The organism is Allobosea sp. BK604 (genome assembly GCF_004341515.1).
Lineage (GTDB): Bacteria > Pseudomonadota > Alphaproteobacteria > Rhizobiales > Beijerinckiaceae > Allobosea.
The window spans coordinates 230687-286554 of the sequence record NZ_SLZF01000005.1; the positions used below are offsets into that span (position 1 = coordinate 230687).

52 protein-coding genes and 2 pseudogenes (2 of these 54 running past the window's edge) are annotated in these 55868 nt (G+C 65.5%); 35 read left to right on the forward strand and 19 right to left on the reverse strand.

The annotated features are described in order from the left end of the window. The 11 genes and pseudogenes from EV560_RS16990 to EV560_RS35800 form a co-directional block, all read right to left on the reverse strand. Positions 1–806 carry the 5' portion of a hypothetical protein gene (locus EV560_RS16990; RefSeq protein WP_131856972.1) on the reverse strand. The gene continues 31 nt to the left of window position 1, outside the view, so 806 of the gene's 837 nt are visible here — the first part of the coding sequence; its start codon is at positions 804–806; the stop codon falls past the left edge of the window. An 84-nt stretch (positions 807–890) separates the two neighbouring features. Then, the gene (locus tag EV560_RS16995; RefSeq protein ID WP_131856973.1) at positions 891–1559 is read right to left on the reverse strand and encodes a hypothetical protein; all 669 of its coding nucleotides are present in this window, start codon (positions 1557–1559) and stop codon (positions 891–893) included. Then, positions 1559–1861 (reverse strand): hypothetical protein, encoded by a 303-nt coding sequence (locus EV560_RS17000; protein WP_131856974.1) that lies wholly within the window; start codon positions 1859–1861, stop codon positions 1559–1561. The genes EV560_RS16995 and EV560_RS17000 overlap by 1 nt, the downstream gene beginning before the upstream one ends. Continuing rightward, positions 1861–2601, reverse strand: coding sequence for a hypothetical protein (locus EV560_RS17005; protein ID WP_131856975.1), 741 nt, complete (start codon positions 2599–2601; stop codon positions 1861–1863). Before EV560_RS17005 ends, EV560_RS17000 begins: the two co-directional genes overlap by 1 nt. A 108-nt stretch (positions 2602–2709) precedes the next feature. After that, complete coding sequence (locus tag EV560_RS17010; protein WP_131856976.1) at positions 2710–4098, reverse strand: packaged DNA stabilization protein; 1389 nt, start codon at positions 4096–4098, stop codon at positions 2710–2712. Further along, positions 4098–4478: a hypothetical protein gene (locus EV560_RS17015; protein WP_131856977.1), complete on the reverse strand. Its 381-nt coding sequence runs from the start codon at positions 4476–4478 to the stop codon at positions 4098–4100. The genes EV560_RS17010 and EV560_RS17015 overlap by 1 nt, the downstream gene beginning before the upstream one ends. 64 nt (positions 4479–4542) lie before the next feature. Next, positions 4543–5802 carry a P22 phage major capsid protein family protein gene (locus EV560_RS17020; RefSeq protein WP_131856978.1) on the reverse strand — a complete coding sequence of 420 codons (1260 nt, stop codon included), beginning with the start codon at positions 5800–5802 and terminating at the stop codon, positions 4543–4545. Positions 5803–5814: 12 nt separating this feature from the next. After that, a complete protein-coding gene (locus EV560_RS17025) occupies positions 5815–6684 on the reverse strand; it encodes a hypothetical protein (RefSeq protein WP_131856979.1) in 870 nt (289 codons plus the stop codon). Positions 6685–6772: 88 nt separating this feature from the next. Next, positions 6773–8986 (reverse strand): portal protein, encoded by a 2214-nt coding sequence (locus EV560_RS17030; RefSeq protein WP_131856980.1) that lies wholly within the window; start codon positions 8984–8986, stop codon positions 6773–6775. Continuing rightward, positions 8983–10412: pseudogene (locus tag EV560_RS36425) on the reverse strand (terminase large subunit domain-containing protein). Before EV560_RS36425 ends, EV560_RS17030 begins: the two are co-directional and overlap by 4 nt. Beyond that, a complete protein-coding gene (locus EV560_RS35800; protein ID WP_165923488.1) occupies positions 10330–10677 on the reverse strand; it encodes a hypothetical protein in 348 nt (115 codons plus the stop codon). The pseudogene EV560_RS36425 and the gene EV560_RS35800 overlap by 83 nt, the downstream one beginning before the upstream one ends. Before the next feature lie 973 nt (positions 10678–11650). On the opposite strand from EV560_RS35800, the gene EV560_RS17045 reads away from it, so the two are divergent. The 4 genes from EV560_RS17045 to EV560_RS17060 all read left to right on the forward strand — a co-directional run bounded on the left by EV560_RS17045 (position 11651) and on the right by EV560_RS17060 (position 16879). After that, a complete protein-coding gene (locus EV560_RS17045) occupies positions 11651–13117 on the forward strand; it encodes a deoxyguanosinetriphosphate triphosphohydrolase family protein (protein ID WP_165923508.1) in 1467 nt (488 codons plus the stop codon). Between the two features lie 79 nt (positions 13118–13196). After that, positions 13197–13964, forward strand: coding sequence for a hypothetical protein (locus tag EV560_RS17050; protein WP_131856984.1), 768 nt, complete (start codon positions 13197–13199; stop codon positions 13962–13964). Positions 13965–14070: 106 nt separating this feature from the next. Continuing rightward, positions 14071–15396 (forward strand): DUF4365 domain-containing protein, encoded by a 1326-nt coding sequence (locus EV560_RS17055; protein WP_165923509.1) that lies wholly within the window; start codon positions 14071–14073, stop codon positions 15394–15396. Beyond that, positions 15380–16879: an argonaute/piwi family protein gene (locus EV560_RS17060; protein ID WP_131856986.1), complete on the forward strand. Its 1500-nt coding sequence runs from the start codon at positions 15380–15382 to the stop codon at positions 16877–16879. The genes EV560_RS17055 and EV560_RS17060 overlap by 17 nt, the downstream gene beginning before the upstream one ends. Before the next feature lie 72 nt (positions 16880–16951). Here EV560_RS17060 and EV560_RS35805 read toward each other — a convergent pair whose 3' ends face one another. Further along, positions 16952–17119, reverse strand: coding sequence for a hypothetical protein (locus EV560_RS35805; protein ID WP_165923510.1), 168 nt, complete (start codon positions 17117–17119; stop codon positions 16952–16954). A 79-nt stretch (positions 17120–17198) separates the two neighbouring features. Then, positions 17199–17816 carry a TetR/AcrR family transcriptional regulator gene (locus EV560_RS17065; RefSeq protein ID WP_131856987.1) on the reverse strand — a complete coding sequence of 206 codons (618 nt, stop codon included), beginning with the start codon at positions 17814–17816 and terminating at the stop codon, positions 17199–17201. Between the two features lie 271 nt (positions 17817–18087). On the opposite strand from EV560_RS17065, the gene msrB reads away from it, so the two are divergent. The 14 genes from msrB to EV560_RS17135 all read left to right on the forward strand — a co-directional run bounded on the left by msrB (position 18088) and on the right by EV560_RS17135 (position 31841). After that, positions 18088–18549, forward strand: coding sequence for a peptide-methionine (R)-S-oxide reductase MsrB (msrB, locus tag EV560_RS17070; protein ID WP_131856988.1), 462 nt, complete (start codon positions 18088–18090; stop codon positions 18547–18549). Continuing rightward, positions 18546–19064, forward strand: coding sequence for a peptide-methionine (S)-S-oxide reductase MsrA (msrA, locus tag EV560_RS17075; protein ID WP_131856989.1), 519 nt, complete (start codon positions 18546–18548; stop codon positions 19062–19064). The genes msrB and msrA overlap by 4 nt, the downstream gene beginning before the upstream one ends. An 804-nt stretch (positions 19065–19868) precedes the next feature. Then, complete coding sequence (locus EV560_RS17080) at positions 19869–20684, forward strand: cytochrome c oxidase subunit II (protein WP_131856990.1); 816 nt, start codon at positions 19869–19871, stop codon at positions 20682–20684. 63 nt (positions 20685–20747) lie between these two features. Continuing rightward, on the forward strand, positions 20748–22508 hold the full coding sequence (locus tag EV560_RS17085) for a cbb3-type cytochrome c oxidase subunit I (RefSeq protein WP_131856991.1): 1761 nt from the start codon (positions 20748–20750) through the stop codon (positions 22506–22508). 12 nt (positions 22509–22520) lie between these two features. Continuing rightward, complete coding sequence (locus EV560_RS17090; RefSeq protein WP_131856992.1) at positions 22521–23240, forward strand: cytochrome c oxidase subunit 3; 720 nt, start codon at positions 22521–22523, stop codon at positions 23238–23240. Between the two features lie 10 nt (positions 23241–23250). Continuing rightward, positions 23251–23973, forward strand: a complete 723-nt coding sequence (locus EV560_RS17095; RefSeq protein ID WP_131856993.1) for a heme-copper oxidase subunit III family protein — start codon at positions 23251–23253, stop codon at positions 23971–23973. Between the two features lie 9 nt (positions 23974–23982). Next, entirely contained in the window at positions 23983–24318 is a 336-nt protein-coding gene (locus EV560_RS17100) for a cytochrome C oxidase subunit IV family protein (protein ID WP_131856994.1), read from the forward strand. 49 nt (positions 24319–24367) lie between these two features. Next, positions 24368–24928, forward strand: coding sequence for a PRC-barrel domain-containing protein (locus EV560_RS17105; protein WP_131856995.1), 561 nt, complete (start codon positions 24368–24370; stop codon positions 24926–24928). 311 nt (positions 24929–25239) lie between these two features. Beyond that, positions 25240–26832, forward strand: coding sequence for an ABC transporter substrate-binding protein (locus EV560_RS17110; protein WP_131856996.1), 1593 nt, complete (start codon positions 25240–25242; stop codon positions 26830–26832). Between the two features lie 195 nt (positions 26833–27027). Beyond that, on the forward strand, positions 27028–28041 hold the full coding sequence (locus EV560_RS17115) for an ABC transporter permease (protein WP_131856997.1): 1014 nt from the start codon (positions 27028–27030) through the stop codon (positions 28039–28041). Continuing rightward, the gene (locus tag EV560_RS17120) at positions 28041–28949 is read left to right on the forward strand and encodes an ABC transporter permease (RefSeq protein WP_465247017.1); all 909 of its coding nucleotides are present in this window, start codon (positions 28041–28043) and stop codon (positions 28947–28949) included. Before EV560_RS17115 ends, EV560_RS17120 begins: the two co-directional genes overlap by 1 nt. Positions 28950–28959: 10 nt before the next feature. Continuing rightward, complete coding sequence (locus EV560_RS17125) at positions 28960–30657, forward strand: dipeptide ABC transporter ATP-binding protein (protein ID WP_131856998.1); 1698 nt, start codon at positions 28960–28962, stop codon at positions 30655–30657. A 26-nt stretch (positions 30658–30683) separates the two neighbouring features. Beyond that, entirely contained in the window at positions 30684–31064 is a 381-nt protein-coding gene (gene hpxZ, locus EV560_RS17130) for an oxalurate catabolism protein HpxZ (protein WP_131856999.1), read from the forward strand. Between the two features lie 81 nt (positions 31065–31145). Next, positions 31146–31841 carry a GntR family transcriptional regulator gene (locus tag EV560_RS17135; protein ID WP_131857000.1) on the forward strand — a complete coding sequence of 232 codons (696 nt, stop codon included), beginning with the start codon at positions 31146–31148 and terminating at the stop codon, positions 31839–31841. Positions 31842–31846: 5 nt separating this feature from the next. On the opposite strand, the gene atzF is transcribed toward EV560_RS17135, so the two are convergent. After that, positions 31847–33649: an allophanate hydrolase gene (gene atzF, locus EV560_RS17140; protein WP_131857001.1), complete on the reverse strand. Its 1803-nt coding sequence runs from the start codon at positions 33647–33649 to the stop codon at positions 31847–31849. Positions 33650–33939: 290 nt separating this feature from the next. Between atzF and EV560_RS17145 the strand changes: the two genes are divergently transcribed. Genes EV560_RS17145 through EV560_RS17160 form a run of 4 tightly spaced genes read left to right on the forward strand, consistent with a single transcriptional unit; the run spans position 33940 to position 37874 of the window. Beyond that, positions 33940–34626 carry a cysteine hydrolase family protein gene (locus EV560_RS17145; RefSeq protein WP_131857002.1) on the forward strand — a complete coding sequence of 229 codons (687 nt, stop codon included), beginning with the start codon at positions 33940–33942 and terminating at the stop codon, positions 34624–34626. A gap of 16 nt (positions 34627–34642) precedes the next feature. Then, a complete protein-coding gene (locus tag EV560_RS17150) occupies positions 34643–36244 on the forward strand; it encodes a regulator (protein WP_131857003.1) in 1602 nt (533 codons plus the stop codon). After that, positions 36241–36471, forward strand: coding sequence for a DUF4089 domain-containing protein (locus EV560_RS17155; protein ID WP_131857004.1), 231 nt, complete (start codon positions 36241–36243; stop codon positions 36469–36471). The genes EV560_RS17150 and EV560_RS17155 overlap by 4 nt, the downstream gene beginning before the upstream one ends. Then, on the forward strand, positions 36468–37874 hold the full coding sequence (locus EV560_RS17160; RefSeq protein ID WP_282568861.1) for an AtzE family amidohydrolase: 1407 nt from the start codon (positions 36468–36470) through the stop codon (positions 37872–37874). The genes EV560_RS17155 and EV560_RS17160 overlap by 4 nt, the downstream gene beginning before the upstream one ends. 20 nt (positions 37875–37894) lie before the next feature. Here EV560_RS17160 and EV560_RS17165 read toward each other — a convergent pair whose 3' ends face one another. Further along, complete coding sequence (locus EV560_RS17165) at positions 37895–38761, reverse strand: aldo/keto reductase (RefSeq protein WP_131857005.1); 867 nt, start codon at positions 38759–38761, stop codon at positions 37895–37897. A 232-nt stretch (positions 38762–38993) separates the two neighbouring features. Here EV560_RS17165 and EV560_RS17170 point away from each other — a divergent pair, with 232 nt between their 5' ends. Then, positions 38994–39668, forward strand: coding sequence for a hypothetical protein (locus EV560_RS17170; protein WP_131857006.1), 675 nt, complete (start codon positions 38994–38996; stop codon positions 39666–39668). Between the two features lie 225 nt (positions 39669–39893). Beyond that, entirely contained in the window at positions 39894–40916 is a 1023-nt protein-coding gene (locus EV560_RS17175) for a methyltransferase (RefSeq protein ID WP_131857007.1), read from the forward strand. 246 nt (positions 40917–41162) lie between these two features. Here the strand turns inward: EV560_RS17175 and gcvA (EV560_RS17180) are convergent, their stop codons facing one another. Beyond that, complete coding sequence (gene gcvA / locus EV560_RS17180; RefSeq protein ID WP_131857008.1) at positions 41163–42119, reverse strand: transcriptional regulator GcvA; 957 nt, start codon at positions 42117–42119, stop codon at positions 41163–41165. Between the two features lie 88 nt (positions 42120–42207). Here gcvA (EV560_RS17180) and EV560_RS17185 point away from each other — a divergent pair, with 88 nt between their 5' ends. The 8 genes and pseudogenes from EV560_RS17185 to EV560_RS36710 all read left to right on the forward strand — a co-directional run. Then, positions 42208–42912, forward strand: a complete 705-nt coding sequence (locus tag EV560_RS17185; protein WP_131857009.1) for an SDR family oxidoreductase — start codon at positions 42208–42210, stop codon at positions 42910–42912. 859 nt (positions 42913–43771) lie between these two features. Further along, positions 43772–44578: a hypothetical protein gene (locus EV560_RS17190; protein WP_131857010.1), complete on the forward strand. Its 807-nt coding sequence runs from the start codon at positions 43772–43774 to the stop codon at positions 44576–44578. 29 nt (positions 44579–44607) lie between these two features. Beyond that, the gene (locus tag EV560_RS17195; protein WP_131857011.1) at positions 44608–46029 is read left to right on the forward strand and encodes an arylsulfatase B; all 1422 of its coding nucleotides are present in this window, start codon (positions 44608–44610) and stop codon (positions 46027–46029) included. Between the two features lie 118 nt (positions 46030–46147). Continuing rightward, positions 46148–47191 (forward strand): helix-turn-helix transcriptional regulator, encoded by a 1044-nt coding sequence (locus EV560_RS17200; protein WP_165923511.1) that lies wholly within the window; start codon positions 46148–46150, stop codon positions 47189–47191. A gap of 246 nt (positions 47192–47437) precedes the next feature. Further along, positions 47438–48034 carry a cysteine rich repeat-containing protein gene (locus EV560_RS36430; protein WP_248312093.1) on the forward strand — a complete coding sequence of 199 codons (597 nt, stop codon included), beginning with the start codon at positions 47438–47440 and terminating at the stop codon, positions 48032–48034. A gap of 16 nt (positions 48035–48050) precedes the next feature. Then, on the forward strand, positions 48051–48635 hold the full coding sequence (locus EV560_RS17210; protein WP_165923512.1) for an OmpA family protein: 585 nt from the start codon (positions 48051–48053) through the stop codon (positions 48633–48635). Beyond that, on the forward strand, positions 48616–48801 hold the full coding sequence (locus EV560_RS17215) for a hypothetical protein (protein ID WP_131857014.1): 186 nt from the start codon (positions 48616–48618) through the stop codon (positions 48799–48801). Before EV560_RS17210 ends, EV560_RS17215 begins: the two co-directional genes overlap by 20 nt. Before the next feature lie 56 nt (positions 48802–48857). Continuing rightward, a pseudogene (locus tag EV560_RS36710) lies at positions 48858–49371 on the forward strand (sulfatase-like hydrolase/transferase); the annotation flags it as partial. A gap of 54 nt (positions 49372–49425) precedes the next feature. On the opposite strand, the gene gcvA (EV560_RS17225) reads toward EV560_RS36710, so the two are convergent. Beyond that, positions 49426–50358: a transcriptional regulator GcvA gene (gene gcvA, locus EV560_RS17225; protein ID WP_131857268.1), complete on the reverse strand. Its 933-nt coding sequence runs from the start codon at positions 50356–50358 to the stop codon at positions 49426–49428. A 178-nt stretch (positions 50359–50536) separates the two neighbouring features. Here gcvA (EV560_RS17225) and EV560_RS17230 point away from each other — a divergent pair, with 178 nt between their 5' ends. Then, on the forward strand, positions 50537–50686 hold the full coding sequence (locus EV560_RS17230) for a YjiS-like domain-containing protein (RefSeq protein WP_207908049.1): 150 nt from the start codon (positions 50537–50539) through the stop codon (positions 50684–50686). Positions 50687–51296: 610 nt separating this feature from the next. Then, positions 51297–52193 carry a LysR family transcriptional regulator gene (locus EV560_RS17235; protein WP_131857016.1) on the forward strand — a complete coding sequence of 299 codons (897 nt, stop codon included), beginning with the start codon at positions 51297–51299 and terminating at the stop codon, positions 52191–52193. Between the two features lie 27 nt (positions 52194–52220). On the opposite strand, the gene EV560_RS17240 is transcribed toward EV560_RS17235, so the two are convergent. Next, a complete protein-coding gene (locus EV560_RS17240; RefSeq protein ID WP_131857017.1) occupies positions 52221–54293 on the reverse strand; it encodes a pyridoxamine 5'-phosphate oxidase family protein in 2073 nt (690 codons plus the stop codon). 31 nt (positions 54294–54324) lie between these two features. Then, complete coding sequence (locus EV560_RS17245; protein WP_131857018.1) at positions 54325–54936, reverse strand: glutathione S-transferase family protein; 612 nt, start codon at positions 54934–54936, stop codon at positions 54325–54327. A 266-nt stretch (positions 54937–55202) separates the two neighbouring features. Between EV560_RS17245 and EV560_RS17250 the strand changes: the two genes are divergently transcribed. Next, on the forward strand, positions 55203–55868 hold the 5' portion of the coding sequence (locus EV560_RS17250) for an alkene reductase (protein ID WP_131857019.1). The gene runs 426 nt beyond the window's last position; 666 of the gene's 1092 nt are visible here — the first part of the coding sequence; it begins with the start codon at positions 55203–55205; its stop codon lies beyond the right edge, outside the window.

A 55868-nucleotide genomic window follows, 5' to 3' on the forward strand; every position in this document is an offset into this window, starting at 1 on the left:
GCCATCAGCCCGGCCGCGAGCGGGCTGCCCATGCCGAGCGTCAGCAGGCTGAGGCCGGAGCCGATGATGTTCGTGGTCATGCTGTTCCGGCTCGCGACGGCGTCGGCGGCGTTCTTCTGGCCGGTCTGGACGGCGCTCAGGCCGGCATTGGCCGCGTTCCAGATGTTGTTGGCGCCGAGGCCGGCGAGGTTCTGGTAGAGGCCGGATTCCTGCCCGGCCGTCGTGCCCCAGACATTGCTGACGTCGCGGCCCTGCTGCGCCAGGAGGTTGCCGAGATTCTGCTGGATGCCGGACTGCGTCGCTGCCGTCTGCTGGCCCATGCCGGCAAGGCCCTGAACCTGCCCCTGCCAGCGGCCGTAATCCTCGTCGGCCAGGGCGTTCGCCCGGTCGCTGATCGCCTGCATGGTGTTGCCGGAGCCGAGCGCCCCGAGCGCGGAAGCCTTGCGCGCGACCGCATCCGTCGCCTCATCGACGCGGCGCTGATAGCCGGGGCTGGCGCGATAGGCGTTGACGGTGCTGTCATAGCCCGCCTGGCCGTTGAGGCCGAGGCTGTCCTCGTAAGTGCCGAGCGCGCGCAGGCCTGATTGCGCATAGGGGTCGAGCCGCTCGATCGCCGCCTGGTATTGCGGCGCCGCCGCGGCATAGCCCTGCTCGAGCGCGGCGAGACTGTTCGTCCGCCCGGTGCCGAGCGCGTTGAGCGCGTTCGTCTGCGTATTGCCCAGAAGCTCAGCGACGCGATTGCTCGCATCCTGTGCCTGGTCATAGCCCCAGATGCCGATATTTCGGCTCGCGGTGCCAGCTGCCATGTCGTTGGATCCCTGATGAGAGGCGATGCATCGGCCCGAAAACTGGATTGCGGTTGTCGGGAAAGCCGATGCGAAAGCGAGGAGCTAGTAGCCGGTGACGTCGATGACGGCGTATTCGCCGACATTGCCGTAGGCGCCCGAGGCACCGAAGGCCCCGAGGCTCTTGACGGCCGAAGTGATGCTATTGCCGGAGGAACGCAGGCAGTGCGCGAACAGGCGGTTGCCGGCGGGAAGACCGAGATTCACGCCGAAGAACGGAGCCCGCATGATCAGCGGGGCATAGGTTCTCCCCGGCGCCCCGGTGAAGCCGGTATCGCAGCCGAGGAAGCGGACGGCCTTGATGATCGGGGCGCTGGAGTCGAAGACGAGACGGCTCGACGCGTCGTAGACCTTCAGGCCGAAATCGGAATATGAGCCGGTCAGGATGTCGAAGACGTAGAAATCGACCGTCTCCGTCACGGCCTCACCGACGAGATTGGTGATGAACATCCAATTGAATGTCCAGGTGCCGCCGTCAAAGTAGGAATGCAGCATGACCGGGTGCAGCGCGGAGGCGCGGCACGCGACCAGCACCTCCTCGCCACCGGAGACGGTGATCGCCATGGGCTGCCCGCCATATCCGGCCGGGACAGGCGGCGACGTGGCCGCGACCGAGACCGAAACCGATCTCTTCTCGCGGAAGCCCATGTTCCGCCAGGTCTCGTCGATCTGGACGGTGTTGAATTCGTTATAGACGATGAGCCCGTCCGCCATCAGTAGACCACGTATTGCAGCCGGGTCGTCGGGTGGGCGGCTGTCAGCGTGTAGACCATCACGTTGCCGACAAAGCTGATGCTGGGCGCGAGCATCCCTTCGCCCGGCCAGAATGACAGCGCGTTGTTCGAATGCATCGTGCAGAAGCAATGCGGCTCGCCGGTCAGGAACCCGTCATTGGTGATCGTGCCTGACACCGGGCCGGGACCGACAATGGCCGTCCCGAGAAAGCGCAGCAGCCGATCGGCGCTGTCGAGGACGAGGTTGCCGCTTGCGTCCCAGACCTTGAGACCGGCGGCCATCAGATGTTGACCCCGATGGCGACGCGCAGGACGTTGCTCGCGTCGTAGATCCTGGTGTTCTCGTTGGTGATTTCCTGCCGCGCCCCGCTCGTGCCGGAGCGGAGCACAATCGGCACGCCGAACACGAAGGCGCTGCCATTGTAGGTGAGAACCTGCTGCGCCGTGCCACTGTCGGTGAAGTACATGGCGGAAGCAGTGAACCCGATCGCGGAGCCGCCGCCAGAGAGCGCAATCGCCTCCATGCCGGCGTAGGAACTGCCGGCCGCGATATGCCAGCCATAGGCCGCGGAGGCGCCGCTCGGGGCCGCCTTGGCAGCGAGGTAGACCGCGCCGCTTGCCGTAGCGTTGTTGGCCCCGGTCCGAGCGCTGTTTGCCGTCGCCTCAACCGTGGTGACGGCGGATGCAATCGCCGTGTCAGCAGCAATACGAGCGTTCGTCTCGGTGACGATCGATGCGGCGTTCGTGGCCGATGAGGCTTCAACCGTATCGATCTGCGAGGCCAGAATGCCGTCGTCAGTCTCGCGGATCGTGGCCTCTGTGGTGATCTGCGCCTGAAGGTCTCCAGCCGTGAACTCAAGCGTCGTGACCTTCGTCGTCAGGTCGACGACGGATTGCTTCATCCAGCCCCAGAGGCTCTGGACCCAGTCCTGCCAGGCCTGCGTCGGGCGCCCGTCTTCCCTGACGACCGGCTGAAGGCTGGTCAGGATGAACGGGATATTGTCGGGCTTCACATCGGCCATCTCACCACCCTCGCCTGGAGCGCTTCCTCGACATGCGCAAGTGCTCTATCTCTCTGATTTGACGCATTTCTCTGACGCGAACCGGCACCCGTTTCGCTCGAGCATGTGCTAGGTGCCGCGCGCCGCCAGGCGCTCGGCCGTGGCGCCGCTGAAGGAGAAATCCGCCGTGCCCTCGCCGCGGAAGCGGACGATCAGGCCGTGCTGCGTGCCGAGCCCGAGACTGGCGACGCTGAGCGGCCATCTCCCCGCATCGGCGAGCGAGCGCGTCAGCTCGTCCGACCAGGTCTTGCCGCCATCATGCGACCAGGACACGAGCACCTGCTCGGCCGCCTCGGTGAAGTCCGCCGAGAGCCTGCAGGCGATACGCGCCGGAAAATCCTTGAGCGGGCCGGACTGGATGAGCCAGGGCAGCGGCTGCCCGTTCTCGCTCAGCGTTGCCGTGAGAGCCTGAAGGTTGCCGCCCAACGTGTCGCCAAAGACCCATAGGCCGTTCGAATAGATCGAGCGCGAGGCGCGCCAGCGCGCCGGCGTTGTGAGTTTGCTGGTCTTCTCGTGCCAGGCATTGGCGGAGACGTCATAGACCCAGGTGCCGGCATCGCTGGACACCGCGACGAAGCCGCGCCCGTTCCAGACGAAGACGCAGAGCTCGAGCGAGGCGATGGTCGAGGCGGCGATGAACCGGTCGACATCGGCCGTCGACACCGTCGCCGTCTCGTAGCCCTGCAGCGTCCTGACCGTCCTGTCGGAGGCGACGAAGAAGACCGGGTTGTTCCAGGCCTCCTCATGGCCGGCGACCGCCATGGTGGTGAGGATGCCGATCGGCGGCACGGTCGCGGCGCGCTGCAGCGGGAACGGTGCCGTGCCGACATTGACATAGGGCTCGATCGTGCTGGAGCCGAAGGCATAGGCGATGTTGCCGGAGACGGCGATGCGGCGCAGCCCGTCCGCCCGGTTCTCAGCCGTCGCGAAGCTCAGCGCATTGATCGCCGTGCTGTTCAGATCTGAGGCGAAGATCCGGCCGTCGGGCAGCGAGAACAGGAAATAGCCGCCGAGGAAGTCGACGCTGTTGACCGATGCCGGCAGGTCGGCATCGGGATAGGCGGAGACCGCGCTCGCGCTCAGCAGATAGGCGCCGCCACTCTCGCGCACCGCCACGATATCGGGCGTCGAGACGCCGCCTGTGACCTTGTTGTTGCGCGCCAGCGTGACGCCGTCGCTGCCCGGGATCGCGCCGGTCAGCGTGGTGACGGCGCCTCCGGCCGAGACCGTGACGACGGCTCCGTTGAACACGGCATATTTGACGCCGTTGACATCGAGCATGCCGCGAAGCGGCGCGCTCTTGCCGGTCGCCGAGAGGGTCACCAGCCCGGGATCGCGCCGGACATAGGTTCGCCCGCCCTCCTGCACGGCATGGCAGTTCAGATAGCGCCCCTCGCCCTCCCCCGGCCTGGCGCCTGGGGTCGAGCTCCTGGGGAAGGGAAAGGCCGTGCCCGCCATCAGACGCCATCCGTGATCGACCAGGGGCGACGCCGCAGCAGCGCCTTGTCGACCCTGAGCATGGCGCCGGTGCCGCGTCCGATGCGCTGGATCGTACGCAGCTCGTCCTCGGCCGCCTGCTTGGCGCCATAGTCACGCGGGCGGCCGAATTTCGGGCCGCAGATCTCGGTCAGATAGGCGGTGAGCGCGTTGAACACCGCGTCCTCGATGCTCTCGGCATCGGGGATATAGATGATGTTGCGCCGCGCGAGCTCGGCCAGCGTCGTGTCGAGGCGCTGCTCGACCCAGGCCGTGTCGTCGGCATTCGGCGTCTGCCCGGAGGCGAGGGAAAACAACTCCCCCAGCACCTCGCGGACCAAGGCTGCCTTGTCCTGGCTCATGGCGTGCCCTCGATGAAAAAGGGCGGCCCGAGGGCCGCCCGTCTGGTTTTCGTTTCGTCCTGGATCACGCCGTGCCGTTGATGCGCGTCGCGAGGTTCGGGCGCACCGGCGTCACGCCGTAGAGCACGTCGAAGCGCCAGGTGCTGACATCGTTGCTGATGTCGTAGCCGGAGGTAACGCGCACCGAGAGCCCGTCCTCGTTGATGCGGGCCTTGAAGGCGGCGCCCTCCGGCAGCTCCATCGGGACCACGGCCAGGTGGAAGGCGTCCTTGTGGAAGATCATCGGCTGGCGGTAGCCGGTGCCGCCGGTGCCGAGCACGGTGATCGGCGCGTTGTCCGCCGGCACGGCGCTGACCGTCCGGTAGGGGCCCGACGCGATGATCGGCGGCGAGATCGTCAGCGCCGCCGGGCCGGTCGAGGCGCCGGAATTGGCGTCGGCCAGCACGACGAACTGGCGCAGGAACGGCAAGGTGCTGCCGTCGATCGGGTTCACCGCATAGACATTGGCGATGGTGACGATATCGCCGGCCCTGAGGATGCCGGCGGTGGAATTGGTCCAGCCATCGGTGTTCAGGGTCTGCGAATAGCTCTGCTTCGAAGCCGCATAGCTGACGCCCTGGTCGGCGCCCTGGACCAGCGGCGTGCCGGTGGCGACGCCGACGGTGTGGGTCTTGACGTTCTGGGACATGTAGACATCCGAGCCGTCGAGCATGGGCAGCCGCGCCTTCTGCAGCGCGTTCCGCGACACGCCGGTGTCGTAGTAGTTGTTGAACGCGCCCTTCAGCCCGGCATCATCGGCCGGCGACAGCAGGCCGTTGCGGCCATCCTGCGGAATGGCGAACTCGTTCAGCCGCTCCGTGCCCTTCAGGTAATCGGGATAGGAATCGATGACCTGGCCGGGCGTGCCGACATGGTTCGGCACGAAGCGGTAGAGCCCGGCCAGATCGGCATCGATGCGGTTGGCGAAGGCGTGCATCAGCGGGCGGATCTTCTCCTCGCCGATGCGCCGCGCCCCCTTCGGCCCCGACAGGAACATGGTGAGTTCCTTGGAGGTGAAGGACAGGCCCTTGTTGAGCTGGGTGTTGACGGTGACGTTCATCGTCGCTTCCTCGGCCTCGGCGACCGAGAGGGTCGCGCCTTCGCCGGGGATGAAATTCTCCGGGCGCTTGACGCGCACGGTGTCGCCGACCTTCCAGCCCTTCACGTCATCGGCGAACTCGCCCTCATGGACGCGCGAGACCAGATTGCCGAGCACCAGCGCATTCTTGAGCTGGTACTGCGCTTCCCGGACAATGATGTCCTGGACCTTCATGTCATTTGCCATTGCGGCTGTTCCCTAGGAGTTTCGCCAGCGCTCGTAGTCGCTCATCGACTTGCCGAGGCTGCGTGTTGGGGAGGCGCCACCCTTCAGCGGGCTGATGGGAGGGCTGGCGCCGGTGATGGTCCTCGGCTTGGGAGCCGAGACCTTGCCCTCGATGCGGCCGATCTCGCGCGCCGCCTCCAGCGGAGACAGCGCATTGAGGCCGGCGGCCATGCGCGGGTTCTTGGCGAGGAAATAGGCGACGAGAGGGGCTTTCTCGCCCGCCTCGAGGATCAGGCTTTCGATGAGCGGCGTCGGCTGATAGCTCGCCTTGCCGAGGACCTCGACCAGGTCGGGCACGTCCCTGGTGAGGGCGGCCATATTGTCCTGGTAATCGTCGGCCAGATCGCGGATGCGCTCCGAGCGGGCGGCTTGCGCCTGCTCGGCCCCCTCCCGGATCTGGCGGGAGACCTGGCGCCTGTCCAGGTCATAGGCCGTCTTCGCCGTCTGGTAGTCGAACCAGTCGGAGAAATCGGCCTCCCTTGGGGCTTCGCCGATACGAGCCGTGACCGCCGCCTCGATCGCCGCGCCATCCTGCACGGTGCTGGGCACCGACCCGGATTTCAGCTGGGCAAGCTCGGCTCTCAGCCGCTCGTTCTGCTGGCGCAGGCGCTCGGATTTGGATTTCTTCCGCGGCCTGTCGCTCTCGCCCCTGTCCTCGTCATCGCCCTCGGCCGCGCCGGGATTGTCCGGCTCGGCCTCGGGCCAGGTCTCGGCCAGTTCCGCTTCAGCCCGAACCTCGCCGGTCCCGACCTCGGTGGTCCTGATCGCCTGATCCTGTGTCGTCTGGCTTCCCGAAGGCTCGTTCGTGACGGCTTCCGGGGTGGCCCTGTTATCCTCACTCATGCTGCATCCAATAAAAAAGCCGCCCGGATGAGGGGCGGCACGGTCATCGTGGCGGAGTCCGCCTCATGCGAACCCCTGCCCGAAGCGGTTAGAGCTGCGGGAGCTGTCCCGGCTGCTCGTGGATTGAAAAAGCCGCCTCGGAGGGCGGCTGATCGATCGGCATCGGTCCTGCTGCGGTCGGTATCTCGGGCGGCGGCCCTTGCAGCGCCCGCACGATCTGACCGACGACGCCCTGCAACTCGATGATGGCACCGGCCATGCGTTCCAGCGCCGGATCGGGCGCATTCTCGACGGGCTGAAGCTGCGGCGGCACGGCGGGCGCGACCAGCGCGGCCCGCAGCTCGAGCTCCGCCCGTTCGGCCTCGGCCTGCTTGCGGCGCGCATCGGCCTGCTTGCCGGCGGCCTCCGCCTCCTTCGCGGCGAGCTCCAGCGCCGCCATCTGCTGCTGCGCGGGGTCGACGGGGGGCGGCTGCATCGCCTGCTGCATGGCTTGCGGCAGGGGCTTGCCTTCCTTCTGCGCCTTCAGCGCCCTGATCTCGGGCGGCAGCAGCACTTCCAGGCGCTCGCCGATCTCCTCGGCCAGCGGCCATTCCTGGCTCCTGGCGTAGAGATCGCCGATCAGCGGCGCGACCTGCGGGTTGCCCTGCATGAAGGCCTGCATGCCCGCCCTCGCCTCTTCGCGTCTGGTCGAAAAGCTCGGCCCCATCTGCAGCGTCACGTCATAGGAGCCGGTCGTGACATCATTGACCAGGCGCGGCGTCAGCCCATCCGCCTCCAGCCCGCCGACCTGGTTGATCGGGATCTGCTCGATCTTTCCGTCCTCGCCGATGATCCTGAGGATGCGGGCGGTGTCGTAGACGTAAGGGATCAGGTCGTTGAGGATCTTGCCGGTGTGGCGGATCGCGCGGGACCAGTTGTCGAGATAGACGAAGGTGCCGGTATCGGCCTGCCGGTCGCGGGCATTGACCGCGACGCCGCTGGTCTCGTTCGAGCGCGCCCCGAGCGAGGCATTGTAGATGCCGATGACCGACTGGATATGCCGCTCGGCCCGCATGATGCCATCCGAGAAGCCCTGCGAGGACACGGCCGGCTGGACCCGCTGTGGCGGGATATTCCCGTTGGCCGGGTCGGGCGTATAGGGCAGATAGGGGTGGTTCTTGCGGTTCGCCGTCTCCCAGACGTCCTGGTATTTCTCAAAGTTCTTCTCGGTGCCGGTGAAGGGCGCCTTGGGCTGGAGCGCGACGGCCTCGGTCTCGGCCGAGACATTGTAGTTGAGCGAGCGCTGCGGATCCTTGGCGAAGCGGATCAGGCCATGGCGCACGGTGCGCGGGCCGATGCGGATCTCCTCGCCGACGACCGGGATGATCGGGATATAGGCGCCCGGCCATTCCTCCGGACCTTCGACGACCTCCATGGCGGTGACGACGCAGCGATAGACCTTGTAGGCCTCGCGCTGCTCGACACGGGCGCCGGCGGCCCGGAGCTGCGCGGCAAGAGCGGGATCATCGCTGACATCGACGACCGCGCCGTCCTCGCCCAGCGCCAGCATCTTCCTGGCCGGCTTCTTGTACCAGTATTCGGCAATGCGGATCGTGTCGGCCGTGGCCCAGTCGGAATGAGCCTGGCTGCTGCGCTCGCCCGTCGACGAGAAATCGACCGGGGTCGCGTCGGGATAGTGCTTCTCGAACCTCGACCTGGAGATATCGACCGGGATCAGGCATTTGACCGCGTCTTCCCTGGTTTGCGCGGTCGCGTCGAGATCGAACATGACGCCGAGCGCGTCGTCGATCGGGGCGACGCGCAGCTCGGTGTTGAAGGTCGTCCCCTCCGCATATTCCTTCAGGACGCGCCAGGCGCCGATCCCGCAGGTGACCTGGCTGTCGCCGCCCTGGTAATAGATGCTCGGCGCATCCGAGCGGTTCTCGATATAGCGGATGACGCCGGCGCGGGCCTCGGCCTTCTCCTCGTCGCCGACATCGTCGACCGGGACGACCTTGATCGCCGGCCGCATCTGCCGCATGTCGCCGGTGACCTGCCGGATATATTGCGGCATCACATTGACGGTCTGGACCGGGCGGCCCTCGCTCAGGCGCTCGGCCTCGACCGTGCCGGGCCATTGGTTGCCGGCCTTGAACTCGAGATCGTCATAGGCGGCATCGATATTGTGCTGCTCGCGCTCGGTCCAATCATCATAGAGCTTGAGCGCGTCGCGGACGATCCCGGCGCTGTCGTCGTCGCCGAACCTCTCGCGGCCATGGGTCTCGTCGAGAGGCATCTCGTCGGCTTTTGCGGGGGTTTTCATGCGGCCATCCAGTCACTGGGCCGGCCGCCGATGCGCAGCCGGCGCCCGGCCGTTTCCGGCTCGGCGAAGCGCAGCATCATCAGGCCGTAGCGTGTCGCGGAGAGAAGGTCGTCGCGTTCTTTCACGATCTTGCCGTCCTTGCGGTGGTAGAGGCGGAACTCGTCGAACCATTCGCCGAGATGGCGGGCGACCTTCAGCCGCCCGGTCTGCATGCGCTCGAGCATGTCGAGCACGCCGGCCTCGACGCCGAAGGAGCCATCCGCGAAGGTCGCGCGCTCGGGCAGCAGGTTCAGCCCCTGCCGGCGATAGAGCTCGGCGAGCTGCTCGCCCGAGCCCTTGTCATGCTGCAACCCGTCATGCGGCCAGGCCCAGGGCAGCTTCTCGCCCCAGGCCTTCAGCGCCGCGGCGTGGATGACCGGTGTCTGTTCGCGCTGGCGATAGGCGGCGATGACATGGACGCAATCGGCGTCGCGGTCCCAGGCCAGCTTGACCGCCGCGGTCGGGTGGTCCCAGCCGAAATCGAGCCCGCCGATCAGGGCCCAGGCGCGCTGGACCTCCGGCGCGGCGCAGGCGATCTCATCATCGGCGAGCGGGAAGACGCGCCCGGAGCCGAGCGTCGGGATGCCCTTCGTCCTGGCCTCGCGCTCATGCGCCGGGTAGCTGGCGATGATCGCGGCGCGCTGCTCGGGCGTGTAATGCTCGGCATCCTCGATCGTCATCCGCGTGATATGGCGTGTCATGCGAGCCCGCATTCCCCGATGAACTGGTGGACGACATCGCTCATGCCCTTGAGGGGCGTGAAGGTGAGATAGACCATGCCGTTGGTGGCGTTGGTGCGGGTCAGCCCCTCGAAATAGATCTCGGCGGGCGGCTCCTCGTCGAACCAGACGCAATCGAGCGTCTCGCCCTGCCATTTCGTGCGGCCCATATCGTAGGACTTGAAGCCGAGGATGCTGGTGCCGCCGGAGACATGGCGCACCCTCACCCCGTCCAGCGCATCCGGCACGCTCTGCCGGCGCTTCCAGTCGAGCAGCGCGGCTTTCGGGATCAGCCCGGTGCCCCATTGCGCCTCGTCCTTGGGCTCGCCGATGAGCAGCCTTTGCGCAGCGTCGCGCGTGACCTCGTTGGTCTCGGATCCCGCCCAGAAGCGGACCGGCCTGTCGAACCTGCGGCCCTGCCACCAGTCCGGATAGGCCCCGGTGAGGTGGATGGCCGCCTCGGCCGCGCCGGAATAGGTCTTGCCGAGCTGGTTGCCGGCCATGAACAGGCGCTCGCGATGCTCGGCCCCGGCCGCGTGAAAGGCGCGCTGCCTGGCATAGGGCCGGTAGCGCTGGAGCCGCGTTTCAGCCTGGCGGCGCTGCTTCTCCGCCAGCAGCCGCACCAGCTCGCGCTTCGCTTCCAAGCGGGAGATCGAGGGCGGCGGCAAGCTGGCGGATGCGCTGATCAAGCTGCTCATCGCTCAACTCGATATCCGTGGTGACCTTCAGCTCATTGGGCAGGAGCGAGGCGACAAGCTTCAGATAATGCTCCGGCTTTTCGGAGCGGATGGTCTCGATGACCTGCGGCCCATGCTCCTGGAAATCATCCTGGAGCGCCTGGACGAAAGCCTGCCCGAGCCGGTTGCGCGAACCTTTTGGGCGGGTGGTGGGTGGTGAGGGTGGGAGGTGGGGGCTCTTGCCATGTTGATTCATCGGAGGACTCTATGTTGCTGGCAGGGCAAGCTTTCTCATTGGTGAGGCAGGCCCTTCGCCCGCCCTGCTCGCTCATTGCTCACTGCGAGGACCGCTCCCTTCGCCCTGTTCTGCGTTGCTCATCGCGCCGGTCGCGCCTGCCTCGCCATCAAGGCGGGGCGTGGCGATGACGCGCTCATTGAGCTCGACAAGCACCGTTGAGGTGACGAGCGACGAGACTTCCTTGATGCGAGAATCGACAAGACCGTGCCAGACACGAGCCGAGCCCTACTGTATGTCGCGCATTCGCTCGGAAGGCTTGGCTGGGCCGGTCGTCAGCACCCGCGACGCATATCAGCGGGCCAGCCTCGCATCACGCCCGGCCTCAAGAGGTCTTCGCCCTCCTCTGCCGGTACGCCTCAAGGTGCTGAGATCTTGCCCTGCCAGCGGGATATCGCCCCGGAATCAAAAACGCCCGACCTCTCGACCGGGCGCAAATAACCATGTTGCATATTGGGATAGCAGCCACCGGAATCGCCTGCAAGCAGCTCGTTCGGGTTGTGGATCAGTGTGAATTCCGGCGACCTAAACGCTGTACGGGATATGAAATCTCCCCTTTTGGCGCTTGATCGGCCCGTTCTGATAGAGACGTTATCCCTTTGCCGTCTCGGTCTCTAGAAAGCCGCATCCGCTGAGGACACAGTCAGGCTACCGGCATCAATGTACTTGTGCATCCCAGCATTGCGCTGGAATTGAGAGTCCCCTAAGGGCAATCGCTTGTATCCACGTCGCAATTTGGCTCTTTCCAGACTCTGGGGGCGTCGGCCTAGGGGACGGCGTCGCTAGTAGTCGAAATACTGTTTTTCCTTGATCCCTGCTCGCTCCGAAATCAGAATCTTCTGGGGGCTCGATTGCGATTCGGCTGGGGATTTGTCACTGCAGAGCGGTGATCGTCAGTCGATTAAGAGATATGCCTCCCTTGGAGGCGATTGAAATGGGTGATCTTTGGTGTTCGGAGCGACTGGACGAGTGGCTCGGACTGAAGCCTCGCCTCGAGAATGCGCCTGCTAAGGATGCCGACGCGGACGAGCCGGATCCCGAAGGCTGGCGCTCGCGGTTCCAGCAGGACTACGACCGGCTGCTATTCAGTACGCCCGTGCGCAGACTTTCGGACAAGACTCAAGTTTGGCCAATGGACGAGAACGATGGCGTCAGGACGCGCCTGACACACTCGCACGAAGTGGCTAACTTGGCTCGTTCAATAGGGTCGCGGGTCGCCGCAATCTCGCCGGGTATCTTCGGTGACGCCGACCTGCACGAAGTCATCCAACCGATTTTGTCGGCCATCGGCTTGGCGCACGATCTTGGAAACCCGCCATTCGGACATCAGGGGGAGACCGCGATGTCCAACTGGTTCCGTAAGCGCGACCCATGGATTTTCGCGAATGCGCGCGAGAACGGTTCGGGGTTGCCCATTTCCGTTCCGGTTGCACTGCGGAACGAGTTCCTGTCTTTCGACGGCAATCCCCAGTCGCTACGCCTTATCACCAAACTGCAGACCTCAGTGTCGAATGTTGGATTGAACCTGACGGCGGCGACACTAGCCGCATCCCTTAAGTACCCAGTGTCGGCCTCCGGCCGCGACAAGTCGCGCCCGATCCGGAAGAAGGTTGGTTACTTCCACTCCGAGATTGAGATCGTGAACTGGGTTCGCGGCGCGACGGGCCTCGCTGAGGGGCAGCGTCATCCGCTGACATGGATCATGGAAGCGTGCGACGACATCGCCTATTCCGTCCTCGACGTGGACGACGTGATGAAGAAGGGGATCGTTTCCCCGGACGACGTCCATGCCATCCTGAAGTCCGACCCGAAGCTCGGTGGCATTTCCGCGATCGGTCGGATCCAGATGTCGTTCGACAAGGTCAATGCCAGCGCCCGAAGGACCGAAGTCGTCCGCGATATCAAAATCGGCTACCTCAGGGCGATCCTGATCGAGGCTCTGATCAAGGAAGCGAGTTCAGCCTACGTGGCGAACTGCGAAGCGATCAACGCATTGAGCCACGAGCAGCCGTTAATGGATCACAGCGTGCTCTGCAAAGCCCTAAAACGCATCGCCAACCAGTATGCGTTCTCGAACTCCTCCGTGCTGCGGATGGAGGCTTTCGGCGCTGCCGCGATCGATGAACTGATGACCTTTTTCTGGGGCGCTATATCCGATCGGGAGGATCCGGACGACATGATGTCGGCTCCGATTTCGGCTAGAGGGAAGTACGGGCGGTCCCTGATCAGCCCCAACTACGTCGAGGATGCCGTGCTTGCGGCAAAGCCGCTTGGTGAGGAGGGAGGGTTGCGATACCGGGAACTGAGACTACTGACCGATATGGTCTCGGGCATGACCGATACCTTCGCTATCAAGTTATGGGAGAAGATCCAACAGGTGCCCGATGTCCGTAGCGACTGACAAGAGCGTCCTGAAGAAGCGGCTCGACCGCTTTATCTGGGACAGCCCGCGGCCTCGCTCGATAGCTCTGAGGCGATCGTTGCGTGAGGACTTCATGACGCTTGGCCGGACGGCAGTGATCGGCGGAATGGTTCGAGATTTCGCCCGGCGGGGCCGTGGCGGTTTCGGCTCTGACGTGGATCTCGTGATCGACGCTACACCCGAAGCGGTAGATTCATTCGCGCGCGAAAGGCAGGCGGAGCGAAATCGTTTCGGCGGCTATTCCCTCACTACCGGCTCTTGGAAAATCGATTTCTGGGCGTTGCGGTCGACCTGGGGATCGCGGCATGGGCACGCGTCCGTCGACAGCCTTGAGGACGTAACGAAGTGCACCTTCTTCGACTGCGACGCCGTCATTTACGATCTTGATGCGCGCCGTGTGTTCTGCCGGGATGACTACCTCGATCAGATACGCTGCAAGGTCATTGAGATCAATCTACTTCCGAACCCCTCAATCAACGGCAACCTCATTCGGGCAATCCGACGAATGCTGCTTTGGGATTTCGAAGCTGGCCCGCGCCTGACTACTTTTATTACGGATCACCTAGACGAAGAGCGTTTCGAGCAGATTGCACTCGTAGACCGCGAACTCTATTCGGATGCGCTGATCGCGAGATCCGCAACGGCCAGTAACCTCAAGCGACTTCTACTTGGGCGGGAAGAGCGCCGCGGTTTGGCTACTTTCTACGCGACGCAGCTCCCTCTGCCCGGTGTGTGGGAGCCCGATAACGCCCGGGACTTAAAGCGAAAGAAGCCGCACCAACGCTACTTCGGCTATACAGCACCGATAGCTCCGGCATTGGATTGAAAGGCGACAACATAAGCCGGTTGAAAGACAGTCGCTCTCACTGCACGACACACGCGGTTCGAGTACTCTTCGAGGTGGTTGTTCCTTCGAAAGATGCGGTTCGGCTGTGAAGAAGCTGCACAAAAACCAACTGCTCGGCGATGCGGGGGTCAGTCGTTTCGCTGCTCGCGTGGCCGACAGCGGATTGGTATTTCACCCCATTTCGGGAACGATGGACACCGGCATTGATGGCTTCATCGAGCTCCGTGATCCCGAGACCGGCGAGGTACGGGCGCAATTCGTCGCGGCGCAGCTCAAGACGGTGAGCACATTGGCGGAGGACAATGGCGAAACTTTCACATATCGCCCCGAAGCACGAGATCTCGAACATTGGTACAATGCGTCTGTTCCCGTGATCCTAGTCGTCGTGCAACCGACGACCGAACTGATCTGCTGGAAGTCCATCCAAACCTATTTCCAGGATCCCGAACGCAAGCGCGCACGCAAGGTAACCTTCGTGCGCGGCGAGGACGAGCTCACGTCGGGCTCGGCCTCGAAGCTCGCGGACTTGGTGGCCCGCTTCGCCCGACCGGGAGCGGTCACCCCGTCGATGCGGGTAGAGGAGGAGTTGGAGATCAACCTGCTGCGAGCGAGTTACCCGTACCGCCTCAACATCGCCAGCACCGAACTGGTTCCGGCGCAAATAAGCCCCGCGCTAAAGGAGGTTCGCGATCGGCCGCCGATCGACTGGGTCTATCACGATGGTCGCATCGTGGCGTTTCGGGACTTAGACGACCCGCTGTTCGCAAGGGCTTGTGATCGCGGCAGTATCGACCAGATCGAGACTCACGATTGGGTCACCTCGGAAAACGAGGTGACGAAACGCCTGTTCGTGAGGCTTCTTTCGCTATGCCTGGGTGAACGGCTTCGCGAGCGGCTGATGTTCGATCAAGGTCGGAGGTATCACTATTTCAAAAGCAACCCGCAGAAGCGAGGCAAGCGCGTCTACACGTTCAAGGATGGCCGTGGGGAAGGGAAGAAGACGGTGGTTTCCCTCCATGGCTTGAACAAGACCAAGGACGGCGCTTCATACGTGAGGCACGCCGCGTTCGTCCCCCGCTTCCTGGAGCTAGACGGTGAATGGTTCCTCGCCGTGGAGCCGACCTACCACTTCACGCGCGATGGCTTCAACGAGAGCCCGTACGGGTCTGACTATCTAAAGCGTATCAAGGAGATCGAGCGCAATTCCAATGTTCGCGGCCACGTCAGGATGTGGCGGGCCTTGCTGACGGAGAGCGGAGACCTCCTTCACGACGAGTACCCGTTCCTGAGCTTCGAGGCGCTCGCGCCACTTCCCCATGCGTACGGCGTGCCAGACGAGCTTTGGTCCAATCGCGAGGATCCCGAGATGAGCAAAGCAAGGAGGGCCGGTCAGAGTGAGCTCGACCTTTAGCCTTCGTCACATCCACGAGCCGCTTCTCGAGTTCGGCGGAGACGGTCGCCATCCCGACGTGCGGTTCGGGCTGATGGAGCACGGGCCCGTCGACTTCACAATGGATCGCACCAAGACTGTGCGCATCGGCCTCATCGGTTCGTCCGAGACGGTCGATGGCTTCCGCGAGTGGTGCGAACGATGCAGGTCGGAGGTACCAGCCAAGCAGAGTAGGCAGCCAAACCTCTTTCCGGCGTTTCCGGGTAACGGCCTCACGGGACCGTTCCGATGCTGGTTCGAGATAGACCGGCAGCACCAACGCGTCCTGCGACAGGCGGACATTTCCAAGGTGACAGGGGAACTCGATGATGGCGACGCCATTGGCCTCGCCGTCGCGCTTTTCGAGCAGGAGGTCCGAGACCTCGCCGAACTGGATCGGCCGCCCGAGGTCATCGTTTGCGCGCTTCCGATCGAGATCATAGAGCGCGTTAAGAACCTGCGGCCCACTGTCCTGGAAACGGAGGCCGAGAAGGATCAGGACGCCCTTGGCGAAGACGAGGACGATCCGGACGATAGGCTTTACAAGGATTTCAGAGGTGCGTTGAAGGCGGCGACGCTAACGAACAAGATCCCTATACAAATCGTCTGGCCGACGACTTTCGACGATCGTGCGGTCATAAGGCGGAAGCTGGCCAAGCTCTCGGAGAGACGCGTGCAGGACGAGGCCACCAGAGCCTGGAATTTCTTCTGCGCGCTCTACTACAAGGCCGGTGGCACGCCTTGGCGGATGATCCGTGACCGGGCTCCCTTGCTGACAACCTATCTCGGGATCTCTTTTTTCGAGGATCTAGGTCGGACCGCGCTGCGGACGAGCTCGGCGCAACTCTTCGACGAACGGGGCGAAGGGCTAATCCTCAAGGGCGGCCGGGCGCTTCGAGACAAGACGGATCGACACCCCTACTTGTCAGAAGAGGATGCCTACACCCTAACCAAGACGTCCTTAACCACTTACAAGAAGGAGTGGCGGACTTATCCCGCCAGGCTCGTGATCCACAAGAGCTCCCCTTACCACCCGGAGGAGCTTGCTGGGTTCAACGCGGCGCTGGACGAGCTTGGCATCGAACAAGCTGATCTACTTTGGCTGCCTCGCAAATCGAACGTGCGCCTGCTTCGGGACGGTGACTACCCGCCTCTGAGGGGCACCTCCATGCGGCTCGATAAGTCTTCAGCGCTTCTCTACACTCGTGGCAGTGTCGATTTCTTCGCCACGTATCCCGGCCTCTATGTCCCTAATCCTCTGTTGCTGAAGGCGCATCGACGGGACGAGACGGAGTGGGAAGAGTTGCTAAGAGAAACGCTGGCCCTTACAAAGATGAACTGGAATAATACCCAGTTCGATGGCGGCTTGCCCATCACGATGCGGGCCGCCCGACAGGTTGGTGAAATCCTTCGACACATGCCCGAAGGTATTACTCCAGACCCGAGATATCGCTTCTACATGTAACAGGACCACTGTGGTCGTGCATCGGATAGGGGCGTGATATTGAATCACCTTGTATCGCGGCGATCGAATTCCCTACCCCCAGCCGATGCAGGCGAGCGCCTTCGTGCGGATCAGATCCCGGATCTTCTCCAGCAGCTCGGTCCGCTCGGCCCGGGCCGCCTTGGCGCGGGTCTCGACTTCGACCCGCTGGGCCTCGGCATGGGCCGCGGAAGCCTCTCGCTCTGCCCTTGCTCTCTCCAATCTGGCCTGCCGCCGGTCGCGCTTGTCATCGCCAACGCAGTTTTCGCCGCGACCGGAAAGCGCACTTGCCAATTAGGGATCAGCTCAGCGCTTGAACCGGCTTGGCGCCTGACCGTCGTGGCTCTCCGGACTTGCGCGCCTCCGCCGCCAGCAGCCGCTCCGCCATGCCCCTCGCCTGCGCCACGGGCTCGCTCGTGCGGGTCATCTGGGCAACCGCGAGCGCGCCCTCGTGCAGCAGGTTGAGCTCGGCGGCGACGCGCTTCGGCTCGGCGAGCCGGGCCGCATGGGCGAGTTCCTCGAAATAGGCGAGCACGAGGCGCTTGTGCAGGAAGGCGGCGCGGAAGATCGGATCGGCCTCGTCCTTGTGCTCGCCCGCCGCGCTCACGAAGAAACAGCCGCGAAAGCGCTCCTCGCGAACCAGGACCTCGAGGAAATCGAAGGTCGCCAGCAGGCGTGCCGCCGGATCGCTGCTGCGCTGCTCGACGAATTCCCGCATCGCCGCGCGCTCGTCCTCGTCGCGCCGCGCGAGCGCGGCCAGGATCAGATCCTCCTTGGTCTGGAAATACCGGTAGAGCGTCGTCTTGGCCACCCCGGCCTCGGCGATGATCAGGTCGACGCCGGTCGCGTGATAGCCGCTCTCGTTAAAGAGCCGGAGCGCGGTCTCGATCAGGTGAAGCCGGATGTCAGCGCGGCGCATCGGCGCCTCCAGGACAGATACAGATTTGTATCGTCATGTAGCATGCCTTGAATCGACCGCAAGGCGCGCCGCCCACCGGCATTCCTGCAAATGGCGCGTTTCCCGAATGCATAGCGGCCACCCTCCCACTCTCAGGCCGGCCACCCCATATCCCGGCGACGCTACAGATCAGTATCGATTCTACGGAGTGCCCCAGCGGGGTCACGGCCATCCCGGAGCGGAGCCACATTGCCGCCGCGCGGATGCGCCCTATTTTCACTGGAGGGAACCGATGACCAAGACCTATCGCAAGAACCCCGACGCCCTGTCCCAGCTGACGCCGGAGCAGTACCGGGTGACGCAGACGGACGGGACGGAGCGGCCCTTCGGCAATGAATATTGGGACAACAAGGAGCCCGGGCTCTATGTCGATCTCGTCTCGGGCGAGCCGCTTTTCGCCTCGGTCGACAAGTTCGACAGCGGCAGCGGCTGGCCCAGCTTCACCAGGCCTGTCGATGCCGACAATGTCGTGGAGAACCGCGACATCAGTCATGGCATGGTCCGGACCGAGGTCCGCTCGACGCATGGCGACAGCCATCTTGGGCATGTCTTCCCGGATGGGCCGCGCGAGGCAGGCGGGTTACGCTACTGCATCAACTCGGCCTCGCTGCGCTTCGTCCGTCGTGACGACCTGGCGAGCGAGGGCTATGGCGAGTTCGAGAGGCTTTTCGCAAGGGAAGGAGAAGACGCATGACTGCTGCAACTGAGCGCGCCGTCCTGGCTGGTGGCTGCTTCTGGGGAATGCAGGATCTGATCCGGCGCCACCCCGGGGTCGTTTCCACGCGTGTCGGCTATTCCGGCGGCGACGTGCCGAATGCGACCTATCGCAACCACGGCACGCATGCCGAGGCGATCGAGATCGTCTTCGATCCGGCGAAGACGAGCTTCCGCGAGCTGCTGGAGCTGTTCTTCCAGATCCACGATCCGACGACGAAGAACCGGCAGGGCAATGATATCGGCCTGAGCTATCGCTCGATGATCTTCTACGGCTCGGAGGAGCAGCGGAAGGTGGCCGAGGACACGATCGCCGATGTCAATGCGTCGGGCCTGTGGCCGGGCAAGGTCGTCACCGAGCTCGTGCCGATCTCGGATTTCTGGGAGGCCGAGCCGGAGCACCAGGATTATCTGGAGCGCATCCCGAACGGCTATACCTGCCACTTCGCCCGGCCGAACTGGAAGCTGCCGCGCCGCAGCGACGCAGCCGCCTAGGGCATTTGCCGATGTGACAACGAGGAGCGCGAACGTCGTTCGCGCTTCTCTGAAACAGAATCGAGAAAACTCTCCATCCCTTTGTTTCCAGGCATGTTCTTCATGCGAACCGGTACCCGCTTCGCTCGAAAATGCTCTGGCAAACACTGGAACGGTGGACGGACCGATGGGAAGGGGTCGGGGCAGCCCGGCCCCTTCCCTGTCCTTGTCCATGATGCAGGCGCGCGAGGGATGGCGTTGCCCCGTGATGCCGGCCGATCTCGGCGGGCGCGTCCTGGCGGGCGCCCGCTTGCAGCCGCGGCCACACCGGACCGTGCTGCGCGATCGATTGACAACTTCCCCACGCAGACTGACAATATTCGCCGACTATGGGCTGCAGGCCCGCATATCCTGCAGTCCGGCTGAGAGTTGTCTGCGCGAGGCGTGATCGTCGAGGCGAACCAAAGGTTCGGCAATGGCGAACAGGACGCAAGACTTGCAGCCCCAAGGTGCGCTCACCCGAGCCCGCGCCGCGCGCGAGCCGCGTGCCGTCAGCGACATCGTCAGCCTCGCGTATTTCCGCGCTTCTCCGAAACGCGAAAATTCGCGATCCCTTTGTTTTATCGCATTTTCTTCACGCGAACCGGTGTCCACTTCGCTTGAAAATGCTCTGGATCGTTTTAAGCAACGGGCCCGTGCCGTTTCGGGCCCCCGCACAGTCATCATGGTGAAAGTGAGCATGTTGACGTAGCGCCGCGGCGCGCTGATTGCGCCGTGACATGGCCTGGCTCCCGTTCGTTGCCGCCCCCGGCGAGGATGAAAGGGATGGGTATCGCAGTCGTCCTGGCTTTGATCGTGATCGGCTCGGTGGTGTTCCACTTCCTGAGCCCGTGGTGGTGGACGCCGATCGCGTCCAACTGGCGCTATATCGACGACACCATCATCGTCACCTTCTGGATCACCGGCGCGGTCTTCGCGGCCGTCGTGCTGTTCATGGCCTATTGCGCCTTCCGCTTCCGTCATCGCGACGGCAACCGCGCCGCCTACGAGCCCGAGAACAAGCGGCTCGAATGGTGGCTCGCCATCGGCACCGGCATCGGCGTCGCCGCCATGCTCGCGCCCGGCCTCGTCGTCTGGCACCGGTTCGTCACGGTGCCGAAGGACGCCGGCACGGTCGAGGTCATCGGCCAGCAATGGCAATGGGCCTACCGGCTGCCTGGCGCGGACGGAAAGCTCGGAGCGTCCGATGTTGCCCATATCTCCGCGGAGAACCCGCTGGGCGTCGATCCGAAGGATCCGCACGGGCAGGACGATGTCGTCATCCAGGGCGACAACCTGCACCTCCAGCTCGGCAAGCCCGTGAAGATGCTGCTGCGCGCGGTCGACACCGTGCATGATTTTTACGTGCCGGAATTCCGCGCCAAGATGGACATGATCCCCGGCAGCGTCACCTATTACTGGTTCACGCCGACCCTGGCCGGCACGTTCGACGTGCTCTGCGCCGAGCTCTGCGGCACCGGCCACACCTTCATGCGCGGCAATGTCGTGGTCGAGCCGGAGGGGGCGTACCAGGCCTGGCTGCAGCAACAGAAGACTTTCGCCCAGCTCCAGGCACCCGCGAGGGCGGAGGCGAAGAATTAGGGACAGATATCGGGCACGCCCCGGAGCCTGGGGCATCGCCCTGCGGGAGTGGGAGATGGTCCAATGGTCGACGTGACGCACGGCGCCGCCGGACCGCTATCGGCGGCCGAAGTCGAGGATGTCGAGCTCTATCATCCGAAGAGCTGGATCACGAAATATGTCTTCTCCCAGGACGCCAAGATCATCGCCATCCAGTATTCCACGGTGGCGCTGTCGATCGGGCTGGTCGCCCTGGTCCTGTCCTGGCTGATGCGGCTGCAGCTCGGCTTTCCCGGGACGTTCTCCTTCATCGACCCGGAGCGCTACTACCAGTTCATCACCATGCACGGGATGATCATGGTGATCTACCTGCTGACCGCGCTCTTCCTCGGCGGTTTCGGCAACTACCTGATCCCGCTGATGCTCGGCGCGCGCGACATGGTGTTCCCCTATGTCAACATGCTGAGCTTCTGGATCTACCTGCTCGCGGTGCTGGTCCTCGTCGCCGGCTTCTTCCTGCCGGGCGGCCCGACGGGCGCGGGCTGGACGCTCTATCCGCCGCAATCCATCCTCGCCAATACGCCCGGCCAGCAACGGGGCATCGTCGTGATGCTCGTCTCGCTGATCCTCTTCATCATCGGCTTCACCATGGGCGGGCTGAACTACGTGGTGACGGTGCTGCAAGGGCGCACCAGGGGCATGACGCTGATGCGCATGCCCCTGACGGTCTGGGGCATCTTCACGGCGACGGTGATGGCGCTGCTCGCCTTCCCGGCGCTCTTCGTCGGCGCGGTGATGATGCTGCTCGACCGGCTGATCGGCACGAGCTTCTTCATGCCGGCCATCGTCGCGATGGGCGAGCAGCTGGCCTACAAGGGCGGCAGCCCGATCCTGTTCCAGCACCTGTTCTGGTTCTTCGGCCACCCGGAAGTCTACATCGTCGCGCTGCCGGCCTTCGGCATCGTCTCCGACCTGATCAGCACCCATGCGCGCAAGAACATCTTCGGCTACCGGATGATGGTCTGGGCGCTGGTGGCGATCGGCGCGCTCAGCTTCGTCGTCTGGGCGCACCACATGTATGTCAGCGGCATGCACCCGGCCTTCGGATTCTTCTTCGCCACCACCACGCTGATCATCGCCATCCCGACCGCGATCAAGGTCTATAACTGGGTGCTGACGCTCTGGCGCGGCGACATCCACTTCACCGTGCCGATGCTGTTCGCGCTCGGCTTCATCGTCACCTTCGTCAATGGCGGGCTCACCGGCCTGTTCCTCGGCAATGTCGTCGTCGACGTGCCGCTCTCCGACACGATGTTCGTCGTCGCCCATTTCCACATGGTGATGGGCGTCGCGCCGATCCTCGTGGTCTTCGGGGCGATCTATCACTGGTATCCGAAGGTCACCGGCCGGATGCTCGACGACACGCTCGGCAAGCTGCATTTCTGGGTCACCTTCCTCGGCGCCTACCTGATCTTCTTCCCGATGCACTATATCGGGCTGATGGGGGTGCCCCGCCGCTATCACGAGATCGGCGGGATGGCCTTCGTCCCGTCCTCGGTGGTGACGCTGAACGAGTTCATCACCATCGTCGCCCTGGTCGTCGGCGCCGCCCAGCTCGCCTTCCTGTTCAACCTCGTCTGGAGCGTCAGGCATGGCCGCCCGGCCGGCGGCAATCCCTGGCGCGCGACCACGCTGGAATGGCAGACGCCGCAGACCCCGCCCGCCCATGGCAACTGGGGCAAGACCCTGCCGGTGGTCTATCGCTGGGCCTATGATTACAGCGTGCCCGGCGCGGCGGAGGATTTCCTGCCGCAGAACCAGCCGCCGCTTCCGCGGGCCGCCTGAGGAGAGGCCGTGATGGGCGTGGTCCTCGTCTTCATGGTCATCGTCGCAGCCTTCGCCGGCTGGTGGCTCTCGCGCCAGGGGCTGGCGGCCAAGCCCTGGCTCGAAGTCGGGGTGATCGGCGAGGCGGTGGAGCCCTCCTCCCCGGCGACGGCGAAGCTCGGCCTCGGCACCTTCCTCGTCGTCGCCAGCTCGCTCTTCGCCCTGCTCGTCAGCGCCTATTCGATGCGCATGGGCATGGCGGATTGGCGCGCGCTGCCGATGCCGACCGTGCTCTGGTTCAGCACCGGGCTGCTGGTCCTCGCCAGCATCGCGCTGCACATGGCGGTGATCGCCGCGCGCTGCGACGAGCCCGGCCATCTCCGCTCCAGCCTGCTTGCCGCCGGTGTGTGCTCACTCGCCTTTCTGAGCACCCAGGCGCTGGCATGGCGCGAGCTTGCCGCCGCCGGCTATTTCACCGCGGCCAATCCGGCCAGCGCCTTCTTCTACCTGGTCACGGCGATCCACGGCGCGCATCTGCTGGGCGGTCTCGTGGCGCTCGGCCGCACCGGCGCCAGGGCCTTCGCCGCCCCCCGGGAGATTAGCCCCAAGGCAATGGGCGGGCTGACCCTGAGCGTCGAGCTCTGCGCCACCTACTGGCACTTCCTGCTGCTGGTCTGGCTCGTCCTGTTCAGCCTGCTGATGCGCTGGACGGATGATCTGATCGAGATCTGCCGGGGGTTACTGAGCGCGTGAGGAGAGACCGATGAACGAGGCCGCGCCGAGCACCCTGAACGCCAAGGTCGGACATGCGCCCGGCTGGCGCGGCATCGTCGCGGATTGGTCGTCCGATCAGCGGGCCTTCAAGAACGTCTCCTGGGGGAAGGCCATGATGTGGATCTTCCTGCTCAGCGACACCTTCATCTTCGGCAGCTTCCTGATCTCCTACATGACGGTGAGGATGTCGACGACCGTGCCCTGGCCCAATCCGAGCGAGGTCTTCGCGCTCGAGATCGCCGGCCACCACCTGCCGCTGATCCTGATCGCGATCATGACCTTCGTGCTGATCAGCAGCAGCGGCACGATGGCGATGGCGGTCAATTTCGGCTACCGCCGCGAGCGCCGGACGACGGCGGTCCTGATGCTCGTCACCGCCCTGCTCGGCGCGACCTTCGTCGGCATGCAGGCCTTCGAATGGTCGAAGCTGATCGGCGAAGGCGTCCGGCCCTGGGGCAATCCCTGGGGCGCGGAGCAGTTCGGCTCCAGCTTCTTCATGATCACCGGCTTCCACGGCACCCATGTCACGATCGGGGTGATCGTCCTGATCATCATCGCCCGCAAGGTCTGGCGCGGCGATTTCGACGACGGGCGGCGCGGCTTCTTCACCAGCCGCAAGGGCCGCTACGAGATCGTCGAGATCACCGGGCTCTACTGGCATTTCGTCGATCTCGTCTGGGTCTTCATCTTCGCGCTGTTCTATCTCTGGTGAGAGGGCGCCATGGCACAGGCCGAAACCCATACCGACGCGCAGCAGCATCCGATCAGGCTCTACCTCGTGGTCTGGGGCTGGCTGTTCATCCTCAGCGCCTGCTCCTACCTGGTCGATTATTTCGGCCTCGTCGGCTACCTGCGCTGGTCGCTGATCCTGCTGTTCATGATGCTCAAGGCGGGCCTGATCGTCGCGGTCTTCATGCACATGGCCTGGGAACGCCTGGCCATGGCCTATGCGATCCTGACCCCGCCGCTCGCGCTGCTGGTCTTCGTCGGCATCATGGTCTTCGAGGCGAACTACACGCTCTTCACCCGGCTGGCCTATTTCGTGACCGGCTCATGACGCTGCGGATGCCGCATGCCAGGCCGTGCTCCGGCAAAGGGAGGCGCCCATGAGGACCTACCGCCTGTTCCAGGCTGCGAACTCGCCCGACCTGCGCGGCTTCACCGACGAGCCGACCGGCGCCCGCCTGCCCGTGGATCTCGGGCCGTGGACCCTCGTGCAGGAGATCCAGCCCGACGGGACATGGACCCCCGCGATCAGCAGGGCGGTCGTGGCGGCCGGCATCATCGAGAACGGCTTCTATCTCTGGGGCCCGGTCGAGCGGGCGGCCTCCCACCTGATCATCGCAAGCGATCGCGTCGAAGGCACCGCCGTCTACGACCGCAAGTTCGAGCAGATCGGCACGATCAAGCGCCTGCTGATCGAGAAGGTGAGCGGCCGCGTCCTGTTCGTCGACGTGATCTTCGGCGGATTCCTCGGCATCGGCAGCCACCACGTCACGATCCCCTGGGACAAGCTCGCCTATGACAAGGAGATCGAGGGCTATCGCACCGACATCACCGAGGCGCAGGTCAGGGGCGCTGCGGCCCTCTACGGCGACAAGGGCGCCTTGCCGGACCCGAAACACCAGCAGGACATGAGCGATTACTGGAACGACGCGCCCGAATGATCGATCCGGAGATGCTCCGAGGCCGCGGGGAACGACAGGCCTGCTGCGGGCGCAGTCCTTGAACCAGGGTCGCGCACTTGGCGCGAAGCGTCCGGCCATATCCGCAACGGCACCGCAAATGAGCAATCTTAGAATTGCTTATAAATTGTGCGAATGACCATCAATTGTATGCATGTCATTTTTGCGCAGGCGCCAAAACCCGCTTTTCCTTGGCCTTCGCGCCAGTTTCCGACCGGCACGTTAACTGCATTGGCCTTCCCCAGGACAGGTCCGGACACGCCGTCAGGCGCCGGCAATCTTGGGAGAATTTCATGGCCATCACGCGTCGCACGGCTCTCGTCGGGGGCCTGGCTGCTCCGTTCCTGATGACGCAGCGCGCGAGCGCGCAAGCTCCCAGCCGCAGCGAAACGCTGCTGCTGGTCCAGGAATACGGCCCCAACAGCCTGGACATGCAGGGCATCGGCGCCTCGCAGCCGGTCAATGGCGTGGCGCTGAACTGCTATGACCGCCTGCTGCGCTTCAAGCCGGTGCCGATCCCGGGCGGCGGCGGGCATCAGGTCGCGATGGGCCAGCTGGAGGGCGAGCTCGCCGAGAGCTGGCAGGTGGCCTCCGACGGGATGAGCTGCACCTTCAAGCTGCGCGACGCCAAGTTCCATTCCGGACGGCCGGTCACGGCCAAGGACGTGAAATGGTCGCTCGACCGCGCCTGCACCATCGGCGGCTTCGCGACCACGCAGATGAATGCCGGCTCGCTGGAGAAGCCCGAGCAGTTCGTCGTGGTCGACGACAAGACCTTCCGCGTCGATTTCGTCCGCAAGGACAAGATGACGTTGCCCAATCTTGCGGTGACCATCCCCTTCATCTTCGATTCCGAGCTCGCCATCAAGAATTCCGGCGGCGATCCCCATGCCAAGGAATGGCTGAAGAACAATATCGCCGGCTCGGGCGCCTACAAGGTCGAGAGCTGGAAGCCGGGCGTCGAGACGATCTATGTCCGCAATGACGAATGGGCCTGCGGCCCGCTGCCGAAGCTGCGCCGCATCATCGCCCGCGACATCGCCTCGCCCTCGACACGGCGCGCGCTGATCGAGCGCGGCGATGCCGACATCTCCTACGGGCTGCCGCCCAAGGACTTCAAGGACCTGGCCGACGCCGGCAAGATCAACGTCGTCGGCGTGCCGATCCCGAACGGCGTCTGGGGCCTCTATCTCAACAGCCAGGTCGGGCCCTTCAAGGATGTGCGCCTGCGCCAGGCCGTCGCCTGGGTGCTGCCCTATGACAAGATGCTCCAGGCCTCGCTCTTCGGCCGCGGCGTCGACATGTCCGGCGGACCGGAGACGCCCAAGGTCGCCTGGCCGCAGCCCTTCTCCTACAAGACCAATCTCGAGAAGGCGAAGGCCCTGGTCGATGCGGCCGGCGGCGGCTTCGCGACGACGCTGCAATTCGATGCCGGCAACGCCACCGTGGCCGAGCCGATGTCGGTGCTGATCAAGGAGGCGCTCGGCGCCATCGGCATCAATGTCGAGATCTCGAAGGTGCCGGGCGCGAATTTCCGCACCGAGATCGCCAAGAAGACCAACCCGATGACGTTGAACCGCTTCGCGGGCTGGCTCGACTATCCGGATTACTACCTGTTCTGGACGATGCACGGCAATAATTCGATCTTCAACATCGCCAATTACCAGAACCCGGCGCTGGACAAGCTGATCGACGCCGCCCGCTTCACCGCCGACAAGGCCGACTACGACAAGCTCGTCGTCGACTTCGTCAAGCTGGTCGAGAGCGAGGTGCCGATGGTCCCGATCGCGCAGCCGACGCATGACGTCGCGATGCAGAAATCGATCGGCGGCTACCAGTTCCAGCCCTGCCGCGAGCCGGACTTCCGCTACCTGACGAAGGGCTGAGCGGCCGATGGCCTCCTTCGAAAACATGCCGTCATCCCGGACGCAGCGCAGCGGAGCTCCGGGATCCATCACAGGGCGCCGGAGCCTTCCGATGTATCCCGGAGCGGCCCGGCTGCGCCGCTTGTCCGGGATGACGGCGCGTTTCTCGGCTCGGCCTGCAAGCACTGACAATCCCGCCCGGAAAGGAAGAGCATCATGCTCCGCATGATCGGCGCGCGGCTGATGACGACGGTGCCGTCGGTGATCGGCGTCATCATCGTCACCTTCCTGCTGACGCGGGTGCTGCCGGGTGACACGGCGGCCTATTTCGCGGGCCCCGCGGCGACGCCGCAGGCCATCGCCGAGATCCGCAGCAAGCTCGGGCTCGACCAGCCGCTGCCGGTGCAGTTCGTCTCCTATGTCACGGCGCTGGTGAAGGGCGATCTCGGCCAGTCGCTGACGACGGGGCAGCCGGTCACCGCCGATCTCGCCCAGCGCCTGCCGGCCTCGGCCGAGCTGACGCTGGTCGGATTGCTGCTCTCGATGGCGATCGCGCTGCCGCTCGGCGTGCTCGCCGCCGTCAGGCAGGGCTCGTGGATCGACCATCTCTGCCGCGTCGTCGCCACCGCGGGCGTCTCGCTGCCGGTGTTCTTCACCGGGCTGCTGCTGGTCTATGTCTTCTACTTCATCCTCGGCTGGTCGCCTGCCCCGCTCGGGCGGCTCGACGTGTTCTTCTCCGAGCCGCCGCGCGTCACCGGCCTCCTGCTGATCGACAGCCTGATCGCCCGCGACCTCGAGACGTTCAGGGCCGCCGCCGCCCAGCTCATCCTGCCGGCGGTGACGCTGGCGATCTTCTCGCTGGCGCCGATCACGCGCATGACGCGCGCTTCGATGCTCGCCGTGCTCGGCGCCGATTTCGTGCGCACGGCCCGCGCCAGCGGCCTGTCCAGCGGCAAGGTGATCGGCACCTATGCCTTCCGCAACGCGATGCTGCCGGTCGTGACCACGCTCGGCATGGTCTTCTCCTTCCTGCTCGGCGCCAATGTGCTGGTCGAGAAGGTCTTCGCCTGGCCGGGCATCGGCTCCTACGCGGTCGAGGCGCTGATCGCCTCCGACTACGCGCCGATCCAGGGCTTCGTGCTGACCATGGCGGTGATGTATGTCGTGCTGAACCTGCTCATCGACATTCTCTACGGCGTCATCGATCCCCGCGTCAGGCTGGAGGGCTGATGTCCATGAACGACATGAGCAAGCCCCCGGCGACACCGGCCCTGCGCTTCGAGGCGCCGCCCTCGACCAGCCTGTGGAGCCATGCCCGCCATATCGTCTCCGAGAACCCGGTCACCGGCTTCGCCTTCGGCCTGTTCGCGCTGATCGTGCTCGCGGCCCTGTTCGGCCCGCTCGTCGCGCCCTACGATCCGCTCGCCTCCAACACCAATTCGGCCCTGCAGGGGCCGAGCGCGGCGCATTGGTTCGGCACCGACCAGCTCGGCCGCGACATCTTCAGCCGCGTGCTGGTCGCGACACGGCTCGATTTCGCGATCGCGGTCTTCTCGGTGGCGCTGGTCTTCCTGCTCGGCGGGCTCGCCGGCGTGATGGCCGGCTTCTTCGGCGGCTGGGTCGACAAGCTCGTCGGGCGCGTCGCCGACACGATCATGGCCTTCCCGCTCTTCGTGCTGGCGATGGGCATCGTGGCGGCGCTCGGCAACAGCGTGACCAACATCGTCATCGCGACCGCGATCATCAATTTCCCGCTCTATGCCCGCGTCGCCCGGGCCGAGGCGAATGTGCGGCGCGAGGCCGGCTTCGTCCAGGCGGCCAGGCTCTCCGGCAATTCCGACTGGCGGCTGCTGCTGACGCAGATCGTGCCCAATATCATGCCGATCATGGCGGTGCAGATGTCGCTGACCATGGGCTACGCCATCCTCAACGCCGCCGGCCTGTCCTTCATCGGGCTCGGCGTGCGCCCGCCGACGCCGGAATGGGGCATCATGGTCGCCGAAGGCGCGAGCTTCATCGTCTCCGGCGAATGGTGGATCGCCTTCTTCCCCGGCCTGGCGCTGATGATCGCGGTGTTCTGCTTCAACCTGCTCGGCGACGGCGTGCGCGACCTCGTCGACCCGCAGCGTCGCAACTGAGGAACAAGGCATGACCGCCCTGCCCCTGCTCGACATCAGCAACCTCACGGTCGAGTTCGCCACGCGCCGCGGCAAGGTGCAGGCGGTGAAGTCGATCGACATCCAGGTCGGCAAGGGCGAGACCGTCGCCATTGTCGGTGAATCCGGCTCGGGCAAGTCGGTCACCTCCTATGCCGTGGTGCGCATCCTCGACCGCGCCGGCAAGGTGGCGGAAGGCTCGATCAGCTTCTCCGGCGTCGACCTCGTCGCCGCCGACGAGGCGCAGATGCGCGACCTGCGCGGGCGCGAGATCTCGATGATCTTCCAGAACCCGCGCGCCGCGCTGAACCCGATCCGCAAGGTCGGCAGGCAGATCGAGGACGTGCTGCTCCAGCATGTCCAGGCGACGTCCGCGACCGCGAAGGAGAAGGCGATCGAGGCCCTGGAGAAGGTCAGGATCGCGCGCCCGGAAGAGCGTTACGACGCCTATCCGTTCGAGCTCTCCGGCGGCATGTGCCAGCGCGTCGTTATCGCGCTCGCCCTCGCCTGCCAGCCGCAATTGCTGATCGCCGACGAGCCGACGACCGGGCTCGACGTCACCACGCAGAAGGCGGTGATGGACCTGATCGTCGAGCTGACGCGCGAGCGCGGCATGTCGACGATCCTGATCACCCATGATCTCGGCCTCGCCGCCGCCTATTGCGACCGGGTCGTGGTGATGGAGAAGGGCAAGGTCGTGGAGACGGCCGAGGCCGCCGCGATCTTCCATGCGCCGCAGCATCCCTATACGCGCAAGCTGATGCAGGCGACGCCGCGCCTCGGCATGGCGCTGGCCGACCTGCTGCCGGAGGGCACGCCGAAGCCGCCCGCGCAGGCGAGAGCGCCGGCCACGCTGGCGGGCGCCGCGCCGCTGATGCAGGTCGAGAACCTCGTCAAGGAATACCCGCGCCCGGCCGGCGGCGCCCTGCTCGCGAAGCTGCGCGGCAAGGCCGAGCCGGAGAAACCCGCCTTCCGCGCCGTCGACGGCATCAGCTTCTCGGTTGCGCGCGGCGAGACGCTCGGCCTCGTCGGCGAATCCGGCTGCGGCAAATCGACGACCTCGATGATGATCACGCGCCTGCTCGATCCGACGAGCGGGCGCATCGTCTTCGACGGGCAGGATATCGGCGCGATGCCGGCAAGGACCTTCGCGGCGTCGCCGTTCCGGCGGCGCATCCAGATGGTCTTCCAGGACCCGACCGACAGCCTCAACCCGCGCTTCACGGCGCAGCGCGCCATCCTCGATCCGATCCTGCGCATGGGTACGGTCGAGGGCCGCGCCGCACTGCGGGAGCGCTGCGAGGAGCTGGCGCGGCTCGTCGGGCTGCCGGTCGAGCTGCTCGACCGTTTTCCGCACCAGCTCTCGGGCGGGCAGAAGGCGCGCGTCGGCATTGCGCGGGCGATCGCGCTCGAGCCCGATCTCGTCATCCTCGACGAGCCGACGGCCGCGCTCGACGTCTCCGTCCAGGCCGTGGTGCTCAACCTGCTCGACGAGCTGAAGCAGCGGCTCGGGATGAGCTATATCTTCGTCTCGCACGACCTCAACGTGGTCAGGCTGCTCTGCGACCGCGTGGTGGTGATGCGCAGCGGCCGGATCGTCGAGGAGGGCACGGCGGAAGAGGTGCTCGGCGCGCCCAAGGCCGAGTACACCAAGGAATTGCTGACCGCGATCCCCCACCCGCCGGCCTGAAGCCGCCGGCTGCCACGGACCTGCCGATGACCGTCAACGATCCCGCAATCCTCGCCGAAGTCGAGGCCGCCTTCGCCGCCTACGAGAAGGCGCTGACCAGCAACGATGTCGCGACGCTCGGCGCGCTGTTCTGGGACAGCGCCCATACGATCCGCTACGGCATCGCCGAAAATCTCTATGGCTACGGCGAGATCGCCGCCTTCCGCTCGGCACGCTCGCCGGTCGGGCTCGAGCGCAAGCTCGACCGCACGGTGATCACCACCTATGGCAGCGACCTCGCGACCGCCAACACGCTGTTCCGGCGCGAGAGCGCGCCCGGCAAGGTCGGCCGCCAGAGCCAGACCTGGATGCGCTTCCCCGATGGCTGGAAGGTGGTCTCGGCGCATGTCAGCCTCATCGCGGAGTGACGCTTCTTGCAGCGCGGCATGACCGGACCCGCGGCGCCTGCTATGGATCGGGCAGATCCGCCCGCCCCCTCGCCCAGGACCATGCCGAGCAGCGCCCCCAGTTCCGCATCGCCGAGAGCGCCCAGGCCGAAGGCCGTGCCGCGGACCCGCACCGAGGCCCTGCGCCTCCAGCTCGCCGACGAGATCGTCTCCGGCGCCCTGGAGCCCGGCACGCCGCTCGACGAGCAGGAACTCGCCAGCCGCTTCGGCGTCTCGCGCACCCCGGTGCGCGAGGCGATCCGGCAGCTCTCGGCCTCCGGCCTCGTCAGCGTCAGGCCGCATCGCGGCGCCGTGGTGGCGCTGCCGACGCCGCGCCAGCTCGACGACATGTTCGAGGCGATGGCCGAGCTCGAGGGGCTGTGCGCCGGCATGGCCGCCCGCAACATGACCATTGGAGAGCGCAGGGCGCTGGAGGCCCTGCACGAGGAGCTGCGCGTGCTGGTGCAGCAGGGCGATCCGCTGCGCTATCACGAGCGGAACGAAGCCTTCCATACCGCGATCTATGCCGGCTCGCATAACAGCTACCTCGCCGACATCACGCTGATGACGCGCACCCGCGTCGCGCCCTTCCGCCGGGCCCAGTTCCGCGCCGCCGGCCGGCTCGGCGGCTCCTACCAGGAGCACGACCTCGTCGTGCAGGCGATCCTGCGCGGCGACCGCGACGCGGCCGCGGAGGCGATGCGCGCCCATATCGGCATCGTGCGCGACGCCTTCCATACCTACGCCGAGACGCGCTGAAGCGATCAGGCCGCGCTCGACCTCAGGCTCGCGCAATAGGCGCGCCAGCCGCCATGATGCGTGACGTCGCGGGCCTCGGCCACGGCGGCGGCCTCGACGATGAAGCCCTTGCTCCTGGTTCCGTCGGCCAATGCCAGGGTCGTGACGCCGAGCGGGCTCGGGATGCCGGCGACGAAGCGGCCGAACCCCTCGACCGGCAGTGCCCAGATCTCGACGCTGATCGAGGCGCCGTCGCCCTCGTGCACGCGCAGCAGGCCGGGCCGTGTCGGCGAGCTGCCCGGCAAGGCGAAGAGCCGATAATCGGCCGTCGTCGTCACCGCCCGCACGAAGACGCCGCCGAGCCCGGTCAGCTCGCCATTGAGCGGCATGCCGGAAAGATGCGCGCCGACGACCGCGATCTCGATCATCCCGTCCGGAGCCTTCGCCGGCAGCTGGGCGAGCGGCGGCTGCGGCTCCCCGGTCGCGCCGAGCGACAGGCCGGAAGCGGCGTGGAAGACGCGGCCGATGCCTGCGAGCGCCGCGTCCCGGCCGGCCGGCGCGATGAAGGTGACGCCCGAGGCCTGTCCGTCTGCCGCGAGCGTGGCCGGGACGGCGAGCGCGCAAAGATCTAGCAGGTTCACGAAATTGGTGTAGCGCCCGAGCATGCTGTTCGCGCCGATCGGGTCGGCCGCCATCTCGGCGAAACTGGCCGCGCGCGGGACGCTCGGCACCATCAGCGCGTCGAGCCCCTGGAGCGCTGCCTTGGCGATGACCGCCAGCTCCGCCAGGCGGTAGCGGGCCGCGAAGGCGTCGGCGGCGCCGGGCAAGGGCTTGCCGGCAATGACCTGACGGGTCACGGGCAGGATCGCCTCCGGATCGCGCTCCAGCAGCTCGCGGATCGCCAGCCAGCGCTCGGCGACCCAGGGCCCGTCATAGAGGAGGCGGGCCACCTCGTGGAACGGCGTCATGTCGAGCGTCACGACATCCCCGCCCAGCGCCCGCACGCGCTCGATTGCGCCGGCGAAGCTTTGCGCAGCGTAGGCGTCGCCGGCGAAATCGCGGTCCTCCGGGCGCGGCACGCCGATCCGCAGATGCGGCGGTGCCGCGCCGAGGCGGCCGGTGGGCATCATCCGCGAGAATGGGTCCTGCGCATCCGGCCCGGCTATCGCCTCCAGCGCCAGCCAGGCATCCTCGACGGTGAGCGCGAAGACCGAGACGCAATCCAGGGTCCGGCAGGCCGGCACGACGCCCGCCGTCGAAACCAGGCCGAGGCTGGGCTTCAGCCCGACGAGGTTCTGCAGCGCCGCCGGCACGCGGCCGGAACCTGCCGTATCCGTTCCCAGGGCGATCGGCACGATTCCCGCCGCCACGGCGCAGGCCGAGCCGGAGCTCGAGCCGCCCGGCACCAGATCGGGGCGGAGCGCATTGCGCGGCACGCCATAGGGCGAGCGCGTGCCGTTCAACCCGGTGGCGAACTGGTCGAGATTGGTCTTGCCGATGACGATCGCGCCCGCCGCGCGCAGCCGCGCGACAGCCGTCGCATCCCGCTGCGGCTCATAGGCGAAGGCCGGGCAAGCGGCCGTGGTCGGCAGGCCGGCGACATCGATATTGTCCTTCACCGCGACCGGCACGCCCCAGAGCGGACGCTCGCACGGCCCCTCGTCCTGGAGCCGTATCGCCTCAGCCAGCGCTTCCGCCTCGGGCTTGAGGCTGATGAAGATGGCCTCGTCGCCATGCTCGCGCAGCCGGGCGTAGCTCGCCGCGATGGTCTCGGCGATGGTCCTCGTGCCCCGGCGATGAGCGGTGATGATCTCGGTCAGCTGAGGCACGGCGAATTCCAGACTGGATCGGCCCAGATAATAGGCATCTGCCTCCAATTGTATGCATAGATTATGCAATAGGCAGGAAGCCCTGCCCAGAACCGGCTCGGCACCACCGCCTCCGGGCCGGACCCTGAGATGCGCGGCCGCCGACCGCTCATGAATTCCTGCGTTTTATCAGCCTGTTGCATGGCTCTTGCCGCGAAGCTCCCGGTTCGCTTGCCTGCTCGATGGGCACAGGCAAGCTCTAGGCACACCCCTTGCAAGCCTCGTTCCGTCGCCACTGACGGAGCGCTCCCGTGGCCCGAGCCGAGATCGCAGCCCAGCCATTCCCACTCGCCGTTGATTTCGCGCGCACCGCGCTGGTCATCATCGACATGCAGCGCGATTTCCTGGAGCCCGGCGGCTTCGGGGCGGCGCTCGGCAACGACGTCTCGCTGCTGATGGGCGTGGTCGGACCTTGCCTGCGCATCCTGACCGCTGCGCGCGAGGCCGGGCTGCTCGTCGTCCATACGCGCGAGGGCCACCGGCCCGATCTCTCCGACGCTCCGCCGGCCAAGGTCGCGCGCGGGACCCCGGACAAGCGCATCGGCGCACCTGGCCCGATGGGCCGTATCCTGATCCGCGGCGAGCCCGGTCACGACATCATCCCCGAGCTCGCGCCGCTGCCGGACGAGCCGGTGATCGACAAACCCGGCAAGGGCGCCTTCTACCAGACCGATCTCGAGCTGATGCTGCGCAATAACGGCATCGAGACGCTGCTCGTCTGCGGCGTCACCACCGAGGTCTGCGTCCACACCACGATCCGCGAGGCGAATGACCGCGGCTATCGCTGCATCGCCCTGGCCGATGCCTGCGGCTCCTATTTCCCGGAATTCCACGAGGTCGGGCTGCGCATGATCGCCGCCCAGGGTGGGATCTTCGGCTGGGTTTCGACCACCGGCGACGTGCTCGCGGCGCTCGCCGCCCATGAGCGCGCGGCCTAACGTCAAGGAGGATGGCATGGCGACAACGGCAGCGTCACCGAAGCTCTGGACCCCGGGCGACTGGAACGCCCTGTTCGGCTTCGGCACCAATATCCTGGTCAACCTGCTGGTCCTGACCGGGCTCCTGCAATTCGTGCTGAAGATGCCGTCCGACATCGTCTTCGGCCGCATCCTGCCTGCGCTCGGGCTGATGATGTTCCTCTCGACCGGCTATTATGCCTGGCTAGCCTATCGGCTGGCGAAAGAGACGGGGCGCGACGATGTCTGCGCCCTGCCCTCGGGCATCAGCGTGCCGCATATGTTCGTCGTCACCTTCGTCATCATGCTGCCGATCGCGAGCATGACCGGCGATCCGGTCAAGGGCTGGGAGGCCGGCCTCGTCTGGGTCTTCTTCCAGAGCTTCATCCTCATGGCCGGCGGCTTCATCGCGCCCTATATCCGCAAGATCACGCCGCGCGCCGCGCTGCTCGGAACCCTGGCCGGCGTCTCCATCGCCTTCATCTCGATGCGCCCGGCGCTGGAGATCTTCCTGACCCCGGCGATCGGGTTGACCTGCCTCGCCATCATTCTCGTCAGCTGGTTCGGCGGGGTCCGCTATCCGCGCGGCATCCCGGCCGGCCTCGTCGCCATCGCCTTCGGCATGGTCGTCGCCTGGGGCTCGGCACTGCTCGGCCTCGATGTCGGTGGCCTGAGCCTCGCCAAACTGGGAGCGGCCTTCTCGAATTTCGGCTTCTCGCTGCCGCTGCCGGCCATCGACCACGTCTTCTCCGGCTTCAGCTACCTCGGCATCATCCTGGTCACGGCCATTCCCTTCGGCATCTACGACCTCGTCGAGGCGATGGACAATGTCGAGAGCGCCGAGGCGGCGGGCGACCATTACCCGACGACGCGCGTTCTGACCGCCGACGGCGTCGTCTCGCTGATCGGCTGCCTGATGGGCAATCCCTTCATCAACGCCGTCTATATCGGCCATCCCGGCTGGAAGGCGATGGGCGGTCGCATCGGCTATTCGGCCGCGACCGGACTGATCGTGATCGCGCTCTGCTGGTTCGGCATCGTCGCCCTGCTGCTGGCGCTGATCCCGATCGTCGCGATCTCGCCGATCCTGCTCTATATCGGCATGCTGATCGGCGCGCAGGCCTTCCAGACCACGCCGGCAAGCCATGCGCCCGCCATCGTGCTGGCGCTGACGCCGCATCTCGCCGCCTGGGCCAAGGTGCTGATCGACGGCGCGCTCGGCGCGGCCGGCACCAATGCGGCGGCGGTCGGCCTCGACAAGATGGCCAATATGGGCGTGCTCTATCACGGGCTCGAGTTGATGGGCGGCGGCGCCATCCTCTCCGGCCTCGTCCTCGGCGCCATCGCCGTCTTCGTCATCGAGAAGCAGTTCCTCAATGCCGCGGCCTTCGCTGCCGCCGGCGCGGTGCTCACCTATTTCGGCCTGATGCATGGCGAGGCGGTCGGCATCGGCAAGGGGCTCGGCGTGACGCCCTCGATCAGCCTCGCCTACGCACTGGTCGCCGCCCTGCTCTATGGCTGCTCGCGCTCGCTGGTCGGCGCGGTCCAGCCCAAGACGATGACGACCGAGCCGCATGCCAAGCTGGAGCCGGCGGAATGAACGAGATCAAGTCCGACGGCGCAAAGGCCTTCGACGCCGCGCGCCATCTCGACGCGATGGCGCCGACGCTCGGCCTGACGATCACGCCCGAGCAGCGTCCCGGCGTGCTGCAATTCCTCGCCACCGCCGAGCGAATGGCTGAGGTCGTCCAGGCGGCGCCGCTCGCCGACGCCTCCTTCGAGCTCGCGCCCGCCTTCCGGCCCGGCCTGCCCGGAGCAGGCGCGTGAGCTTCGACGCCTTCGCGCCCGCCCATCGCACGGCGGCGATGATCAGCCAGGGCGAGATCAGCGCCGAGGCGGTGGTCTCAAGCTATCTCGCCCGGATCGCCCGGGTGAACCCGCTGGTCAACGCCTATACCGACGTCACGGCCGAACGGGCGCTCGCACAGGCGCGCGACGTCGACGTCGCGCGCGCGAAGGGGGACGCGCTCGGCCCGCTCGCCGGCGTGCCCTTCGCCGCCAAGAACCTGTTCGACATTGCCGGCCTGCCGACGCGCGCCGGTTCGAAGATCAATCGCGAACGGGTACCAGCGCCGCGCGACGCGGTGCTGATCGAGCGGCTGAGCGCCGCCGGTGCGATCCTGCTCGGCGGGCTCAACATGGGCGAATACGCCTATGACTTCACCGGCGAGAATGCCCATGACGGCGCCTGCCGCAACCCGCATGACCTCGACCGGATGGCCGGGGGCTCGTCCTCAGGCTCGGGCGCCGCGACGGCGGCAGGGCTCGCGCCGCTCTCGCTCGGCTCCGACACCAATGGCTCGATCCGGGTGCCGAGCTCGCTCTGCGGCATCTTCGGGCTGAAACCGACCTATGGACGGCTTCCGCGCACGCGCAGCTTCCCGTTCTGCGACTCGCTCGACCATCTCGGCCCCTTCGCTCGCGACGTCACCGATCTCACATTGGCCTATGATGCGATGCAGGGACCGGACGCGCATGATCCAGCCTGCGCGCAACGCCCGCCCGAGCCGGTGCTGCCGAGCCTGCATGAGGGGATCGCCGGCCTGCGCATCGCCGTGGCCACCGGCCATTTCGCCACCGACGGAATGCCGGAGGCCGCCGGGGCGGTGAAGCGCGTCGCCGAAGCGCTCGGCGCAACCCGGACAATCGAGATCGAGGGGGCCGCGATCGGCCGCGCAGCCGCCTTCCTGATCACCAATGCCGAGAGCGCGAATTTCCATCTCGACCGGTTGCGCATGCGCGCCGGTGATTTCGACCCCGACACGCGCGACCGCTTCCTGGCCGGCGCCATGCTGCCCGCCGCCTGGTACATCCAGGCGCAACGAGCCCGGCGCTGGTACCATGACCGGCTCGTGCAGCTCTTCGACGGCGTCGATCTGATCATCGCGCCGGCGACCCCCTGCCCCGCCCCCGAAATCGGTCAGCAGACGCTGGTGCTGCGCGGCGAGACGCTGCCGCTCCGGCCCAATCTCGGCCTCTTCACCCAGCCGATCTCATGCGCCGGCCTGCCGGTCGTGGCGGCGCCGGTCGCCGGCGGCACGCTGCCGATCGGCGTCCAGATCATTGCTGCGCCCTGGCGGGAAGATCTCTGCCTGCGCGCCGCCTACACGCTGCAGCGCGCGCAGGTCTGCACGGCGGAGCCGCCGGAACGCCTGGCCGCTCACATGTGACGAGCGGCAGGCGCACGTCTTCAGCCCAGCGCAGCGGCTTCCGCCGGCGTGAGCGAGACCTTGAGCGCGCCGACATTCTCCTCGAGATGCGCGATCGAGCGCGTGCCGGGTATCGGCACGATGACCGGGCTCAGCGCCAGCAGCCAGGCCAGCGCCATCTGTGAGGCGCTGCAGCCGCGCTTCGCGGCCTCCGCCGCGAGAACGCCCTTGGGATCGGCGAGCGGCGCCCCGATCACCGCCGGGTTGCCGTCGAGCGGACCATAGGGGAAGAAGGTGATGTCCTCGCTCTCGCAATAGCGGACGATCTCAAGATCCGCGCGATGGGCGAAGCTGAAGCGGTTCTGCACCGAGGCGATCGGCGCGACGCTGCGGGCGCGCTTCAGCTCGTCGAGCGTCACGTTGGAGACGCCGATATGACGGACCTTGCCCTCCTTCACCAGTTCGGCGAGCGCGGCGACGCTCTCCTCAATCGGCGTGTCCTCGTCGATCCAGTGCAGTTGAAGGAGATCGAGCCGCTCCACCCTCAGATGCTTGAGGCTCGCCTCGCAGCCGGTGCGGATCCCTTTGCGCCGGCCATCCCGGTAGGCGAATCCTGGGCCCATCTTCGCCAGCCCGCATTTGGTGGCGATGACGAGCCCCTCGGGATAGGGGTGCAGCGACTGGGCGACCAGGACCTCGTTGAGCCCGGCCCCGTAGGCATGGGCGGTATCGATCAGGTTCACGCCGATCTCGAGCGCGCGCCGCAGCACCTTTGCGGCTCCCTCGGGGTCCGGATAAGGCCCCCAATTGCCCGGCTGGCCGGAGAGCCGCATCGCTCCATAGCCGAGGCGCGACACCGGAAGGTCGCCGCCGATTTTGCGGATCGTCTCGAAGCTCGGCTCGGCCATGTCGTCTCTCCTGTCCCGGCTGTATCGCCCGCTCGTGCTGGGGCGGCCCCTCCCGCTTTAGAGCAAGCTGGTTTTTGGCGGAATCGGGATTCGCAAATCAGGTGGCAATCGTGTGGCCGGCGATGGCCTCCTTCGGGATGCCTGCCGATATCGGCTACGGTCGTGTCCTGTCCGGGGACTCGTCCATGATCCGGCGAAGTCCCCCGCAAGGCCCGAGACGGATGGAAATTCCATGGCACCTGGCATGAGCACGCCTCCCCGCCGCGGCACGACCGGCCTGCGCCAGTTCCTGGATCCCGAGCAGCAGCGCGATTGGATCGAGGGCAAGGCCGGCTTGCGCGACGCCGACGAGCGCTCGGAATCGCTTGAACTGCGCTTCAAATACCTCGCGCGCTTTCAAAAGCTGCTTCGTCGCCCGCAGGCCCAGGACGTCCTGGAGATTCTCGGGCTCTACGGCCAGAGCTGCATCCCCATCCCGCGAAAGAGCGAGCGCCATTACTGGTCGGTGTCCTGCCTGCCGTCGACGTCGGACAAGCCGCTCACCCGCGTCAATGCGAGCTGGATGGAGCTTTTCACGCTCTACGCGGATGGCGACGGCATCCGTGCGCGTGTCCTGGTGCATCTTTCGGATTTCACCCGGGATCACTCACCCCTGCAGGACCAGTTGGACACCTCTTGCCTTGAGCAGAGCGTGACGGCGCCGGAAGACCTCAGCTATTTCTTCCCGCCCGGCGCGGACATGTTCGGCATCAACGTGCGGGGCTCCGCCTCCATCCGTACTCTCCTTGCGGATCGCCGCGTCCTTTCTGCCATCCGGACCTTCAATCTGACGCATATGAACCGGGGCCGGAACGCCTATCAGGCGAGCCATTGCTACAGCCTGGCGGATTGCATGCTGACGGATTGAGCTGCCCCTGGAGGGCCGTCCGCATCGCGAGGCGATCGGATGCTTCGACGTCGCCGTCGCGATCGGGAACGAAGGACTGGCTGGGTGCAGGCCGAGCCGTCGCACCTATCGGGCGCCTGGTCACCTCCTCGCGAATAAGGGCAGGATTGCAGCGTTCAACTGTGCTAGAAGATCGGCGTTGCGCGAGCCACACCTTGGGGTGCGGCACTCCTGGCGGAGGCGAGCATGTCCGGGCTGGATCCCTCACATATCCTGCAGATCGGGATGGGGTTCTTTGCGTCGAAGACATTGCTTTCGGCCGTCGAGCTGGAGCTCTTCACCAAGCTCGCCAGGCAGCCGATGACCGGCAAGGAGATCGCCGCGGCGCTGCAGCTCCATCCACGCGCCATTCCGGACCTCCCCGACGCGTTGGTGGCTCTCAAGCTTCTCCAACGTGAAGGAGACGGGCCCGATGCGCACTACTCGAATACGCCCGAGAGCGCCCTTTTCCTGAACCGGGACAGCCCCGGTTACATCGGCGGCATCCTCGAGATGGCAAATGCTCGCCTGTACCGGTTCTGGGCTGATCTCACCGAGGCTCTCAGGACCGGGATGCCGCAGAACGAAACCAAGCACTCCGGCGAGCCGATGTTCGCGAAGCTCTACGCCGACCCGGCACGCCTTGAGCAGTTCATGAACGCCATGTCGGGCATCTCGGCCGGGAACTTCAAGGAGTTCGCCCGGACATTCGATTTCTCGACCTTCAGGACCCTTTGCGATGTGGGTGGCGCGACCGGGCAGCTTTCCTGCATGGTCGCCGCAGCGCATCCGCATATGCGTTGCACCAGCTTCGACCTCCTCGAAGTGGTGCCGATAGCCACACGCAAGATTCAGCAGGCTGGCCTGACCGACAGGGTCACGGCTGTCGGTGGCGACTTCTTCGCCGATGCATTGCCCAAGGCGGACGTCATCACCATGGGGATGATCCTGCACGACTGGAACCTCGAGAAGAAGAAGTTGCTCATCCGTAAGGCGTATGACGCCCTGCCCCCGGGCGGGGCCTTCGTGGTGATCGAGGCCCTCATCGACGATGCAAGGCGCGAGAATGCCTTCGGCCTTATGATGTCTCTGAACATGCTGATCGAATTCGGCGACGCCTTCGATTACTCGGGATCGGACTTCATGGGCTGGTGCCGCGAGGTCGGCTTCCGGGACTTCACGGTCATCCCGCTGACGGGCCCGTCGAGCGCCGCCGTCGCCTACAAGTAGCCTGATTGCTCTTTGCGTCCTTGGCCCGATGCTTGCGCCTGGCGCTTGATAGCGGCCGCGTCGACACCGGTTCGCTCAAAAATGCTCGCGTGCCGAGCAGCGCCGCTAGAGCAATTCCGCGTTTCTTCGAATCGCGAAAATGCTCTATCTATTTGTTCTGACGCATTTTCTTCACGCGAACCGGTATCCGCTTCGCTCGAAAACGCTCTAGATCGCCGCGTGTCTTTTCGGACGCGAAGTTGCGATCTATCCGTTTGATCTGGCATCGGATTTACCCGAAAAGTGGGTTCCACTTTTCTGTCCGATGCTCCAAGGCTGCGGCGCTCTTGCCGAGGCCACCAGCCAGTTCCAGACCACGCTGCATGGCTCGGGCTGCCGGGCTTTCCGGGGGCGGACGACGTAGAAGCCGAGCTCTCCGAGAAGCGATCCCTCGATTGCTTTGACAAGTCGACCGCTCGCGAGGTCTGGGTCGACGAGGAAACGGCTGGCCAATCCCACGCCCTGCCCCGAGATGGCAGCCTCGATCGACAATGCTGTCTGGTTGAAGCTGATCCGTTTCAGGTCACGAACCGAGCTCTTCGATCCCGCCATTTCAAGGAATTGCTGCCAGAGACCGTGCCCATCCTCGAGCAAGGTCAGCCGCTCGAGTTCGGGCAGCGTCAGGAAACTCCGTTCCGGTGGGAGCAATCGCGGGCTGCAGACGGGAACGAGGTCCTGTTGAAACAGCAGCTCGGCGACGAGCCCTGGTCCGAAGGGCGCTCGACCTTGCCTTACGGCGACGTCGACGCCATCGGACTGGAAATTGGCCAGGGCGTCCGAGGCTACGATGCGCAACTCGATGTCGGGATGAGCCTGGCTGAACTCCGGCAGCCGCGGGATGAGCCATTTCGCTGCGAATGTCGGCGTCACGCTGATGGTCAGCCGCTCCGGCTCCGGCCGGATCGATGCGGTCGCGTCCGTGATGAGCGCGAAGGCGCGCGCCAACTGGCCGGAATATCGGCGCCCCTGATCCGTCAGCGCCAACGTTCTGGGCAACCGGTCGAAGAGCTTGATCTTGAGATCGGCCTCAAGCCCACGCACCTGCTGCGCGACGGCGCCCTGGGTCACGCCGAGCTCCTGGGCCGCAAGACGGAAGTTGCAATGCCTCGCCGCTGCTTCGAAGGCGCGGAGGGCGTTGAGCGGTGGTAAGCGCGCGGTGGCCATGCAGTAGTTTTTCTACATCAACTTTTCCGGAAAACTCCATAGTCGTCTGGCCGGAGCGCTCTCATAGTCCGGTGGAACGGAGATCGAGATCATGAGCGATAAAGTTGCCATCATCACCGCCGCCGGCAGCGGCATGGGCGCAGCGGCCGCGCGCCGCCTCGCGCAGGACGGATTCAAGGTCGCCATCCTCTCCTCTTCCGGCAAGGGTGAGGCGCTCGCTGAGGAATTGGGCGGCCTTGGCGTCACCGGGTCCAACCAATCGAACGACGACCTCAAGAAGCTCGTCGACGGCACGATGTCGCGCTGGGGCCGTGTCGACGTGCTGGTGAACAGCGGGGGCCACGGGCCGCGCGCGCCGATCCTCGAGATCACCGACGAACAATGGCATACGGGGATGGACGTCTACCTGATGAACGTCATCCGCCCGACCCGGCTGGTCACGCCCATCATGCAGAAGCAGAAGGGCGGCGCGATCATCAACATCTCGACGGCCTGGGTCTTCGAGCCGAGCGCAATGTTCCCGACCTCGGCGGTATTCCGCTCGGGCCTGGCGGCCTTCACCAAGATCTTCACCGACACCTATGCGGCGGACAATATCCGCATGAACAATGTGCTGCCGGGCTGGATCGACAGTCTGCCCGCGACCGACGAGCGCCGGGACAGCGTGCCGCTCGGCCGTTACGGCAAGGCCGAGGAGATCGCGGGGACGATCGCGTTCCTCGCGTCGGCAGACGCGGCCTTCATCACAGGGCAAAGCCTGCGTGTCGATGGCGGCATGACGAGAGCGGTTTGACCGCCTGCAGATCGGCAACGGTCCGGGACGTGGCGCCCGGCGCAGTGCTCCAGAACGCTTGGGCCTTGAGTAGACCAGCAGCGCCCGCGGCGGCGGTGCTGCGGCGGAGAGCCCGGTCCAGCGTCACCTGGCCATCATCAGCCGCGCGCCGTTCCATATTCCCACATCGCTCTCTTTTCCGCGATGTGCTTGACCACGAGAGGGCCGTCCATGCCGCCTTCACCAAGACCAGGAAGCAGCTCCTCCTGCCGCCAGTGAGCAAGAGCTGGCAATCGCGCATTTTCGGGCGAAGCCGATACCGATTCGTGGCAAGAACATTCGCAAAAACAAAGGGATAGAGAATTTCCGCGCTTCAGGGAAGCGCGGAAAATGCTCCAGCGGAAGGGAGCCCCGGCCCTGCTTGCGCGGCCTTTCGACAGGTCCGGTCAGGCGCGCAACGCGATGAGACGCCGCGTAAGCTCCGACGCCCGTGCGGCATCGGTGGCCGTGGCGCGAAATGGCAATTCGCCGGCGAGCGCGATCGCTAAGCATCGCTCTCGCGACTCGCTACCGACAAGGCCTGCCGATGCTTCATCTCGCGAACACCCGAGCATTTTCGAGCGAAGTGGGCACCGGTTCGCGTGAAGACAATGCGTTAAAACAAAGGGATAGATCATTTTCGCGTTTCGGGGAAACGCGGACATGCTCCGTGCGGCGCCGCTCATTTCGGAGGCCGTCGGTCGCGTCCTGGTCATCGCCCGCATGCGAGCCCTCCGTCGCCCGAGCGGTTCCGGTTCCGGGCCCGAGAGACGCGCGGTTCCTGGAACGACGGCACCGCGCCAGCAGCCGTAACGGCTGCTCCATCTGAAGGTCTCCAGCGATGACGAAGCTTTCCGCCCGGCGCCATCTTGCGGCCGCCGCCCTGTCCATCGCGGCTCTTTGCGGCGGAACCGCCGCGCCCGCAGCCGATATCCCGTCTGCACGGCAGGAGCCCGCGCCGCCGCTGCCGCTCGCGCCGCGCCTGACCTTCACCGCGGCCGCCTATCTCTGGGCGACCGGCATCGACGGCAGATTGCGGACCTTGCCGCCGCTGCCGGCGGCGCAGGTCTCGATCGGCTTCGACCAGGTGATCAAGAATTTCGACGGCGGCATCATGGGGGCGGGCGAGCTCGCCTATGATCGCTATCTGCTGTTCTTCGACGTCATCGCCTCGAAGATCTCGCCGAACAGGATCGTCTATCCCGCCGGCTATCCGGCCGGCGTCAAGATCGACAGCGGCTCCTTCATCGGGCTCGCAGCCGCCGGCTACCGCCTGATCGACGATCCCGCCTATAGCGTCGACGCCTTTGCCGGCATCCGCGGCTTCGCCATGAACAACACGCTGCGGGTTCAGCTCATGCCGGCGACCCTCAAGCTCAGCGACAGCGAGCAATGGGTCGACGGCGTCGTCGGCGCGCGTCTCAAGCTGCAGCTGACCAAGTCGCTCTACGCGACGACGATCGGCTTCGTCGGCGCCGGCGGCTCCCGCTACGAATGGGACGTCTTCGGCGGGCTCGGCTACCAATTCGACGAGAGATGGTCCGCCTTCGCCGGCTACAGGGCCATGAAGGTCGACTACCGCAACGGCTCCTTCATCTACGACGCGCTGCAGCAGGGCCCCGTGCTCGGCGTGAGCGCGCGTTTCTGACCTCAAGACCGCTCTACAGGAGACCCAAGATGATATCGCGCTCGCTTCGCTCAGCCTGCGTCGCCCTCAGTCTTCTGGCCCCGGCCGCTGCCATGGCCCAAGGCGAGGCGAAGCCGAATATCCTCTACATCGTCGCGGACGATCTGGGCTGGGGCGATGTCGGCTTCCACGGCTCCGACATCAGCACGCCGACGCTCGACCGGCTCGCCAGGGAGGGCGCCGCGCTCGACCAGTTCTACGTCCAGCCGATGTGCACGCCGACGCGCGCCGCGCTGCTGACCGGGCGTTACCCGATGCGCTACGGGTTGCAGAGCTTCGTCATCATTCCCGAGCAGAGCTACGGCATCCCGCTCGACGAGAAGCTGCTGCCGCAAATCCTGAAGGAAGCCGGCTACAGCACTGCGATCATTGGCAAATGGCATCTCGGCCATGGCGACACCAAGCTCTGGCCGAGGCAGCGCGGCTTCGACTATCAATATGGCGGCCTGATCGGCGAGATCGACTACAACACGCACAAAATCCAGGGCGTCACCGACTGGTACCGCAACGACAAGAAGCTCGAAGAGCCCGGCTATGTCACCATCCTGCTCGGCAAGGATGCGGTGCGCTATATCGCGGCGCATGACCCGGCCAAGCCGATGTTCATGTATCTCGCCTTCACCGCGCCGCACACGCCCTTCCAGGCGCCGCAAGAGTATCTCGACCGCTTCAAGTCGATCTCCGATCCGAACCGGCGCACCTATGCCGCCATGGTCAACGCAATGGACGACCAGATCGCGGCGGTCCTCGCGGAACTGCAGAAGAAGGGCATGCGCGACAACACGCTCGTCGTGTTCCACAGCGACAATGGCGGCACGAGATCGGCGGCCTTCGCCGGCCAGATCGAGACCAAGGGCACCTTGCCCGCGAGCAACGGCCCGTTCCGCGACGGCAAGGGCTCGCTCTACGAGGGCGGCACGCGTGCGGTCGCGCTCGCCAACTGGCCAGGCCATATCAAGCCGGCGAAGGTCGACCAGCCCCTGCATGTCGTCGATATGCTGCCGACGCTCGCCGCCCGCGCCGGTGCCAGCACCGCCGGAACCAAGCCGCTCGACGGCAGCGATGTCTGGCAGACGATCAGCCAGGGCGCGCCGTCGCCGCGCAAGGAGGTCGTCTACAATGTCGAGATGTTCCGCGGCGCCGTGCGCCAGGGCGACTGGAAGCTGTTCTGGCGGGCGACGCTGCCGGCCAAGCTCGAGCTCTACAATATCCCGAAGGATCCGGGCGAGACGACGAACCTCGCCGCCGAGAACCCGCAGATCGTCGCCGAATTGCAGAAGCGCATCGATGATCTCGCCAAGGAGATGAAGCCGTCCCTGTTCTTCCAGGCGACCTTCAAGTCCTATCTCGGCCGCAAGGCGCCGGCTCCGGTCTTCCCGAACGACGACGCCTTCTTCGCAGGCGGAGACTGAGCGGAAAGGCACGACACGCAGAAAGCCGTTGCAACCGGGCGTGGCTGGGGCATGATCGCGCGGCATGCCCCGGCCACCTTCCGCCGGATGTCATTGCAGCGGCAAAGGCGGGAGCCCGATGTCACATGCTGCGGCCCGGGCGGCCCTGCTTCACATGTTGCCGGCCTATCTGGCCTCGGCCGATGTCGAGGCCGAGACGGTGTTTCGCCGCGCCGGCATGACGGTGGAGGACGTCCGCTCCGGCAAGATCGTACGCCGCTCGCAGATCAACGCCGCCCTGGCCTTCGCCGCCGACTATGTCGGCACGGCGGAAATCGGGCTGGCCCTCGGCGACACGGCCGAGCCCGGCCGGCTTGGCCCGATCGGGATGGCGATGCGAGCCGGGGCCACCGTCGAAAGCTGCATGCGTGCGCAGGCGGCGGAAATGCCGAGCATGCAGTCCCATGTCGATATCCGCTTGCACAAGCGCGGCGACGACGCGGTCTGGACGCACCGCCTTGTCGGCGACGACGAAAGCGCCTGGCTGCTTTACGAAGGGGTCGCCGCCTTCAACGTCAAGATGCTGAAATGCCTGCTCGGAGACGGCTGGGCGCCTGAGCGCGTCACCTTTCCCCATGCCTGCAAGGGCCGCCGCCAGGTCTATGAGGAGTTCTTCCAGGCGCCGGTGGTCTTCGCCCGGGATGAGGAACTGGGCATTCACTTCCGCCGCGACGCCCTGTCCAGACCCTTGTTCGGCGGGCACGGCCGTTACCCCGATGACGGCGTGGCGGCGTTCGCGGCCGAGGGCCTCGAACGCTTCCGACTCGGGCCATCTGAGATCGAGCTCGCGGTCGGACGCATGATCGACGCGACCATGCCGCATAAGCCGATCACGCTGCACGAGGCGGCGACGGTCCTGGGCTTGTCGCCCCGGACCTTGCAGCGCAAGCTCGATGAACACGGCGCCGTCTTCGAGCAGATCCTCGACTCAAGGCGCCATGGTCAGGCCGTCCGCCTGCTCACAGAGCCCGGCATGAGCGTGACGACTGTCGCGATGCTGCTCGGCTATTCCGATACCGCTCATTTCCATCGCGCCTTCCGCCGCTGGGAGGGGCAATCGCCGACGGACTACCGGCGCTTTGGCGCGATACTGCTCCCTGGAGCGGGCACGCGCGGCTACTGACCCGCAGCTACTCCCGCCGATCGGCCAGTGCCGGCCAGACCGCCCGAAAGCAATCGTTCCTGACGCCGGGACGGGCCGACTCAGCGCGGACATGAGCGCCTGGCTCTTGTCGAGACGGCCGAAGGCTGGCTTCACATTCCCTCGGGAACGTCCGGTTCCGGCTTTTCGCCTGACCCCGATCCGGGACAGGCAGAGGCGTGCGGGTTTGCCTATTGTCCTTAGGGACAAGTGACTCGCGCCGCCAGAATGCCAAAAACACAGCATGGCCGTTCAGTGGACGGACATCCTTGGTTCCCGGCCAAATCCAGCGCATCGCTGACAAGGCATTCACGACCGCCAAATGCCTGCGCGGGCGCAAACGAAGATGATGCCGACCAAAGACGTCTTGCTGATCGTGCCGACAACAGGGAGATGATTGTGAGGCTACGTAAAATCCTGGCCGCAGCCAGTCTGCTGGTCCCTATGGCGATCCCGCTGGCCGCTTCGGCGCAGACGCTCACCTTCGCCGAAGCCTATGATCGCCTGGCGAAATCATGCGGCCCGGACATTGAGAAGCTTTGCTCGAAGGTTTCGCTTGGTGGAGGCGCCGTCAAAGCTTGCCTGGATCGCAATCAGGCGCGGCTTTCGGCGACCTGCAAGAGCACGTCGGCGGAGGTGTTCCAGTCGCTGGCGAAACGGGCCAGCGCACAGGCCACCGCGGTGAAGGTCTGTGAGCGCGACATCGGACAGTACTGCAATGGCGTGCAGCCCCATGACGGCTACAGGCTGCAATGCCTGCTGACCGCCACGAAGGTTGTCAGCAGCGGCTGCAAGCAGGTCATCGTCGATGCCGGCTGGAACTGACAGGACAATGCATCCCATGAAAGCCATCGCCCTCGTCTTTTCCGCCGCAATCGCCCTGATACCCGCAACCGCAGCCGTCCAGGCCCAGGAGCGTCTCAGCGACACTCAGCTGATCGAGACGCTGAATGTTCTCGACCAGTCGAAAACCATCGACATCGTGGCGCTCCGGCGCCAGGCGGTCGACAGCGTCGCCGCCAATCGGGGCCCCGACGCCTCGCTGCGCGAGCCTCTCTCGCAGGAACTGGACAATCTCTCCCAGTTCACCGTCGAGATCCAGTTCCGCACCGGCTCCGCCGTGATCCGCCCTGCGTCGTTCCGCACCATCGGCGTCATCGCCGATTCCCTGCTCCATCCGACCTTGCTGGAATACAAGTTCCTCATCGTCGGCCATACCGACGCCGTCGGCGACCGCAAGTCGAACCTGACGCTCAGCCAGAAGCGGGCCGATGCGGTTCGCGACGCGCTGGTTACCACATTCGGCATCGTCCCCTCGAGGATCGTCGCGGTCGGCCTTGGCGAAGAGCAATTGCAGAACCGCAAGAATCCGGACGCGGCGGCCAATCGGCGCGTCCAGATCGTGAATGTGGGCCGCTTCAGATAGCCCGCTCAACGGCTCCCGTTCCGGCGGGACGGGAGCCGGCCGCCTGTCGAAGGTCCCGGACGAGGCCGCTTCGACGCGCTGCGGCGGCAACGGCTTCGTGGTGTTCTTCGGAATGGCGAAACCAGTGCGGACACCGGTCATCGGCAGCCAGGTCAGGCGCTGGTGAGTGGCGATGGCAACGTGGGTTTTTGAGATCCAGCCCGCGCACAGGATGGCAAGGTCATGAAAACAACGCTGCTTGCCATACTCGGAAGCATCGCCAGCGCCGCGCTGACCTTCGCTCAGGTCCAGGCCCAGCAGGTCACCGGCACGCCGGGCTCGCCGGGCGCCACGACCACCATCAACGGCCAGCAGCTGCCGCCGCCGGACCCGGCCTTCGGCGGCGTGATCCAGAACGATGCGCTGAAATCGACGCCCTGATGGGCGCGACGATGCCGGCTTCGGCGTGCCGAGCACGTTCGGCGGCGTGATCCCGACGCCGACGATGGACCGCCTCGCCCAGGACGGCTTGCGCTACAACCGGACCTTCTCGACCGCGCTATGCTCGCCGACGCGCGCCGCCCTGCTCACCGGCCGCAACCATCATTCGGCCGGGTTCGGCGTCATCTCTGAGCAGTCGACCGGCTTCCCCGGCTATAACAGCGTCATCGAGCGCGACAAGGCGACGGTCGGCCGGATCCTGCAGGACAATGGCTACAGCCCCGCCTGGTTCGGCAAGGACCACAATATCCCCGCTCTCCCTGGCGCCGAGCCGTCTCTCCGCTCTGCAACGCTCACTGGCGCGCAACCCTCACTGACCGGCGCTCAGGGCGACATGGGCCGCTGCCTCGTCGCGAATCCATCTCCGGAACCCGGCAATCGCCGGCCGCTGCGCCGAATTCTCCGGGCAAACCAGGTAATATTGGTGCGGTCCCCTGACCTTATGCGCGAATGGCCGGACCAGACGTCCGGCATCGAGATAGTCCCCGATCAACACATTGGTGGCGAGCGCCACCCCCTGCCCCGATGCGGCCGCCTGCAGGGCCATGAAAGTGTGGGAGAATCTCGGTCCCCGGGTCGCATCGATCTCATGCTCTCCCACCGCCGCGAGCCAGCGCGGCCAGGTAACGAAATCGGGGATGCCTTCCGGAATCTCGTGCAACAAGGTGTGATGGCGCAGATCCGACGGCTCGCGCAGGGGACGTGCGGGATCGCCAAGCAGGCTGGCGCTGCAAACCGGAAAGAAATTCTCCTCCATCAGAAGATCCGTTTGCATGCCGGGATAGCCGCCGTGGCCGGATCGTATCGCCACATCGACATTCTCGCGTGCGAAATCGGTCAAGCTCACCGAGATCTCGACCCGCACTTCCAGATTGGGCTGGCGCTCCCTGAGCGAGCCCAGCCTGGGGATCAGCCAATTCAGCGCGAAGCTTGGCAAGGTGCTGACGGTGAGGACATTCGGGGTCTCCGGCCGCAACGCCCACGCCGTCGCTTCGTTGAGCTGGTCGAGCACCTGCGAGATGGTCGCAGCGTAGCGCTCGCCGGCCTCGGTCAAGGCAACGCCCTTGCTCGGCAGCCGGGTGAAGAGCGGGCGCCGCAGCCAGGCCTCCAGTGACCGCACATGCTGGCCGATGGCACTGGCGGTAACGGCCAGTTCATCGCCTGCCTTCTCGAAATTCCGATGCCGGGCAGCGGCTTCGAAAGCGCGCAGGAACGTCAGCGGAGGGAGATGGCGACGGCTCATGGCAGGCCAAGCTTAACTTGGGCAATGCGAAGAACTTCGCATTTGCTTCGGCCCCGTGCAAGGACCATGTTTTCATGACGTTAGCTTATCTGAGGAACGCGTCATGTTCGCTAGTCCAGCCCTAGCTCACTTTTCCTTCTCGGCCGTTCTCCCGTCACGCGGCGCCTTGGTGAGGACGTTGCTGCGTCTCGAGGCATGGCTCGATGACAGGCGCAGTGCGCGCGCACTCTACTTTATGGACGAACGCGCGTTGTCCGATCTCGGCCTGTCGCGCAGCGATGTGGAACGCGTCAATGCAGACGCCCACCAGCCGGCTGGACGAATCTGAGACGAGCAGCCAGGTCGGTGATGGATCGCGGAGCGGCGCTTCCGGTCAGTGATTGCTTCGGCGTCTTCAGCCGCGACCTGATGCAGATTTGGCATCGGGTCTGCGCGCCGTAACGCAGCACGGCCGCGCCGTTTGATGTGGACAGAAAACGGCTCCGCCGGCGCAAGCAGACGGGGCCATTTGCACAATTCAGAGGAATCCGCGGGCTGCCGGCGAGCCAACTGGGTGGGGTTGTGGACGCCACGCCGGCAGCCACCGCGCCTCAACGGGAGTGGATGGCGCGGCGGCTGGAACGTGGATCGCCCGAGGTTCGACCGCGTCATTCGTTTAAATGGCAGTTCTGCGCGTGTCGCCCGCCGATGGCGCCGTGTGGCGTGAATGCCTCCGGTCAGGAAGCCCGTTGCTGGATCATCGGACCGGAGACAGGAAGAGGCGTGGCGCGCTTCTCGAAGGGCGATCATTCGGCAAAGGCTCAGGATTTCAGTCGATCCGTTCCGTGCCAAAGAACTCTTGCCTTGGTGCGATAGCGAGCGGCAGTTCCAAGCTAATGTAACGCGCGAGCCTTGCCCGCGTGCATGACGCTGGCGCTGTCAGGGAGGACAAGGACCGTATGGATCGATGGCAGGCGATGAAGGTTTTCGTGAAGGTCGGTGAAACCGGCAGCTTCGCCGGCGCCGGACGTCAGCTCAACATGAGCCCTCCGGCCGTGACGCGGATCGTTTCATCGCTCGAAGAGGCGATCGGCGCGCGACTCCTCACCCGGACGACGCGCTCGCTCAAGCTGACGGATGCCGGAAGTCGCTACCTGAAGGACTGTCAGAGGCTGCTTTTCGAAATGAGCGAGGCGGAGGCTGCGGCAGCCGCGACTTTCGGCAAGCCAACGGGGACGCTCAGCGTCACAGCATCGTCGATGTTCGGCTCGCTTTTCATCATGCCGCTCTTCACGGAATTCCTCGAGGGTCATCCCGATGTCATCGGCCGAGCCCTGTTCGTCGATCGGATCGTCAACCTGGTGGAAGAAGAAGTCGATGTCGCTATCCGCATCGGGCATCTGCCGGACTCCGGCTTCGCGGCCACGCGGGTCGGCGAAGTCCGGCGCGTCATCTGTGGATCGCCCGCCTATTTCGAGCGACATGGCCGACCGTCGACGCCTTCGGATCTGACGCGCCATCGCATCATCGCAACCACGAGCGCATGGTCTTCGCTGGATTGGCGGTTCGGCGTCGATGAAAAGACCAGTGTACGGATCGCGCCTCGCCTCTTCTGCAGCACGAATGACGGCGCGATCCTCGCCGCGGCGCGGGGATGGGGCCTCACCCGCGTTCTCTCCTACCAGATCGCTCCGCGACTGGATCTCGGTGAGTTGCAGGTCGTCCTCTCCGAGTTTGAAGAGGAGACGCTGCCGATCCACGTGGTTCACCCCGACGGCCGTCACGCATCGGCCAAGGTCCGCAGCTTCGTCGACTTCGCGGTGGCCAGATTGCGCGCAAGCAGGCAGATCAACTGAAGGCCACGCAGCGACGGAGGCCGCGAATCAAAGAGCGAGTTGCAGGTCGCCCTCTCCTGGATCGTCGTCCTTGGCCGGATAGGCGCTGCAGATCAGCGCGTGGCCATCGGGAATGTCGGCTGTCGGCATATCCGCGTAGCCCACCGCCCCTTTGACGATCCTCGTCGCACAGGTTCCGCATGAGCCGCTTCGGCAGCCGAACTCGGGCGACAGGCCGCTGGCTTCGGCGAACTCGAGCAAGGTCCCACTTTCCGGAGACCAGCGGCTCTCCCTGCCCGACTTGGCGAAGACGACCCGAACAGGTTCTGTTGCCGGAGGTCTGCTCTCGGCCTGCGATGATGGGCCTTCCGGAGTCCGGCGGATCGAGGCCGGACCGAAGCTCTCCGCGAAAATCCGGCTGTCGGGGACATTGAGGGAGCGAAGCCCGAAATAGGTATCCTGCATGAATGCACCCGGCCCGCAGAGATAGAAATCGTAATCGTCGAATGGCAGCGTCCGCTTCAGCAGATCGATATCGAGACGCCCGACCGCATCGACATGTTTGCGTGACTCCGCACCTGCGGCGTCACTCAACAGACGGTAGATTCGAAGATTGCCGCCGGATGCGACCGCCAGTTCGTCCAGTTCATCGCCGAAAGCCTGGTCCGTTTTCGAGCGTGCCGCGTAGAACAGCCAGGTTTTGCGGACACGCTGCTTGCGCACGCCTTCGTAGACGATGTTGCGAAGCATCGCGATCATCGGCGTGATGCCGACTCCGGCGCCGAGCAGCACCGCAGGCCTCGACGCCGTCGGATCCACAATGAAGGAGCCGGCCGGTGCGCGCGCCTCGATCTCCGCGCCCTCAGCGAGCGCATGCAGGAACTGCGATACCTTTCCGTCGCGCTTCACGCTGATGCGGTACATGGCATCGGACGGCGCCGCGGAAATCGTATAGGTGCGGACCGCCGGGGCTTCAGCGCCAGGAAGCCGGACCCGGATCGGCAGATGCTGCCCCGCCTTGTGGGCGATCATGCCTGCGCCGTCCGCCGGCTTCAGGTAAAGCGAGCGAATGCTCCCGCTTTCCTGGATCGCATGTTCGATGCGGAAGGGGCGCCACTGCATCGCGAGGTCTCTTGCGCGCCTGCGCTCGGCGACCTGGTCCCAGTCGCCGGTCATGACCGCATAGGGACTCTTGCCGTCTTCCCGTGCCGTCCAGCGAACGGCCAGCACGCCGCGGCGGCGTACCAGCTTTTCCGCCTTGAACGTCCAGAAGCGCTCCGCGCCCTGAAAGGAATCGACATCCGGAGAGTCGAGGATGACCTCGGCACGCCCGGTCATCTGCAACATGTCGCCGGAGGCAAAATCGACGAAGGTCAGGCCCGCACGCCCGTTCAACAGGATGTTGCCGAGCGTGTTGAAGAAGGTGTTGCCGTTGAAATCCGGGATGGTCAGCGTGTCGTCATCGCCTATCCGGACAAAGCCGGGCTTGCCGCCGCGGCTCGATCCGTCGGCTTGCCGGATGCCCCCTTGTTCCGAGTATGACGCCACGAAGAAGGCATCGGCCGCCCCGATCATTTCGCGCGCATCGCCGTCCAGCTGGGAAAGGGTTTCAACCTCTCCCGAGAATGGCAGGCCGGGGTCGCGAACGAAGCGGAAATCACGGAGCTGGATGTAGCGCGGGCAATTGCCGTAGCTATGGACGACCTGGAGGTCGAACCCTGCGGCATTCGCATGGGCGATCGTGCCGTTGAGGCGATTGCGGCGCCGCGTGTGCAACTCGATGCCGAGGACGCCGATGGCACCACCATCGTTGAAGCCCTGATCGGCCGGATCGGAGGGATCCCGACGGAACGCGGCGCGGAGCGTCCGGTCGTCCGGCGCGCTCAGGAAACCTGGCCGGCCTTCGATCACCGTGGCCCATGGCTCCCCCGCTTCGTCGACGGCGCCGACGACGAGGAAAGGGAGCTGGGGATAGAACAGGCGATGCTGCTCGATCAGGTGATCGCGGACAAAACGCCGCCCGAGATCGGCCGCCGTCTTCTCGACGCCAGCGCTCCGTTGGATCGCGAGCTCGCCGCTGTGCCACGGCAATGGCTTGATGTCGCCGACATGACTGTTCATCGCCGTGACCTCCTCATTCAAGCGCGCGTACCTATGCGGCCAGGCCGACCGGCGTCTTCACAAAGGGGACGAACCCGGGAAGCTGCTCGATCCGGGCCAGCCAGGCGCCGACCTTCGGGTAGGGAGACAGGTCGACATTGCCCTCGGGAGCACGGGCGATGTAGCTGTAGAGAGCGATATCGGCGATGGTGGCGCGCTCGGCGGCCAGCCAATCACGCTCGGCAAGCTCCCGCTCGACCACTTTGAGCAGGTCATGGGCGCGACCAATGACCTCTTCAGGATTGAACTTCGCGCCGAAGACGGTGACGAGTCGCGCGGCGGCGGGGCCGTAGGCGATCTGGCCGGCTGCGATCGACAGCCAGCGTCCGACCTTGGCCGCACCGATCGGATCGTCCGGCAGCCAATCCTTCTGTCCCAGCTTCTTGGCGAGATAGATCAGGATGGCGATCGAATCCTGGACGACCGTTTCGCCATCGACCAGAACCGGTACCTGGCCAAGACTGTTGAGCTTAAGGAACGCCGGCTGCTTGTGCTCGCCCTTGGCGAGGTCGACCTCGATCAAGTCGGCGTCCTGACCTATCAGCGACAGGAACAACTGCGCCCGGTGAGCGTGCCCGGAAAGAGGATGATAGTAGAGCTTCATTTTTAATCTCCGCTGGAACAGTCGCACCGTCAGGCACTGTCGGGGGGAAACCTGCATGAGCTCCGGGCGAGGATGAACCCGGTTTCGGCGGAAGGGACTCTTCCGCGAAACAACCGGAATTGGTCGGCCCAGGCCGCCTGCTCATCACATATGAAGTCATTTCACTCCGTAATGTTCGGAAAAGCGGCCTGTTTATCGGCCATTCGCCCTCCTTTAGTCACGGCTCCATCGCTCCCCACAGTTGCGACCGTGATGAAGGAGACCACATGCGGACGCTTTTCGAACCCGTCGCGCTTGGCGCGCTGACCGCCCCAAATCGCGTCATCATGGCGCCGATGACCCGGGGTCGCGCGACCCGCGACCACATCCCGACCGCGATAATGGCCGGGTATTACGCACAGCGCGCCTCGGCCGGACTGATCATCAGCGAAGCCATCGGAATCTCGCGCCAGGGACTTGGCTGGCCCTATGCGCCCGGCCTCTGGTCCGACGAGCAGGTGGAAGCATGGACACCCGTCACGCGGGCCGTTCACGATCGGGGCGGACGGATCGTCGCGCAGCTCTGGCACATGGGCCGCATGGCGCATTCCGCCCTGACCGGCGAGCAGCCGGTATCCTCGAGCGCGACCACGACGCCGGGCGATGCGCATACCTATGATGGCAGGAAGCCCTACGAGGTCGCGCGTCCGCTGGCGGCGGAGGAGCTTCTCGATATCGCGGGGGATTACGTCAGCGCGGCGCGCAATGCGATCGCGGCTGGCTTCGACGGCGTCCAGATCCATCCCGCGAACGGTCAGCTGATCGACCAGTTCCTGCGCAACAACAGCAATCTGCGCAGCGACGACTACGGCGGAAGTATCAAGAACCGGCTGCGCCTGCTGAAGCTCGTCACGCGCGCCGTAGCAAGCGCCATCGGAGCGGGCCGTACCTCG

What these genes read in the sequence shown, in the direction of transcription:
- EV560_RS17020 (WP_131856978.1), bottom strand. Translation starts at nt 5,802, where the DNA reads ATGGCAAATGACATGAAGGTCCAGGACATCATTGTCCGGGAAGCGCAG.
- EV560_RS17025 (WP_131856979.1), bottom strand. Translation starts at nt 6,684, where the DNA reads ATGAGTGAGGATAACAGGGCCACCCCGGAAGCCGTCACGAACGAGCCT.
- EV560_RS17095 (WP_131856993.1), top strand. Translation starts at nt 23,251, where the DNA reads ATGAACGAGGCCGCGCCGAGCACCCTGAACGCCAAGGTCGGACATGCG.
- EV560_RS17085 (WP_131856991.1), top strand. Translation starts at nt 20,748, where the DNA reads ATGGTCGACGTGACGCACGGCGCCGCCGGACCGCTATCGGCGGCCGAA.
- EV560_RS17010 (WP_131856976.1), bottom strand. Translation starts at nt 4,098, where the DNA reads ATGGCGGGCACGGCCTTTCCCTTCCCCAGGAGCTCGACCCCAGGCGCC.
- EV560_RS17210 (WP_165923512.1), top strand. Translation starts at nt 48,051, where the DNA reads ATGAAAGCCATCGCCCTCGTCTTTTCCGCCGCAATCGCCCTGATACCC.
- EV560_RS17110 (WP_131856996.1), top strand. Translation starts at nt 25,240, where the DNA reads ATGGCCATCACGCGTCGCACGGCTCTCGTCGGGGGCCTGGCTGCTCCG.
- EV560_RS17015 (WP_131856977.1), bottom strand. Translation starts at nt 4,478, where the DNA reads ATGAGCCAGGACAAGGCAGCCTTGGTCCGCGAGGTGCTGGGGGAGTTG.
- EV560_RS17175 (WP_131857007.1), top strand. Translation starts at nt 39,894, where the DNA reads ATGTCCGGGCTGGATCCCTCACATATCCTGCAGATCGGGATGGGGTTC.
- EV560_RS17195 (WP_131857011.1), top strand. Translation starts at nt 44,608, where the DNA reads ATGATATCGCGCTCGCTTCGCTCAGCCTGCGTCGCCCTCAGTCTTCTG.
- EV560_RS17245 (WP_131857018.1), bottom strand. Translation starts at nt 54,936, where the DNA reads ATGAAGCTCTACTATCATCCTCTTTCCGGGCACGCTCACCGGGCGCAG.
- gcvA (WP_131857008.1), bottom strand. Translation starts at nt 42,119, where the DNA reads ATGGCCACCGCGCGCTTACCACCGCTCAACGCCCTCCGCGCCTTCGAA.
- EV560_RS36430 (WP_248312093.1), top strand. Translation starts at nt 47,438, where the DNA reads ATGCCAAAAACACAGCATGGCCGTTCAGTGGACGGACATCCTTGGTTC.
- EV560_RS17115 (WP_131856997.1), top strand. Translation starts at nt 27,028, where the DNA reads ATGCTCCGCATGATCGGCGCGCGGCTGATGACGACGGTGCCGTCGGTG.
- EV560_RS17155 (WP_131857004.1), top strand. Translation starts at nt 36,241, where the DNA reads ATGAACGAGATCAAGTCCGACGGCGCAAAGGCCTTCGACGCCGCGCGC.
- EV560_RS17240 (WP_131857017.1), bottom strand. Translation starts at nt 54,293, where the DNA reads ATGAACAGTCATGTCGGCGACATCAAGCCATTGCCGTGGCACAGCGGC.
- EV560_RS17080 (WP_131856990.1), top strand. Translation starts at nt 19,869, where the DNA reads ATGGGTATCGCAGTCGTCCTGGCTTTGATCGTGATCGGCTCGGTGGTG.
- EV560_RS17090 (WP_131856992.1), top strand. Translation starts at nt 22,521, where the DNA reads ATGGGCGTGGTCCTCGTCTTCATGGTCATCGTCGCAGCCTTCGCCGGC.
- EV560_RS17005 (WP_131856975.1), bottom strand. Translation starts at nt 2,601, where the DNA reads ATGGCCGATGTGAAGCCCGACAATATCCCGTTCATCCTGACCAGCCTT.
- EV560_RS17235 (WP_131857016.1), top strand. Translation starts at nt 51,297, where the DNA reads ATGGATCGATGGCAGGCGATGAAGGTTTTCGTGAAGGTCGGTGAAACC.
- msrB (WP_131856988.1), top strand. Translation starts at nt 18,088, where the DNA reads ATGACCAAGACCTATCGCAAGAACCCCGACGCCCTGTCCCAGCTGACG.
- EV560_RS17065 (WP_131856987.1), bottom strand. Translation starts at nt 17,816, where the DNA reads ATGCGCCGCGCTGACATCCGGCTTCACCTGATCGAGACCGCGCTCCGG.
- EV560_RS17105 (WP_131856995.1), top strand. Translation starts at nt 24,368, where the DNA reads ATGAGGACCTACCGCCTGTTCCAGGCTGCGAACTCGCCCGACCTGCGC.
- EV560_RS17150 (WP_131857003.1), top strand. Translation starts at nt 34,643, where the DNA reads ATGGCGACAACGGCAGCGTCACCGAAGCTCTGGACCCCGGGCGACTGG.
- EV560_RS17000 (WP_131856974.1), bottom strand. Translation starts at nt 1,861, where the DNA reads ATGGCCGCCGGTCTCAAGGTCTGGGACGCAAGCGGCAACCTCGTCCTC.
- EV560_RS17135 (WP_131857000.1), top strand. Translation starts at nt 31,146, where the DNA reads ATGCCGAGCAGCGCCCCCAGTTCCGCATCGCCGAGAGCGCCCAGGCCG.
- EV560_RS17215 (WP_131857014.1), top strand. Translation starts at nt 48,616, where the DNA reads ATGTGGGCCGCTTCAGATAGCCCGCTCAACGGCTCCCGTTCCGGCGGG.
- EV560_RS17045 (WP_165923508.1), top strand. Translation starts at nt 11,651, where the DNA reads ATGGGTGATCTTTGGTGTTCGGAGCGACTGGACGAGTGGCTCGGACTG.
- msrA (WP_131856989.1), top strand. Translation starts at nt 18,546, where the DNA reads ATGACTGCTGCAACTGAGCGCGCCGTCCTGGCTGGTGGCTGCTTCTGG.
- hpxZ (WP_131856999.1), top strand. Translation starts at nt 30,684, where the DNA reads ATGACCGTCAACGATCCCGCAATCCTCGCCGAAGTCGAGGCCGCCTTC.
- EV560_RS17100 (WP_131856994.1), top strand. Translation starts at nt 23,983, where the DNA reads ATGGCACAGGCCGAAACCCATACCGACGCGCAGCAGCATCCGATCAGG.
- EV560_RS35800 (WP_165923488.1), bottom strand. Translation starts at nt 10,677, where the DNA reads ATGAATCAACATGGCAAGAGCCCCCACCTCCCACCCTCACCACCCACC.
- EV560_RS17030 (WP_131856980.1), bottom strand. Translation starts at nt 8,986, where the DNA reads ATGAAAACCCCCGCAAAAGCCGACGAGATGCCTCTCGACGAGACCCAT.
- EV560_RS17120 (WP_465247017.1), top strand. Translation starts at nt 28,041, where the DNA reads ATGTCCATGAACGACATGAGCAAGCCCCCGGCGACACCGGCCCTGCGC.
- EV560_RS17190 (WP_131857010.1), top strand. Translation starts at nt 43,772, where the DNA reads ATGACGAAGCTTTCCGCCCGGCGCCATCTTGCGGCCGCCGCCCTGTCC.
- EV560_RS17125 (WP_131856998.1), top strand. Translation starts at nt 28,960, where the DNA reads ATGACCGCCCTGCCCCTGCTCGACATCAGCAACCTCACGGTCGAGTTC.
- EV560_RS17170 (WP_131857006.1), top strand. Translation starts at nt 38,994, where the DNA reads ATGGCACCTGGCATGAGCACGCCTCCCCGCCGCGGCACGACCGGCCTG.
- EV560_RS16995 (WP_131856973.1), bottom strand. Translation starts at nt 1,559, where the DNA reads ATGGCGGACGGGCTCATCGTCTATAACGAATTCAACACCGTCCAGATC.
- gcvA (WP_131857268.1), bottom strand. Translation starts at nt 50,358, where the DNA reads ATGAGCCGTCGCCATCTCCCTCCGCTGACGTTCCTGCGCGCTTTCGAA.
- EV560_RS17165 (WP_131857005.1), bottom strand. Translation starts at nt 38,761, where the DNA reads ATGGCCGAGCCGAGCTTCGAGACGATCCGCAAAATCGGCGGCGACCTT.
- EV560_RS17200 (WP_165923511.1), top strand. Translation starts at nt 46,148, where the DNA reads ATGTCACATGCTGCGGCCCGGGCGGCCCTGCTTCACATGTTGCCGGCC.